Annotated in this window: 56 protein-coding genes and 1 pseudogene (2 of these 57 cut by a window edge); 26 read left to right on the top strand and 31 right to left on the bottom strand. The window is 62.5% G+C overall.

Annotated features, from left to right (window positions below):
- Positions 1–590, top strand: the 3' portion of a protein-coding gene (lipB, locus tag ACQ66J_RS13150) for a lipoyl(octanoyl) transferase LipB (RefSeq protein WP_430431983.1). It extends 91 nt beyond the left edge of the window; only the last 590 of its 681 coding nucleotides appear in the window; its start codon lies beyond the left edge, outside the window; the stop codon is at positions 588–590.
- Here lipB and ACQ66J_RS13145 read toward each other — a convergent pair.
- The 10 genes from ACQ66J_RS13145 to ACQ66J_RS13100 all read right to left on the bottom strand — a co-directional run bounded on the left by ACQ66J_RS13145 (position 587) and on the right by ACQ66J_RS13100 (position 11,324).
- Positions 587–1,114: a hypothetical protein gene (locus tag ACQ66J_RS13145; protein ID WP_430431982.1), complete on the bottom strand. Its 528-nt coding sequence runs from the start codon at positions 1,112–1,114 to the stop codon at positions 587–589. The two genes, lipB and ACQ66J_RS13145, sit on opposite strands and share 4 nt — an antisense overlap.
- A gap of 91 nt (positions 1,115–1,205) precedes the next feature.
- Positions 1,206–1,793, bottom strand: a complete 588-nt coding sequence (locus tag ACQ66J_RS13140; protein ID WP_375549282.1) for a DUF805 domain-containing protein — start codon at positions 1,791–1,793, stop codon at positions 1,206–1,208.
- A gap of 59 nt (positions 1,794–1,852) precedes the next feature.
- Complete coding sequence (locus tag ACQ66J_RS13135) at positions 1,853–2,380, bottom strand: DUF805 domain-containing protein (protein WP_430431981.1); 528 nt, start codon at positions 2,378–2,380, stop codon at positions 1,853–1,855.
- A 79-nt stretch (positions 2,381–2,459) separates the two neighbouring features.
- Positions 2,460–3,020 (bottom strand): DUF805 domain-containing protein, encoded by a 561-nt coding sequence (locus ACQ66J_RS13130; protein ID WP_375549284.1) that lies wholly within the window; start codon positions 3,018–3,020, stop codon positions 2,460–2,462.
- Between the two features lie 151 nt (positions 3,021–3,171).
- Positions 3,172–5,202 (bottom strand): acetyl-CoA carboxylase biotin carboxylase subunit, encoded by a 2,031-nt coding sequence (locus ACQ66J_RS13125; protein WP_430431980.1) that lies wholly within the window; start codon positions 5,200–5,202, stop codon positions 3,172–3,174.
- A 78-nt stretch (positions 5,203–5,280) separates the two neighbouring features.
- Positions 5,281–5,793 carry a potassium channel family protein gene (locus ACQ66J_RS13120; RefSeq protein ID WP_430431979.1) on the bottom strand — a complete coding sequence of 171 codons (513 nt, stop codon included), beginning with the start codon at positions 5,791–5,793 and terminating at the stop codon, positions 5,281–5,283.
- Positions 5,794–5,838: 45 nt separating this feature from the next.
- Positions 5,839–7,377 (bottom strand): Ppx/GppA family phosphatase, encoded by a 1,539-nt coding sequence (locus ACQ66J_RS13115; protein ID WP_430431978.1) that lies wholly within the window; start codon positions 7,375–7,377, stop codon positions 5,839–5,841.
- Positions 7,377–9,569 carry an RNA degradosome polyphosphate kinase gene (locus tag ACQ66J_RS13110; protein WP_375549288.1) on the bottom strand — a complete coding sequence of 731 codons (2,193 nt, stop codon included), beginning with the start codon at positions 9,567–9,569 and terminating at the stop codon, positions 7,377–7,379. Before ACQ66J_RS13110 ends, ACQ66J_RS13115 begins: the two co-directional genes overlap by 1 nt.
- 34 nt (positions 9,570–9,603) lie before the next feature.
- Complete coding sequence (locus ACQ66J_RS13105) at positions 9,604–10,272, bottom strand: AAA family ATPase (RefSeq protein WP_430431977.1); 669 nt, start codon at positions 10,270–10,272, stop codon at positions 9,604–9,606.
- Positions 10,272–11,324, bottom strand: coding sequence for a DUF2066 domain-containing protein (locus ACQ66J_RS13100; RefSeq protein ID WP_430431976.1), 1,053 nt, complete (start codon positions 11,322–11,324; stop codon positions 10,272–10,274). Before ACQ66J_RS13100 ends, ACQ66J_RS13105 begins: the two co-directional genes overlap by 1 nt.
- 147 nt (positions 11,325–11,471) lie before the next feature.
- On the opposite strand from ACQ66J_RS13100, the gene purM reads away from it, so the two are divergent.
- From purM to arfB, 4 genes are read left to right on the top strand one after another with little or no spacing between them, the layout of a single operon-like run.
- Positions 11,472–12,509, top strand: a complete 1,038-nt coding sequence (gene purM / locus ACQ66J_RS13095; protein ID WP_430431975.1) for a phosphoribosylformylglycinamidine cyclo-ligase — start codon at positions 11,472–11,474, stop codon at positions 12,507–12,509.
- Positions 12,510–12,512: 3 nt separating this feature from the next.
- Positions 12,513–13,169 carry a phosphoribosylglycinamide formyltransferase gene (purN, locus tag ACQ66J_RS13090; protein WP_430431974.1) on the top strand — a complete coding sequence of 219 codons (657 nt, stop codon included), beginning with the start codon at positions 12,513–12,515 and terminating at the stop codon, positions 13,167–13,169.
- A 38-nt stretch (positions 13,170–13,207) separates the two neighbouring features.
- Positions 13,208–14,524: an MFS transporter gene (locus tag ACQ66J_RS13085; RefSeq protein ID WP_430431973.1), complete on the top strand. Its 1,317-nt coding sequence runs from the start codon at positions 13,208–13,210 to the stop codon at positions 14,522–14,524.
- A 1-nt stretch (position 14,525) separates the two neighbouring features.
- Complete coding sequence (gene arfB / locus ACQ66J_RS13080) at positions 14,526–14,939, top strand: alternative ribosome rescue aminoacyl-tRNA hydrolase ArfB (RefSeq protein ID WP_375549294.1); 414 nt, start codon at positions 14,526–14,528, stop codon at positions 14,937–14,939.
- Here arfB and ACQ66J_RS13075 read toward each other — a convergent pair.
- Positions 14,936–15,487, bottom strand: coding sequence for a MarR family winged helix-turn-helix transcriptional regulator (locus ACQ66J_RS13075; RefSeq protein ID WP_430431972.1), 552 nt, complete (start codon positions 15,485–15,487; stop codon positions 14,936–14,938). The two genes, arfB and ACQ66J_RS13075, sit on opposite strands and share 4 nt — an antisense overlap.
- 98 nt (positions 15,488–15,585) lie before the next feature.
- Between ACQ66J_RS13075 and ACQ66J_RS13070 the strand changes: the two genes are divergently transcribed.
- Together ACQ66J_RS13070 and ACQ66J_RS13065 are read left to right on the top strand one after the other, a co-directional pair.
- Positions 15,586–16,296, top strand: a complete 711-nt coding sequence (locus ACQ66J_RS13070) for a hypothetical protein (RefSeq protein WP_430432256.1) — start codon at positions 15,586–15,588, stop codon at positions 16,294–16,296.
- Positions 16,297–16,372: 76 nt separating this feature from the next.
- The gene (locus ACQ66J_RS13065; RefSeq protein ID WP_430431971.1) at positions 16,373–16,858 is read left to right on the top strand and encodes a peroxiredoxin family protein; all 486 of its coding nucleotides are present in this window, start codon (positions 16,373–16,375) and stop codon (positions 16,856–16,858) included.
- On the opposite strand, the gene ACQ66J_RS13060 is transcribed toward ACQ66J_RS13065, so the two are convergent.
- A complete protein-coding gene (locus tag ACQ66J_RS13060; RefSeq protein ID WP_430431970.1) occupies positions 16,855–18,087 on the bottom strand; it encodes a winged helix-turn-helix domain-containing protein in 1,233 nt (410 codons plus the stop codon). The genes ACQ66J_RS13065 and ACQ66J_RS13060 overlap by 4 nt on opposite strands.
- Positions 18,088–18,218: 131 nt before the next feature.
- Here ACQ66J_RS13060 and ACQ66J_RS13055 point away from each other — a divergent pair, with 131 nt between their 5' ends.
- The gene (locus ACQ66J_RS13055) at positions 18,219–19,670 is read left to right on the top strand and encodes a S41 family peptidase (RefSeq protein ID WP_430431969.1); all 1,452 of its coding nucleotides are present in this window, start codon (positions 18,219–18,221) and stop codon (positions 19,668–19,670) included.
- Positions 19,671–19,730: 60 nt separating this feature from the next.
- Here the strand turns inward: ACQ66J_RS13055 and ndk are convergent, their stop codons facing one another.
- A complete protein-coding gene (gene ndk, locus ACQ66J_RS13050) occupies positions 19,731–20,153 on the bottom strand; it encodes a nucleoside-diphosphate kinase (protein WP_375549299.1) in 423 nt (140 codons plus the stop codon).
- Positions 20,154–20,263: 110 nt separating this feature from the next.
- Positions 20,264–20,470 (bottom strand): annotated as a pseudogene (locus tag ACQ66J_RS13045) (IS5/IS1182 family transposase); the annotation flags it as partial.
- 114 nt (positions 20,471–20,584) lie between these two features.
- On the opposite strand from ACQ66J_RS13045, the gene ACQ66J_RS13040 reads away from it, so the two are divergent.
- Complete coding sequence (locus tag ACQ66J_RS13040; RefSeq protein WP_430431968.1) at positions 20,585–21,487, top strand: sterol desaturase family protein; 903 nt, start codon at positions 20,585–20,587, stop codon at positions 21,485–21,487.
- 156 nt (positions 21,488–21,643) lie between these two features.
- Here ACQ66J_RS13040 and ACQ66J_RS13035 read toward each other — a convergent pair whose 3' ends face one another.
- Complete coding sequence (locus ACQ66J_RS13035; protein WP_430431967.1) at positions 21,644–21,826, bottom strand: hypothetical protein; 183 nt, start codon at positions 21,824–21,826, stop codon at positions 21,644–21,646.
- Positions 21,827–21,982: 156 nt separating this feature from the next.
- On the opposite strand from ACQ66J_RS13035, the gene ACQ66J_RS13030 reads away from it, so the two are divergent.
- Together ACQ66J_RS13030 and ACQ66J_RS13025 are read left to right on the top strand one after the other, a co-directional pair.
- Entirely contained in the window at positions 21,983–23,872 is a 1,890-nt protein-coding gene (locus tag ACQ66J_RS13030; protein ID WP_430431966.1) for an ABC-F family ATP-binding cassette domain-containing protein, read from the top strand.
- Positions 23,873–23,989: 117 nt separating this feature from the next.
- Positions 23,990–25,615, top strand: a complete 1,626-nt coding sequence (locus ACQ66J_RS13025; RefSeq protein ID WP_430431965.1) for an acyl-CoA synthetase — start codon at positions 23,990–23,992, stop codon at positions 25,613–25,615.
- On the opposite strand, the gene ACQ66J_RS13020 is transcribed toward ACQ66J_RS13025, so the two are convergent.
- Complete coding sequence (locus tag ACQ66J_RS13020) at positions 25,612–25,809, bottom strand: hypothetical protein (RefSeq protein WP_430431964.1); 198 nt, start codon at positions 25,807–25,809, stop codon at positions 25,612–25,614. The two genes, ACQ66J_RS13025 and ACQ66J_RS13020, sit on opposite strands and share 4 nt — an antisense overlap.
- Before the next feature lie 15 nt (positions 25,810–25,824).
- Here ACQ66J_RS13020 and ACQ66J_RS13015 point away from each other — a divergent pair, with 15 nt between their 5' ends.
- Positions 25,825–26,394 carry a hypothetical protein gene (locus tag ACQ66J_RS13015; RefSeq protein ID WP_430431963.1) on the top strand — a complete coding sequence of 190 codons (570 nt, stop codon included), beginning with the start codon at positions 25,825–25,827 and terminating at the stop codon, positions 26,392–26,394.
- Positions 26,395–26,423: 29 nt separating this feature from the next.
- On the opposite strand, the gene ACQ66J_RS13010 is transcribed toward ACQ66J_RS13015, so the two are convergent.
- The 3 genes from ACQ66J_RS13010 to ACQ66J_RS13000 are packed head-to-tail and all read right to left on the bottom strand — an operon-like array spanning position 26,424 to position 28,700.
- Entirely contained in the window at positions 26,424–26,726 is a 303-nt protein-coding gene (locus tag ACQ66J_RS13010; RefSeq protein ID WP_430431962.1) for an I78 family peptidase inhibitor, read from the bottom strand.
- The gene (locus ACQ66J_RS13005; RefSeq protein ID WP_375549304.1) at positions 26,723–27,172 is read right to left on the bottom strand and encodes a DNA polymerase III subunit chi; all 450 of its coding nucleotides are present in this window, start codon (positions 27,170–27,172) and stop codon (positions 26,723–26,725) included. Before ACQ66J_RS13005 ends, ACQ66J_RS13010 begins: the two co-directional genes overlap by 4 nt.
- A 58-nt stretch (positions 27,173–27,230) precedes the next feature.
- The gene (locus ACQ66J_RS13000; RefSeq protein WP_430431961.1) at positions 27,231–28,700 is read right to left on the bottom strand and encodes a leucyl aminopeptidase; all 1,470 of its coding nucleotides are present in this window, start codon (positions 28,698–28,700) and stop codon (positions 27,231–27,233) included.
- Between the two features lie 156 nt (positions 28,701–28,856).
- Between ACQ66J_RS13000 and ACQ66J_RS12995 the strand changes: the two genes are divergently transcribed.
- The 6 genes from ACQ66J_RS12995 to rsmA all read left to right on the top strand — a co-directional run bounded on the left by ACQ66J_RS12995 (position 28,857) and on the right by rsmA (position 36,487).
- A complete protein-coding gene (locus ACQ66J_RS12995; protein ID WP_375549306.1) occupies positions 28,857–29,981 on the top strand; it encodes an LptF/LptG family permease in 1,125 nt (374 codons plus the stop codon).
- Positions 29,982–29,983: 2 nt separating this feature from the next.
- Positions 29,984–31,087, top strand: a complete 1,104-nt coding sequence (locus ACQ66J_RS12990) for an LptF/LptG family permease (RefSeq protein WP_430431960.1) — start codon at positions 29,984–29,986, stop codon at positions 31,085–31,087.
- A 71-nt stretch (positions 31,088–31,158) separates the two neighbouring features.
- Positions 31,159–33,333 (top strand): LPS-assembly protein LptD, encoded by a 2,175-nt coding sequence (locus tag ACQ66J_RS12985; RefSeq protein WP_430431959.1) that lies wholly within the window; start codon positions 31,159–31,161, stop codon positions 33,331–33,333.
- 81 nt (positions 33,334–33,414) lie between these two features.
- Complete coding sequence (locus ACQ66J_RS12980; protein ID WP_430431958.1) at positions 33,415–34,650, top strand: peptidylprolyl isomerase; 1,236 nt, start codon at positions 33,415–33,417, stop codon at positions 34,648–34,650.
- Positions 34,650–35,636 (top strand): 4-hydroxythreonine-4-phosphate dehydrogenase PdxA, encoded by a 987-nt coding sequence (gene pdxA / locus ACQ66J_RS12975; protein WP_430432255.1) that lies wholly within the window; start codon positions 34,650–34,652, stop codon positions 35,634–35,636. The genes ACQ66J_RS12980 and pdxA overlap by 1 nt, the downstream gene beginning before the upstream one ends.
- Positions 35,633–36,487 carry a 16S rRNA (adenine(1518)-N(6)/adenine(1519)-N(6))-dimethyltransferase RsmA gene (gene rsmA, locus ACQ66J_RS12970; RefSeq protein ID WP_430431957.1) on the top strand — a complete coding sequence of 285 codons (855 nt, stop codon included), beginning with the start codon at positions 35,633–35,635 and terminating at the stop codon, positions 36,485–36,487. The genes pdxA and rsmA overlap by 4 nt, the downstream gene beginning before the upstream one ends.
- Positions 36,488–36,511: 24 nt before the next feature.
- Here the strand turns inward: rsmA and ACQ66J_RS12965 are convergent, their stop codons facing one another.
- The 10 genes from ACQ66J_RS12965 to ACQ66J_RS12920 all read right to left on the bottom strand — a co-directional run bounded on the left by ACQ66J_RS12965 (position 36,512) and on the right by ACQ66J_RS12920 (position 47,076).
- The gene (locus ACQ66J_RS12965; RefSeq protein ID WP_430431956.1) at positions 36,512–38,494 is read right to left on the bottom strand and encodes an alpha/beta fold hydrolase; all 1,983 of its coding nucleotides are present in this window, start codon (positions 38,492–38,494) and stop codon (positions 36,512–36,514) included.
- A gap of 70 nt (positions 38,495–38,564) precedes the next feature.
- On the bottom strand, positions 38,565–39,845 hold the full coding sequence (locus ACQ66J_RS12960; protein WP_430431955.1) for a DUF2254 domain-containing protein: 1,281 nt from the start codon (positions 39,843–39,845) through the stop codon (positions 38,565–38,567).
- A gap of 65 nt (positions 39,846–39,910) precedes the next feature.
- Complete coding sequence (gene gmk, locus ACQ66J_RS12955; RefSeq protein WP_375549313.1) at positions 39,911–40,567, bottom strand: guanylate kinase; 657 nt, start codon at positions 40,565–40,567, stop codon at positions 39,911–39,913.
- Between the two features lie 5 nt (positions 40,568–40,572).
- Positions 40,573–41,454 carry a YicC/YloC family endoribonuclease gene (locus ACQ66J_RS12950; RefSeq protein ID WP_430431954.1) on the bottom strand — a complete coding sequence of 294 codons (882 nt, stop codon included), beginning with the start codon at positions 41,452–41,454 and terminating at the stop codon, positions 40,573–40,575.
- 15 nt (positions 41,455–41,469) lie between these two features.
- Positions 41,470–42,522, bottom strand: a complete 1,053-nt coding sequence (mltG, locus tag ACQ66J_RS12945; protein WP_430431953.1) for an endolytic transglycosylase MltG — start codon at positions 42,520–42,522, stop codon at positions 41,470–41,472.
- 14 nt (positions 42,523–42,536) lie between these two features.
- On the bottom strand, positions 42,537–43,826 hold the full coding sequence (gene fabF, locus ACQ66J_RS12940) for a beta-ketoacyl-ACP synthase II (RefSeq protein WP_430431952.1): 1,290 nt from the start codon (positions 43,824–43,826) through the stop codon (positions 42,537–42,539).
- A gap of 15 nt (positions 43,827–43,841) precedes the next feature.
- On the bottom strand, positions 43,842–44,078 hold the full coding sequence (locus tag ACQ66J_RS12935) for an acyl carrier protein (RefSeq protein WP_009800441.1): 237 nt from the start codon (positions 44,076–44,078) through the stop codon (positions 43,842–43,844).
- 186 nt (positions 44,079–44,264) lie between these two features.
- The gene (gene fabG / locus ACQ66J_RS12930) at positions 44,265–45,002 is read right to left on the bottom strand and encodes a 3-oxoacyl-[acyl-carrier-protein] reductase (protein WP_430431951.1); all 738 of its coding nucleotides are present in this window, start codon (positions 45,000–45,002) and stop codon (positions 44,265–44,267) included.
- A 6-nt stretch (positions 45,003–45,008) separates the two neighbouring features.
- Positions 45,009–45,950, bottom strand: a complete 942-nt coding sequence (gene fabD / locus ACQ66J_RS12925) for an ACP S-malonyltransferase (RefSeq protein ID WP_430431950.1) — start codon at positions 45,948–45,950, stop codon at positions 45,009–45,011.
- Between the two features lie 190 nt (positions 45,951–46,140).
- Positions 46,141–47,076 carry a DUF5996 family protein gene (locus ACQ66J_RS12920; RefSeq protein ID WP_430431949.1) on the bottom strand — a complete coding sequence of 312 codons (936 nt, stop codon included), beginning with the start codon at positions 47,074–47,076 and terminating at the stop codon, positions 46,141–46,143.
- A gap of 323 nt (positions 47,077–47,399) precedes the next feature.
- Here ACQ66J_RS12920 and rpsF point away from each other — a divergent pair, with 323 nt between their 5' ends.
- From rpsF to ACQ66J_RS12900, 4 genes are all read left to right on the top strand, one after another.
- Positions 47,400–47,750 (top strand): 30S ribosomal protein S6, encoded by a 351-nt coding sequence (gene rpsF, locus ACQ66J_RS12915; RefSeq protein ID WP_375549320.1) that lies wholly within the window; start codon positions 47,400–47,402, stop codon positions 47,748–47,750.
- Positions 47,751–47,763: 13 nt separating this feature from the next.
- A complete protein-coding gene (gene rpsR, locus ACQ66J_RS12910; RefSeq protein WP_022701996.1) occupies positions 47,764–48,018 on the top strand; it encodes a 30S ribosomal protein S18 in 255 nt (84 codons plus the stop codon).
- Positions 48,019–48,032: 14 nt separating this feature from the next.
- Positions 48,033–48,653, top strand: a complete 621-nt coding sequence (gene rplI, locus ACQ66J_RS12905; RefSeq protein ID WP_430431948.1) for a 50S ribosomal protein L9 — start codon at positions 48,033–48,035, stop codon at positions 48,651–48,653.
- Between the two features lie 72 nt (positions 48,654–48,725).
- Positions 48,726–49,202 (top strand): GNAT family N-acetyltransferase, encoded by a 477-nt coding sequence (locus ACQ66J_RS12900; RefSeq protein ID WP_430431947.1) that lies wholly within the window; start codon positions 48,726–48,728, stop codon positions 49,200–49,202.
- Here the strand turns inward: ACQ66J_RS12900 and ACQ66J_RS12895 are convergent.
- Together ACQ66J_RS12895 and ACQ66J_RS12890 are read right to left on the bottom strand one after the other, a co-directional pair.
- Entirely contained in the window at positions 49,199–49,570 is a 372-nt protein-coding gene (locus ACQ66J_RS12895) for a DUF6768 family protein (RefSeq protein WP_430431946.1), read from the bottom strand. The genes ACQ66J_RS12900 and ACQ66J_RS12895 overlap by 4 nt on opposite strands.
- Positions 49,563–50,114 carry an RNA polymerase sigma factor gene (locus ACQ66J_RS12890; protein WP_430431945.1) on the bottom strand — a complete coding sequence of 184 codons (552 nt, stop codon included), beginning with the start codon at positions 50,112–50,114 and terminating at the stop codon, positions 49,563–49,565. Before ACQ66J_RS12890 ends, ACQ66J_RS12895 begins: the two co-directional genes overlap by 8 nt.
- Positions 50,115–50,342: 228 nt before the next feature.
- Between ACQ66J_RS12890 and ACQ66J_RS12885 the strand changes: the two genes are divergently transcribed.
- The 4 genes from ACQ66J_RS12885 to ACQ66J_RS12870 all read left to right on the top strand — a co-directional run.
- Positions 50,343–51,821, top strand: coding sequence for a replicative DNA helicase (locus ACQ66J_RS12885; protein ID WP_375549326.1), 1,479 nt, complete (start codon positions 50,343–50,345; stop codon positions 51,819–51,821).
- A 62-nt stretch (positions 51,822–51,883) separates the two neighbouring features.
- Positions 51,884–52,975, top strand: a complete 1,092-nt coding sequence (gene alr / locus ACQ66J_RS12880; RefSeq protein ID WP_430431944.1) for an alanine racemase — start codon at positions 51,884–51,886, stop codon at positions 52,973–52,975.
- Entirely contained in the window at positions 52,972–53,739 is a 768-nt protein-coding gene (locus tag ACQ66J_RS12875) for an MlaE family ABC transporter permease (protein WP_375549328.1), read from the top strand. The genes alr and ACQ66J_RS12875 overlap by 4 nt, the downstream gene beginning before the upstream one ends.
- A gap of 5 nt (positions 53,740–53,744) precedes the next feature.
- Positions 53,745–53,834, top strand: partial view of an ABC transporter ATP-binding protein gene (locus ACQ66J_RS12870; protein ID WP_430431943.1) — the beginning only. Its footprint extends 651 nt past the window's final position; only the first 90 of its 741 coding nucleotides appear in the window; the start codon lies at positions 53,745–53,747; its stop codon lies off the right edge, out of view.

Here is a 53,834-nt window from a genome sequence, read left to right as displayed (position 1 = left end):
TCGCCAAGGGGGAAGCGGGCGAACTGATCTGGCTTTTGGAGCACGACCCGCTCTACACCGCCGGCACCAGCGCCAAACCTGAAGACCTGCAAGATCCCGAGCGCTTTGCCGTTCACAAGACCGGGCGCGGCGGCGAATACACCTATCACGGCCCTGGCCAGCGCGTGGCCTATGTGATGCTCGACCTCAGGACGCGCGGCCGGGACGCGCGCAAATTCGTGCGCGATTTAGAACAGTGGATCATCGGAACGCTCGACAGCTTCAACGTCGCCGGCGAGCGCCGCTGCGGACGCGTGGGCGTGTGGGTGGACCGCACCCAGCCTGGCGGCCCGGAACGCGAGGACAAGATCGCCGCCATCGGCATCCGCCTGCGCCGCTGGGTGTCGTTTCACGGCATCGCACTGAATGTGGAGCCGGACCTGTCGCACTTTGGCGGCATCACCCCCTGCGGCATCTCTGATCCGCGCTACGGGGTCACAAGCCTTGTGGATCTGGGACTGCCCGTGACGATGGAGGACGCCGATCTGGCGCTCAAGAACGCTTTCGAAGACGTGTTCGGCGCCACCCATCGCGAAGAGCCGCCGCTCTAGCTTCTGACCGTGCTGCGCGCTGTCCAGTATCCCACCGCCGCCAGCACCAGCCAGAACCCCCACATGGACGGCCAGGCGCCCGCATGCAGGATCGCCATCGCGAACTCCGGGTCCGAGGTCAGTCGCTCCTGATACGCTTGCTGGATCGCTGGATCATAGGCCGCCGCCTGCACCGCAGCCGGGTCGTCCATATTCACGCCCTGGTACTCCAGAAAGGCGACGAATTCCGGGTAGGCGCGCGACGCCATGCCGAACAGGCCGGTGATGATCTTGATCACGGTGGCGCCAGCCAACGCCGCCAGGGCGAGCGCTGTGGGCTTGCCCAGCGCGCGATAGCGGTTGATGAACACCGTGCTGGCGAAAAAGGCGATGACCAGCCAGGACAGAACGCCCGCGGCCGGTGAAAAGCTGATGCGCAAGGCGTCCAGCGCCGCGATCACGCCCAGCCCGATCCAGAACTCGTCCTCGGTGGAGCGAAAGACCGGCATGAACGCCGTCTTCAGATCAAAACTGGGTTGGGTCACGTCGGCTCCTCGCAAAATAAAACGCGCGCCCCGGTATGAAACGGAGCGCGCGTCCATGGCAAGCCCGCCCTGCGTCGCAGGGCCATCAAGTTCAGGTCTTCGGATCGGTGTCCTCGGTCGGAGTTTCCGCGGGGGTCTCCGCCGGGGCTTCAGCCGGTGCGTCCATCGGAGCCGCAGCGCCCTCGCCGCCCACTGGCGGGCCATAGCGGTTTTCCTGCGGATCAGACTTCAGAATAGCGTTGGCGCCGAACACCACGATCAAACCGACAACCAGCGACGAGATCGCATTGGGCAAGGCCAGCTCCTGCGCCAACTGCGCCTGAGCCTGCATCATCTGGGAGAAGCCGGTGACATCTTCCATGGCCTGCATCATGTCGCCCGCGAACATCATGGTGACGACCTGGCCGACAATCATGCTGAGAATGAACCAGACCAGCACGATCAACACCAGGAACCAGCCGGATTTGCCGTTATCATGCAAGCGTTTGCGCCACAGCACGACCCACGGATAAATCAAGGCCAAACCAACCAAAGTCTGCACGCCCATCAGAGCTGCGTTGCCGGTCAGTGACAGCAGGGCCATCACGAAACCGATCCCCAGCAGCACCAAGGCGCCGGTCTGGAACTGGCTTGGATTGATGCGCCCGTTCGGCGCAAAAAGAACACTCATCAAACTCATGGGACGCCCTCCGTCTCTTCCCCTTGCCGGTCAGCCCTGATGGCCGACCGTCGTCCATATCAATCTTTGGATTCGCCCAAATCTGCATCCGTCCGCGCATCCGCCGGCGCGGCCGGTTCAACCGGCGCTGCAGTCGCATCAATCACCGGGGCCGGACCGTAAGCGTTGGCGCCTGCGTCGCTTTTCAGAACCCCCACCCAGATCGTGTAGGCGACCCAGACAAGCGTGCTGAGCAGGAAAAAGACGCTGGCCATGCCGCCGCCGGCGATCAACGCGCCCATATTGACATCGCCCTCGCCCGCCATTGCCGCGATGAACACACCCCCCAGCATGATCGAGCCGATCACCCCCAGCAGAATTGAGACGCCCCAAGGCACGGCATGCAACCAGGCGCTGTTGCCCGCATCATGCAAGCGCTTGCCATAAACCGCGACACCGACCCAAAGCAGAGCCAGCCAGATGAGCGTGCCGAGAAACGGGATCCACGTCAGCAGCAGATTGCCGCCGAAAATGATCGCAACGCCAATCCAGAACTCTTTCTGGCCAATTCGGCCGTTCGGATTGAACAGCAGATTTCCAATATCCATGATGTCCCCAGGCTTTGATGTAGAGAAGCGCGTAAACGCAGCGTTCGCTGTTCGGCGACTCGCGTCAAGAGAAACCGGATCAGCCCTCAGCGGGCGGCGCCCCGGCTGAACGGGTAGCGGCTTGGGCGTACACAGTCTGACGCGGCGCAGGCCCATACACATTATCGTCCTGATCCGAGCTCAGAACACCCACCCAGATCGTGTACACCACCCAGGTCAGCGCAGAGAGCGACCAGAAGAGCAGCAGGCCGCCCGCCGCCAGCAAGCCGCCACTGACCAGCTGGGCCGTGGCTTTCGGAGACAAATCACCCGATTCCAACATCTCCCAGCCCCCCGGCGTGCCAATCATGTCCAGGACAGGCACGAGCGCGGCGCCGCCTGCGGCCACAACGCCAAATCCCATCAAAGACAGTGAAATAACCCAGGGAATAAGATGAATCCAGCCGGTCTTTCCCGCATCATGCAACCGCTTGGCGGACACGACAGCGCCGACATAGATCAGGCCGATCCAGAAGATGGCCCCGATCACCGGCAAGGGCGCGAGAAACACATTGCCAAGAACCACGATCAGCACGCCCAGCCAGTACTCATTCTGGGTGCTGCGACCGTTGGGGCTGAACAGGGTATGACCGAGATTCATCCAAGACTCCGTTTCTTTACGGGCTCAGTGTGCCTGCGCCGGACGTCTGACGTCAAATGAAGTCTGGGTAAGTTATCGGGCAAGCAGACTGGCAAACAAAACGCTGCAGCCATAAAGACTGCAGCGTTCTGAAACGGCCTGTATGAAAACTTTAGTCAAACTCGATCAAGAGCTCATCAGCGGCGACTGAAGCGCCCGCGTCGCAGTTGACCGACTTGATGACGCCATCGAGTTCCGCGCGCAGCACGTTCTCCATTTTCATGGCCTCGACCACCATCAGCGCTTCACCCGCCTTGACCTCCTGGCCCGCCTCAACCGCAATGGAGACCACAAGGCCCGGCATCGGGCTGGTGATCAGCTTGGCGGTGTCCACCGGCTCTTTTTCCGGCAGACGCGCGTGAAGTTCGGCGATGCGCGGCGTGCACACCAGCGCATCGGCCTGATAGCCGCGATGGCGCAGCTTGTAGCCTTCGGTGCGGTCAGCGACGAAGACCGCGAAATCCTGACCGTCCAGCGTGCCTTCAAACATGTGGTCGCCCGGCTTCCAGCTGGTGGTCAGAACCACCGGTTCCGCGATCAGGCCCGGCGCCCAAAGCTCGGCGCCCGCCTCATCCAGCTCCATCGCCCCTTCAGGGATGCGCAGCTCCACCGGGAAACGCTGATCATTCAAGATCACCACCCATTCATGGGCGAGACCCTCTTCAGGCAGCGGGGTGATCCGGCCCGAGACGCGCGCTGCGCGCTCCACAAAAACGGTGTGGATGAAGGCTGCGGTGGCGCACAGGCTCTTGAGCTGGAACTCGGTCGGCGCGGTGCCGTTGAAGCCTTCGGGAAAGTGCTCGTCGATATAGCCGGTATGGATGCGGCCGCTTTTGAAGTCCGGCTCGTCCAGCACGGCGGACAGGAAAGGCGCATTGGACTGCAGACCGTCCACATACAAGCGGTCAAGGGTTTCTGACAAAGCGTCAATGGCCGCGTCCCGATTGTCGCCATAGCCGATGACCTTGGCGATCATCGGGTCATAGAACATCGAGATTTCATCGCCCTCGCGCACGCCGGAATCAATGCGCAGCGCGCCGTGTCCGATCGGGCCTTCCAGCGGCTCGACATAGTGCTTGAGCCGGCCGATCGACGGCAGGAAGCCGCGATAAGGGTCTTCGGCGTAAAGACGCGCTTCCACCGCCCAGCCCTTGATCTGCATGTCGGACTGCTTGAAGCCGAGCTTTTCACCGGCGGCGACGCGGATCATCTGCTCCACAAGGTCGATCTCATGGGTCAGCTCGGTGACCGGATGCTCCACCTGAAGGCGGGTGTTCATTTCCAGGAAGTAGAAATTGCGATCCGGGTCGACGATGAACTCCACCGTGCCGGCGCTGTCATAATCCACCGCTTTGGACAGGGCGACAGCCTGATCGCCCATTTTCTTGCGGGTTTCGGGATCGAGGAAGGGCGACGGGGCTTCTTCCAGCACTTTCTGGTTACGACGCTGGACCGAGCATTCGCGCTCATTGAGGTGCACCACATTGCCATGCTTGTCGCCCAGCACCTGGATCTCGATATGGCGCGGCTTCTCGACAAATTTCTCGATCAGGATGCGATCATCGCCGAACGAGGATTTCGCTTCGTTCCGGGCGGCCTGGAAGCCTTCGCGCACTTCTGATTCAGAGCGGGCGATGCGCATGCCCTTGCCGCCGCCGCCGGCTGACGCCTTGATCATCACCGGATAGCCGATATCACCCGCCACTTCGACGGCCTGCTGGTCGTCTTCGATCTCGCCTTTGAAGCCGGGCACGGTGCTGACGCCGGCCTCGGCGGCCAGTTTCTTGGATTCCAGCTTGTCGCCCATGGCCGAGATGGCGTGCGGGTTCGGGCCGATCCAGGCGATGTTCTTCTCCGCCAGCGCTTTGGGGAAGTTCGCGTTTTCAGACAGGAAGCCGAAACCGGGATGCACCGCGTCCGCGCCGGTGTCCAGGCAGGCCTGAATGATCTTGTCCATGACGAGATAGGATTCGCCCGGCGCGGGCGGCCCGATGAACACAGCCTCATCCGCCATCTCCACCGCCAGCGTATCCGCATCCGCTTCGGAATAGACCGCCACGGTGGGAATGCCCAACCGCTTGCAGGTCTTGATGACGCGCACAGCAATTTCGCCGCGGTTGGCGATGAGGATCTTGTTGAACATGCCCGGTCCTGTCGAACTTTCTGAAATGTGCGGATGGTTTAGCGCGCTGCGGAGCACGGGGGCAAGTCGGACGAGATGCTAGCGGTTGCGATCCGCCTCGTCCGTATGGCTCGCCTTGCGGGTTTCAAACAATTCCGCCTCGTCTTCCCGGCGGTCCAGCCAGCGAAACTCCACCGAGCGCAACCGGCTGACCACTTGCAGCAGAAAGGCCGTCGACCAGCCCAGCAGCAGGAAGCCGTTCGCGCTTTCAATCCCCGCCAGAACCCGCCAGCCCGGCTCCAGCACGATGTCGCCATAGCCCACGGTGGTGAAGGTTGAGGTTGAGAAATACAAAGCTTCCTCAAAGGTATCGATCACACCGCCCAATCGATACAGCGCGGCGTACACAAGGATCTGGACGGCGTGCAGTAAGAACAGGCCCTGCACGACGCCCAGGATCAGCGCCATCTGCCACCAGGCGGAGCTCACATGATTGGAATGCCCCTCCCGCCAGCGCATCACTGCGATCAAGGCTACAAGGCCGCCCAGGTGAATAGACGTGGTCAGCACCACCATCCCCGTCGCCAGGGCGAGAAAAGAAAACAAGTCCATGCGTCCTCTCACTGACCAATGTCACAAGGCCGAGCGGCCGGCGCATCATCGGCTGGCGCGCCTATCTGACATGATAGGCTTGAGCCCCATCGCGCTGCAAAACTGTTCGAAGCGCTTCCAGGCCCGCTCGACGATCAGGTCCTCGGTCTCCGGTCGCGCCGTAATCAGCAAACCGTCCTCACGGCGCGACAAGTTGAAAGACTTCAGCAGTTTCGCAGTCCGCCCCGACAAGGCGGCGCCAAAGCGCAATCCCAGCCCCACCCGCACCGCCGCGGCGCGCTGCTCTTCGGTGAGCAGATGGCTGGAGACACACTCATCCGTGCGGACGGTCTTGCCTTCATAACGGTGGTGCAGGCAGAGCGCGAGAAACGCACGCTCGTCATGGCTCAACCCGCCAATGGGCGCATAGAGGACTTGGGTGAAGGCCAGGTCGCCTCGGTGATCCGGATGCAGGCGCGCGCCGATATCGCACAAACGCGCCGCCGCCGCGCGCAAGCGTTGATCGCGGATGTCGGAAAACGCGGCGGGTGCGCCTTTGAAGGCGGGCTCCAGCCAATCCGCAAGCGCCAGGCCGAATGCGGGCTCAGGTGACGCGGAATGAGCCATCGCCTCCGCACCGCTCAACAGCGGATCCCCCTCCTGCACAAGGCTCAGATCGCTGACGCACACCACGCCCTCGCGCAAGCCATTGGCGGAAAAGACCACGCGAGAAAACTCGCCCGCTTTTATCACCCGATCCAGCAGCATGGCGGCATAGGGCAAACTGGCCGCCCGTTTGGCGGCCACGCCCGGAACGGAAGCCAGCGAGCTTTCGCTCTGGCTCATGGCGAAATCGACGGCCTTGCGCACCTGTTCGGGCGTCATTTCGTACTCATGCAGCAGGCGCAGCGGATAATTGCGCAAGGTCATGGACAGGTTGGCGAAGGACCGCCAGGCGCCGCCCACGGCGTAAAACGTGTCGCCCTCATCCTTCAAAAGTTTGCTGGCCTTCGCCAACTGCTCGTCCACATGATCGCGCAGGTCCGCCGCCTTGTGACTGGCCGCATTCACGGCAAGCGGCCCCAAAGGCAGCGAAACAGCAGAAAGCGTATTGCGCCCCTCAAGCCCTGTCAGCTCCAGGCTGGACCCGCCCAGATCGCCTGTGACGCCCCACGCATCACCCACACCCGCCAGCACGCCCAGCGCGGAATAGCGTCCCTCTTCCTCACCACTGAGAACGTCAATCACCAGGCCGGTCTCGTCGCGTACTCGCTGGACGAAGTCGGGACCGTCCACGCATTCGCGCACCGCCGCGGTCGCCACAGCGCCCCGCGTCGTGACGCCCTTGGCGTCGAGCAATTGGGTGAAGCGTTTGAGCGTACGCAGGGCGGCCTCGACACCTTCAGGGTTCAGGCGCCCTGTCTCAGCCGCGCCGCCGCCGAGCCCGGCCATCGTCTTCTCGTTGAAGACCGGCCAGAGCATCCGCCCTTCAACCCGATATTGCACCATGCGCACCGAGTTCGAGCCCACATCAATGACCGCGACGTCGCGACCCTTGAGCTGAGGCTCGGCGCTGCCGAAGCCGAAAATGTCACGTACGCCCATCAGTCGCGCGGACCCACATGGGGAAAGGCGGGCGGCTGATCGCGCTTGAGCGCTTCACCCCGGCCCGACAGGGACGGATTGGTCATGAAATACGCATGCGCCGAGAACGGCTCGTCCACGCCATCCGTATCAAAGCGCGTATAGGAGCCGTCGGCGTTCATATACCAACTCTGCGTTTCATCATTGAGATTGGCGACCATGATCTGATCGAGCACTTGCCGGTGCACGGTCGGGTTCTCGATCGGACACAGGGTTTCGATCCGCCGGTCCAGATTGCGCGGCATCCAGTCGGCCGACGAGATATAGATCTCCGCCTGCGGGCTGGGCATGGGCGCGCCATTGGCGAAACAGGCGATGCGCGAATGCTCCAGAAAGCGCCCGACAATGGACTTGACGCGAATATTCTCTGACAGGCCCGGCACGCCCGGCTTCAAACAGCAAATGCCGCGCATGATCAACTCGCACCTGACCCCGGCCTGGCTCGCTTCATAGAGCTTGTCGATGACGCGCGGATGGACCAGCGAATTCATTTTCGCCCAGACGCCGGCGGGTTTGCCCGCCTTGGCGTTCTCGATCTCGCGGTCGATCTTCTCGCAGATGAATTCGAGCATGTTGATCGGGCTGATCACCAGCTTTTCAAGCGCCGCCGGACGAGCGTAACCGGTGACATAGTTGAAGATCCGGCCCGCATCCCGGCCAAAGGCGGGATCGGCGGTGAACAGCGACAGATCGGTATAGATGCGCGCCGTGATCGGATGGTAATTGCCCGTGCCGAAATGCGCGTAGCTGCGCAGGTCCGCGCCTTCGCGGCGCACCACCAATGAAATCTTGGCGTGGGTCTTGTACTCGATAAAGCCGTAGACGACCTGCACGCCGGCGCGCTCCAGATCGCGCGCCCAGCGCAGATTGGCTTCCTCATCAAAGCGGGCCTTCAGCTCGACCAGCGCCGTGACGTTCTTGCCTGCTTCCGCCGCCTCGATCAGCGCGGCGATGATGGGCGAGTCCTTGGAAGTGCGGTAAAGCGTCTGCTTGATGGTGATGACATCGGGGTCACGCGCCGCCTGGCGCAGAAATTCCACCACCACGTCAAAACTTTCATAGGGGTGGTGAACAATCAGGTCTTTCGCCCGGATCGCCGCAAACACATCCCCGCCATGATCCTTGATGCGCTCAGGAAAGCGCGGCTCATAGGGATCAAACTTCAGCTCGGGCCGCTCGTCAGGAATCATCTGGCTGAGCTGCGCCATGCCCAAAAGGCCGTCCACCAGCTGCACATCCTGTTTTTCCGCATGCAATTGCTGGGTGATGAAGCGTCGCAGTTCTTCAGGCATGCCCGCTTCGATTTTCAGGCGCACCAGCACCCCGCGGCGGCGCTGCTTCAAGAGCGCTTCAAACTCGCGCACCAGATCTTCGGCTTCTTCCTCGATCTCGATATCGCTGTCGCGGATAATCCGGAACGCGCCCTTGCCCACAAGATCAAAGCCGGGGAAAAGCGCGTCCATGAACAGAATCAGGATGGTTTCAAGCGCGATGAAGCGTTTGACCGGCCGCCCCTGCTCATCCACACGCTCGGTAGGAATCTCGATAAAGCGTTTCACACCGGCCGGCATGGGCAGAAGCGCATTCATGATCCGGCCGTCGCGTTGCCGCTTGAGCTTGAGCATCAGCGCGAAGCCGAGATTGGGAATGAACGGGAACGGGTGCGCGGGATCAATCGCCAGCGGCGTGATCACCGGAAGCGTATGCGCCAGAAAATCATCACGCAGCCATTCGCGCTCTTTCGCTGTCAGGTTCTTTTCGTCCACCAGCTCCACGCCCTGCTCCGCCAGAAGGTCTTGGAGTTCTCGCCAGGTGTCTTGCTGAGCGGACATCAGCGCCGTGGCGGCGTCATTGATCTGGTCGAGCTGCTGGCCGGGCGTGCAGCCATCCATGCCGGGACGGTCCATGCCGTTGCGCAGCTGGGCGCGCAGACCGGCCACGCGCACCATGTAGAACTCATCAAGGTTGCTGGCCGAGATCGACAGGAAGCGCAGGCGCTCGAGCACCGGATGACGCGGATTGCGCGCCTCCTCAATGACCCGCCAGTTAAACTGAAGCCAGGACAGCTCGCGATTGAGGAACCGGTCCGGAGAGGCCATCGCCCCCTCCGCATCAGTTCCGGATCTGGAGGATGAAGGCGCGGCGTCGGTCATCTCAAGGCTCCAAACAGGCGAAGGGCGCGTCGGGTCAACTGGATAGGACTGACAGCCCCTCGCGCGCAAGTGTGCGTGTGACCGGGCCTTTGCGCGCCAGCGCTTCACGGTCGAGCCAGGCCGTCAGACGCCGGGCGTAATCCACAGATCGTTCCATGCGATCAAGGAGATACTCCAAAACGCCTGGTGAGAGCGGCGTGCGTTTGTCACGGAAAAGTTTTTCCATCACCTGACGCAGCAAGGCGTCGTCGGGCTCATGCAGCACCGCCGTTTCCGTCGCAATCATGCGAGAGGCCAGATCAGGCAGCGAGACAGGCCATTCCGCCGGGGCCTTGCCCGCAGTCATCAACACCGTCACGCCCGCATCGCCTGCGGCCCGGTTCAACAGGTGAAACAGGGCGTTTTCATCCACGCCTTTATCGCAATCCTCAACCAGCACCGCGGCGCCGCGCCCGACGCTCTTCAGGCCTTTGGTCAGATCAGAGGCGTCAAGCCGCATGGCGCGCGTCCGCGCGGTCCACATATGAGACAAATGAGTCTTGCCGCTGCCCGCCGGTCCCACCAGCAAGAGATGGCCTTGCCGCCAGCGCGGCCAGCGATTGACGAGCGCCAGGGCGGCGGCGTTGGCTTCGCTGACCGCAAAGGCTTCGGCCCGATAGTCGGGCTCAAGCACAAGATCGAGCGCGAGTTGTCCTGGCTTCATTAGCGGCTGCGTACCGTCCAACCCAGAGCTTCATCCTCAGCCAGAACCGCGCCGCGGGCGCTCAGTTCGGCCATGACTTGTTCGCGCGCGCCCCGATGGGTGATCGTCATCGCAGCGCCCGTGCGCGAAATGGCGTCCAGGCGCGCATTCTGAATCAGAGACGCGCCGGTCACCGCCTGTTGCAGCTCTCGCCATTCGGCCAGATTGTCAAAAAGAATGCTCAGATCAAGCTCGGCCACACTCGTATCGCGCACCACGCTGGCGCGTTTCCAGTCCTGCTCACGTCGTTCCACAATGGCGCGCGCCGCGTCTTCAAACCCGCCGGCCAGGCTGACCGGGGATACGGTCTCGCGCTGCAAGCCGCCCTCGCCGTCAAAGCTGACGATCACGCCGCCGGCGCGCACTGACCCTGGCTCCTGACGCGCAACCAGCACCATGGCCCGCTCAAGGCCCATCCCATCAAGCACGGCACGCAGCGCGCTCGCATTCAGCGACACCACGGCGTCCGCTGAAATCGCATCGTCCTCGACCGCGAGAACCGGAGTCAGCGCATGCTCGAAACCGTTGTTTCGCCAGACATCCAGCCAGTCGCCGCCCAGCACTCGCGCCCCTGAGTTCAGCTCTGTCACCGGAATGACGGCCATGGGCGCCGCTTGGGATTCAACAAACGGCACGCCCAGTCCGGACAGATAGCGGCGCACGGCGCGCGGATCGAAATCGAGACTCAGAACACCGCGATACCGGGTCGCCGAGCGTTGCTCGTCAGAGATCTGCAGCCCCGCGATCAATCTGGCCGCCTCATCTGCCGTGATGACAGGCAGGCCTGATTCCATTCGGTCTTCAGGCAAGGTCAGACGCTCGATCAGCCTCAGGGCGCCTTGGGTCTGGCCCTCTTCGAGCGCTGTGCGTTGGGCGTCGTAGGCCGTGTCAGCGCGCGCATCAATCGCCACGCCGTCAATGGTGAAGGGGCTGTCCGCCAAGGCCGAGGCGCTCATCACGCCAGCCGCCAGCCCCGCGAAAGCCCATTGCATTGCTTGCCTGATCGCTTGCATGGTGATCCCCTGATGCGTCATCTCTGACCGCGACTATACGCGGATGCGCGCTGCGGTGAAGCCTGTTGCGGCGCCCCGCCCTCTCGCACTTTTGACAATTGCACGCTATGCACGCCTGAACTGACGATATGGCCAAGGGAGCCGCACGTGTCACACTCCGACCCGAGCCCGAAATCCGGACTGACCTACGCTGACGCCGGCGTCAGCATTGATGCAGGCGACGCCCTGGTTCAGGCCATCAAGCCATTGGCCAAATCCACCGCTCGTCCCGGCGCAGACACCGGGCTTGGCGGCTTTGGCGGCGCGTTTGATCTAAAGGCCGCAGGCTTTAACGATCCCGTTCTGGTCTCCGGCACGGACGGGGTGGGCACCAAGCTCAAGCTCGCCATCAGCTCGGGCATCGTTAACACGGTCGGTATTGATCTCGTCGCCATGTGCGTCAACGACATCCTGGCCCAGGGCGCCGAGCCTTTGTACTTCCTCGATTATTTCGCCACCGGCAAGCTCGACCCCAGTCGCGGCGCGGCCGTGGTTGAAGGCATCGCCGAAGGCTGTCGCCAATCGGGCTGCGCGCTCATCGGCGGTGAAACCGCTGAAATGCCGGGCATGTATACGGGCGAGGATTTTGATCTGGCCGGCTTTGTGGTCGGCGCCGCCGAACGCGGCGCGCTCTTGCCGCGTCACGATCTGATGAAAGCGGGCGACGCGCTGATCGGCCTCGCCTCCTCCGGTCCGCATTCAAACGGCTATTCGCTGATCCGCCGGATCATCGACCATGCCGGTCTCGATTTTGACAGCGAGGCGCCTTTCGCGCCGGGGCGCAAGCTGGCCGAAGCCCTGCTCGAGCCGACCCGCATCTATGTCAAAGCGCTGATGCCCTTGATCCGCGACGGCCGCATCAAGGGGCTGGCGCACATCACAGGCGGCGGGATCACTGAAAACACCCCCCGCATGCTGCCGGGCCATCTGACGTTTGACGTGGATTATGACAGCTTTGAGCGCCCTGCCGTGTTCAAATGGCTGGCGGAAGCCGGCGATGTGGCCGAGAGCGAAATGCGCCGGACGTTTAATTGCGGCGTCGGCATGATCCTGGCGGTCGAGGCCAGCGAGGCGCACTCGGTTTGCGAGGCGTTAAACGCGGCAGGCGAGAACGCCAGCCTCATTGGCGCGTTGAAGGCGAGCTAGACCATGGCGAAAACCAAAGTCGGCGTTTTGATCTCCGGGCGGGGATCAAACCTTCAGGCCTTGCTCGACGCGGCCCAGGATCCAGACTTCCCCGCAGAAGTCGTGCTTGTCCTGTCCAACAAGGCCGGCGCCCAAGGGCTGGAGCGCGCGCGCAAGGTGGATGTGCCCACAGGCTTTATCGACCACACGCTATACGAAGACCGCGAGGACTTTGAAAAAGACCTCGACGCCAAGCTGCGCGAAGCGGGCGTGCAGATCGTGTGCCTCGCAGGCTTCATGCGCATTCTCACGTCCTGGTTCGTCGAGAAATGGCGCGACCGGATGCTCAACATCCACCCCTCCTTGCTGCCCGCCTTCAAGGGCGTCCACACCCATGAACGCGCTTTGGAACAAGGCGTGCGGGTCCATGGGTGCACCGTGCATTTCGTGCGCGCGGAGATGGATGACGGTCCGATCATTGGTCAGGCGGTGGTGCCAGTCCTGGCGGGCGACACGCCCGAGGCCTTGTCCGCGCGGGTTCTGGAAGCAGAACACAAGCTTTACCCCGCCTGCCTGAAACTGGTGGCGGACGGCAAGGCGCGCGTCTCGGCTGAAGCCGTGCGAATCGCCGAGGGCAGCGAGCCCGACAGCGAAACTGTTTTGATCAATCCTGCGGTCTAGCTCACCCTCACGCATGGCCGTGACAGGAGACAGAACCCATGAGCGAGGCGCCTCAAGACGCACTCTCGGAAACCGTATACTCGGCGCTCTATGACGATGATGAAGCGCGGGTGTGCAAGGATGTGCCCGAAAGCGCCTGTCGGCATCAGCCGCGCAACTGGGTCTTCTCCACCCTGTCTCTGAGCCTGACCAAGACCGGCGATGCGCTGGTCGACCCCAAGCTTACACTCACCTGGTTGCTCGGCGCGCTCGGCGCTCCCGCCTTTCTGGTGGGATTGCTGGCGCCGGTGCGCGAAGCGGGCGCGCTGCTGCCTCAACTCTTTATCGCTACCGCCATTCGCCAGCGCGAACGGCGCAAATATGTCTGGGCGGCGGGCTCTCTGGGTCAGGCGCTGGCGTTAGTGATCATGGGCGTGATCGCGCTGACGCTTGACGGCGCGCTGGCGGGCTGGCTCCTGATCGCCATGGTCGGCGTTTTCGCCGTCGCGCGCAGCCTGTGCTCGGTCAGCCATAAGGATGTGCTGGGCAAGACCGTATCGAAAACCCGCCGCGGCGCGGTCAGCGGTTTCGCCACAACGGTCTCAGGGCTGGTCGCGCTGGCCTTCGGGGCGGTTCTGGTGGTCTCGCCCGACACCGGCGCGCCCGTGATCGCAGGCCTCCTGTTTCTCGGCGCCGGGCTTTGGGTGAGCGCGGCCTTTGTCTATCTGCAGCTCGCTGAAGCGCCCGGCTCGACCGAGGGCGGCGCCAACGCCTTCCCCGAGGCGATCAAACAGATCCGCCTTCTGTGGACCGATCGCGACTTTGGTCAGTTCGTGGCGGCGCGCACCTTGATGATCGCCACCTCCATCGCGCCGCCTTTCCTGGTCTCCGCCGCCCAGAACCGGACCGGCGCCGAGCTCGCAGGCCTGGGCGGATTTCTGATGGCGTCCGCCAGCGCCGGCTTTGTCAGCGGCTGGGCCTGGGGGCGACTGGCGGATAAATCCAGCCGCTGGGTGCTGACGGCGGGCGGGCTGGCGGGCGCTGCAGCGTGCCTTGCAAGCGGGGCGAGCCTTCTGATGGATGCCCCCTGGTCGGAACTGATGATCTTCCATGCGGGCGTTCTGTTCGTGCTCGCTTTCGGGCATCAGGGCGTGCGGCTCGGGCGCTCCACCTATCTGGTGGACCTCGCTGACGCGGACACCCGCGCCAGCTATACCGCCGTCTCCAACACCGTGATCGGCGTCTTGTTGCTGGTCTACGGCCTGATCATGGGCGGGCTCTATCAGCTGAGCGGGCCGTGGGTCATGATCGGACTGGCGGCCAGCGCCCTCGCTGGCGCGCTTCTCGCTGTTTCTCTCAAACCTGTCTCGGGCTGACATGCGCATCAATGACGATCTCAGCATTGATGAAGGCCTGATCACCGAACGCTTCGTGCGGTCATCCGGGCCCGGCGGCCAGCATGTGAACAAGACCGAAAGCGCGGTGCAGCTGCGCTTTGACGTCAGCGCCAGCGCCCTGCCCGCCGCGATCAAGCAACGCCTGGTGCGCCTGGCCGGCACGCGGATGACCCAGGATGGCGTGCTGATCTTGCATGTGGAAGATCACCGCTCTCAGGAGCGCAATCGCGCGGAAGCCCGCACCCGCCTCAAGCGCCTGATCGAACAGGCGAGCCGCAAGCCCAAACCGCGCATCAAATCCCGCCCCTCGCTCAGCTCGATCAAGCGCCAGAAAGACAAGAAAGCGAAAAAGAGCCAGACCAAGGCGATGCGCCAGAAGCCGCGTCCGGATTAGACTGCCGCGCCTGCGGCTTCATGCTCCATACAGATGCGGTCCGTGTCATCCTTGGCGATCGCAAGCTTCAGCAGATCGCAAAAATCAGGCTGTCCAGACTGAAAATGCCGACATGTGTGGCAAACGCCGAAGGGCGTGCCCCCGCGGCGTTTGATCATTTGATCCAGCAGGCGCTCCAACCCTTGAGACAGAGCGTCACAATCCCTTTTCCCAAGGGCGCCAAGCGCATCATCCAGCGCATTCAACGGGTCACGCGACAGCGCATCGACCCCGTCAGTCGTCAGATTCAGACAGATCCCACGCGCGTCACCGGCACGCTCCTGCCTGGACAGAAGCCGCTTGCGCTCAAGCGCCATCAAGGTTTGCGACACCGTCCCCTTGGTCAGCCCCAGAAAAGCGGTCACGCCCTTGGGACTTCTGGAGACCGAATTGGCGCGCGCCAGATACCTGAGCACCTCCCAATGGACAGGTTTGAGGGATTCAGCGTGCGCTTCGTTGTGCACCAATCGCGCCAGCCGCTCGATGCGTTCGGATAAGTCTGAGCTCATGCCTTATTGGTATCGACTAAAAACTTCTCTTGCAAGTCCGGAGAAATCCGCCTAACAAATTTGTATCGAGTCGATACCAAAGGAGATCCATCATGCGTATGCCACTCGTGCTCGGCCTGGCGCATGCGTTCAGCCCTGCCGCCCTGGCCCATCCGGTTCACAGCCCGACTGACGACACCATCAATCCCGCTTTCGACATTATCCATGCCGAGGCCAGCACCAATGGGCGATTGGTGACCTTCGCCATGGAGGTTGCGGGTCAGGCCGGGGCGGAGAAGCCGCAAGCTGTTGGGCGATTGCAGGGCGCGGGCGTCGCCGCCTATGTCTGGCCCACCAGCCTTGATCCCTCTTCCGTCGGGTTCGAAGCCGAATCCGGCATACTGGCGCTCGCCATCACAGCCCATCCTGATTTTGACGATACGCCCCTGTTTGATGAAAACGGCGATGGCGATCCGTCCAATGACGGCGCGGATTGGCATTCCCACTGGGTCGTCCTGTCAGAAGAGCCCCTGTGCGGAGCCGGCCTGAAAGTGCGCGATGTGTCACCAGGTCAGGATGTGCTGCCCCCGACCGCGCCTTATCTGCCCATCGCGCTGGACAGTCCCGGCATGAGCCCGGTTCTGGATGGATCGACGGCGCGCATCACTGTGCCGGTAGCAGGTGCGGACCGTGTCGCATTCGACGCAGTCACGGCTGAATTGACCGTAAATCCTGAGGGTGATGTGCCGCTGCTGTGCGTCACAGGCGTCCATGACATCGCCTCAGGCGACCTGTCCCTGCCCGGTATCATCATGGGTGAGCCCCGCTGACACCTCACGCCGTGATCGCATCGCGTGCGGCGCCATAGCCGGCGCGGTGCGATCACCTTTTTTCTGAGAGCTCGACATGAACCCCAGACCCGCACCCGACTTTCACGTCACACGCTGGCTGAATACGCCCTCCGCGCCAGAGCTTCTGACCTTGAAGGGGCGCGTGGTGATGATCCTCGCCTTTCAGATGCTCTGTCCCGGATGCGCGGTACAGGCCTTGCCGCAAGCCCGCCGGGTTCGGACGTTGTTCAAGGAAGAGGATCTGATGGTGTTAGGGCTTCATACCGTTTTTGAGCATCATGAAGCCCAAGGCCCTGAAGCGGCCTTGAAAGCTTTCCTGCATGAACACCGCATCGACTTTCCGGTGGGGATTGACGCCCCTGGCGACAACGCCGCCGCACTCCCCCTGACCATGCAACACTATCGCATGCAGGGAACGCCCACGCTCATTCTGCTCGACAGGCTGGGCCATATCCGCAAGCACCGTTTCGGACACACGGAAGACCTGCTCCTGGGCGCTGAAATCATGAGCCTGATCCAGGAGCCCCCGCAGCACGATTAAGCCCTGCAGCGCCCGCCGCCCACAGCTTCCAGCTCCCGGCAGAGCGCGTTGGCGCCGGCCTCGTCTCCGCCTGCGCGCAAAACCGCAGCGAGGCCGGTGACGGCTTCGGCGTTCAGAGGGTCCAGCGCCAGGACGCGGCGATACCACAGCTCGGCCTGTTGCGGCTCACCGGCTTCGGCCCGCAAACGCGCGACCGACAGGCCCACCGCGCTGTGCCAGGGCCGGATCGCCACCGGGTTGTCGGCGTAATCGCGCGACATGGCCTCAAAACTGCGCGCCAGAAGCTCCGCCTGCCGCTCGGGATGACCCGTCAGCTCTTCAAGCTCTGACAGGTTGATCATCGCGCCCCAGTTTTCAGGGTCGATCACCAGCGCCCGGTCATAGGCGCGGCGTGCGGCGTCAAAGTCTGATTGCGCCGCCTTGATCAGACCCAGCGCCCGCCAGGCGCGGGCATGGCCGGGGTCAAGCTCGGTCGCTTCTTGCGCCAGCGCTTCAGCGCGCAAGAGCGCCGCTTGCGCGCGCGGCGTCTCCATTTCGCCCGACTGCAGCGCGTCTGTCAGCGTGCTGCGGTTCGCTTCGCCCTCAAGCCCCCAGCGGATCACCCGCTGGGTCAGAGCGTTCGCCTGCCCCGCCAGCGCCGCCGCATTGCCCGGATCTTGCGCCAGCACACGCTCATAAAGCCGCAAGGCCGCTTCATTGTCCGAGCGCGTATACTGGGCGTAAAATCCGTCCGCGCGATCAAGCAGCGCCAAGGTCTCATCGTTCGTCTGGATCGAAGGCTCAGCGCGGGACGCCTCCCCGCCCCGCGACAGCACGCTCGCCCCGACCAGAATGAGTATCAACACCGCCGCTGACGCCGCCAGAACCGGCGCGCCCAGTTTGCCGAGGGGCGTCCGGGGCGTGTCGTTCACGGGCTCGACCGTTTCAAGCAGGCGATAGCCGCGCCGGGAGACCGTCTGCACATAGCGCGGAGATTTCGCGTCATCGCCCAGCGCCTGACGCAGCTTCCACACCGTCCGAGAGAGCGCGTCTTCATTGACGCTGGCGCCCGGCCAGAGCGCGCGGGCGATCTCATCCTTGGAGCGCACCGCGCCTTGCGCCTCGGCCAGAAAGACCAGCAGGTCCATCACCTGCGGCTCCAGCTCCACGACGCCTTCAGGCCCGCTGAGCTGATTGAGCACTGGGTCAACTCGCCAGAGGCCCATCTGGAACGCGGTTTCAGCTCTCATTTCAGTCCCGGCGAGGTTAAAGGAGGAAAGGTCAGACAATCAGGAAGCGGGGGTCATGGCAATCTTGCTCCGGTCGATCTTGTGTGCATGAGCGTCCAGTGCGGGGCGCGTCAAAGGTCAGGAAGACACAGATGTTTCGATCTCTTTTGCTCGGCGCCCTCGCCACCGCAATGTCGCCCAATTGTCAGGCGCAGGAGCTGATCTCCGCCAGAGAAGCCCAAGCGGACGCCCAGACGCTTTATGAAGGCCTTCAGGCGGCGCATTACGATCTTTACGTCATCACGCCCAAGCCAGTCTTTGACCAGTATTATCAAGAGCTGCAAGACAGGCTCGACGACGGACCGATCAGCCCTTCGGCTTTTCACAGCGCCCTGCAACGCTTCGCCGCCCACGCTCATATCGCCCATACCCGGATTGAGGGCTTCAACCCCGGCTTCAACGCCTATCTCACCGACGACGCCCTGGTCTTCCCCCTGAGCTTTGAGGTGCGCGAGGGCGAGGTGGTCGTCACCCAGGCGCCATCGGATTCCAGCGTGCGCCCTGGCGACCGGATCGTAGCGCTTCAGGGCGCGTCCAATGCAGACTGGCTGGCGCGGCTGACCCGCAACATCTCAGCGGATACGCCCGCCCTCGCCTACAGCCAGATGCAGGGTATGGAGCTGTATTATATCTGGCTGGAATACGGCCCGCTCTCACGCTTCACGCTCGCGCTTGAAGACGCGGCCGGGGTCAGGCGTCAGGTCGAGCTTGACGCCGTTCCCATGGCGGCGCTGTCTGCACGCGAGGGCGTTGAGCGCGTTGATCTGTCCGGCCGCGATGCGCGCATGGTGACGGACACCATCGCTTATCTGCGTCCCGGTCCGTTTTACAATACGGCCGCTCAAACCCCGCAAGACGCCTATGACCCTGAGGCGCTGGCCGCCTACACAGCGTTCATTGACGCCGCGTTTGAAGACTTCATCAATCAGGGCGCGCAGGCGCTGATCCTCGATGTTCGGGACAATCCGGGCGGGGACAATTCCTGGTCAGACCCCGTGATTTCCTGGTTCGCCGACCGCCCGTTCCGCTTCGCCTCCGAGTTTCGCATTCGCGTCAGCGAGCAGACGACAGCGTCCAACCAGGCGCGGATCGCTGCCACGTCTGAAGGCGTTTCCAGCATCTCCCAGACGCTCGCTGACCTTTATGACAGCGCGCCCAATGGCGAAACGGTGAGCTTTGAGCTGCCCTACGCCCATCCCCGCGAGGGGCGGCGGTTTGACGGCGCGGTTTATGCGCTCGTCGACCGGCGCAGTTTTTCAAACGCCGTGTCAGTAGGCGCCATCGTTCAGGATTACGGCTTTGGCGATGTGATCGGCGAGGCCAGCACCGACATGACCACCACGCTGGGCGCCATGGAGCAGTTCACCCTGCCCCATTCAGGCCTTGTGGTCGGCTATCCCAAGGCGCTGATCATTCGTCCCAATGGCGACACGCACACCCACCCGCTGGAGCCGGATACGCGCTTGCCCCACCCGAGGCTGGGCGATCGAGGCGATGTGATGCTGGAGGCCGCCATCGCGCATATCGAGGCTCAGAAGCGCTGACACAAAAAACCCCGGCGGATCGCTCCGCCGGGGTTTTGCGTTCAGACCTGCGTCAGCAGATTAGCCGACGATTTCGTCGTCCGAGAAGAAGAACGGGATTTCTTCAGCCGCGGTTTCCGGCGCGTCAGAGCCGTGCACGGAGTTGGCTTCAATGGATTCCGCAAACTCTTTGCGGATGGTGCCCGGCGCCGCGTCTTCCGGGTTGGTGGCGCCCATGACTTCGCGGTATTTCGCGATGGCGTCTTCACCTTCCAGAACCTGCACGACCACCGGGCCGGAGATCATGAAGCTCACGAGATCGCCGAAGAAGGGACGCTCTTTGTGCACGGCGTAAAAGCCTTCAGCCTGGTCCTTGCTCAGACGGATGCGCTTTTGCGCGATGATGCGCAGGCCGGCTTCCTCGATTTTGGCGTTGATGGCGCCGGTGAGGTTACGTGCGGTGGCGTCGGGTTTGATGATGGAGAAGGTGCGCTGGATCGCCATGTGACGGTGTCCCTGTCTGGCCTCTCAAGGATTGAGAGGGGAATGGATTTGCCGCGGCTTATAGCCATGCCGGGCGGGGATGAAAACCCGTGTCCGCCATTGCGGCTGAACTAGGCTCTGGACTCATAACCAGCACTGACGGTTGCCGCGAGGAATACGGCTGCGAGGAAGACGTCCGCTCGCCGATTGTATCGGGTGCCGATACGTCGACAGCCCTTGTGCCGCCTGAACATTCGCTCGACGGCGTTCAGGTCGCGACATGGGGCGGTAGAAAAACCGGATTTGTCGCGGCGTTTCGATTTGGGCGGGATGTTCGGCCGCCCCCTCAAAGACTGACGCAGACACGGACATTGCAGACGCTCGACGGTCAGCGAATATCTGTTTAGATTTTTGGGCGTTCAATGAACGCAAAGCAGTAGAAAGGGGCTCGTATGCTGGAACGCCTGGTTGAATTCCTTGGAAGTCCGATGAGCATCTGGCTGCTGGCCGGAGCCTATTTTGGCATGGTGATCAGCGAGCGCGTCTTCTACTTGCTTCGCCGACGCGGCGATTACAACAATGCCGACGCGCTTTGCAGCATCGGCCTGAACCTCATGAACAGCGTGCTGGGTCTCTTGATCGGCTTCGCACTGCCCTTTGCCGCATCGGTCTGGCTGTATGACAATGCCCGCCTGTTCACGATCGACGCAGTGTGGCTCGCGCTGCCTGTCGCCTTTCTCTGCCATGAACTGGCCTACTACTGGGAACACCGCCTCGGTCACCGGGTGGGCTTGTTCTGGGCCTTTCATTCGATTCACCATTCATCCAACGAGTTCAATCATTCGACGGCGGCCCGTGGCTTCTATCTGGATGGCAAACTCCAGATTCTGGGCGCACTCACAGCGTCGATGCTTGGCGTACCGCCGATGGTCTATCTCGCAATCGTGGTCGTGAAGAGCGCCTACGGCATCTGGAACCACGCTAGCTATGTCGGCGATCTGGGCTGGATGGAAAAAGTCTTCGCCACCCCTCGCAACCACATGGTCCACCACGCGAACCAGCCGAAATACATCGACAAGAATTATTCACAGGTCCTGATCCTCTGGGACCGCCTGTTCGGGACGTTCCAGCCTTATGAAGAACGCCCGATCGTGGGCCTTGTCAGTCCTGTTCACGACAACAATCCGTTGACGGCGCAGTTCATCGGTTTCCGGCAACTCTTCGCGCGCATGGGCTCTGCGAAGCGGTGGTCCGACAGGCTGGCCTATCTCTGGAAGCCGCCGGAATGGTCCCATGATGGGGTCTGCCGCAGCGATTGCCCGAAATACGCAGCGAAAATGGCGCCGGCTGAATAGCCAATCGTATCAGCCAATCTGAAAGGTTATTATTCTGGCCCATTTCAGCGCAGTCCCTCCATTCGCTTGGCGTAGAGTGGACAGCGTAAATCGGGCCGGAAGCTAGATCGCGCTTATGCCGTCAAATCCCGCAACCCGCCAGATTCCATCAGAGGTTTAGGCGCTGATCTCGACAATGCCGAGGCTGGAGCGCGTCATGGCTTGCCGCACCAGCTCGGCGCCGGTTTCAAAGCGGACGGAGACAGCTGATTGCGCGCTGGATATCTGTTGGCTCGCGAGGGCCAACGCGGTCATTCCCGACGCGCCCAGCACCAGGGCGAGCATAAGAGTTCTGAGCATGACCAACTTGTGTGTTGTATGATTATGCCTTCTGACTACGCCCCGCCCGAATGGCTCTGGATTACCGCGACATAACAAATCGGAAAGCGCTACCGGCGGGCACAGGCGCGCAATCGACTTGCCCGGCGCTAAAGAGCGCGCTAACCGGCACGCCTTATGTTGCACATCAATGACCTTTCCCACCGCATCGACGGACGCCTGTTGTTTGACCAGGCGACGCTGTTCCTGCCCGCCAAGACCCGCATGGGGCTGGTGGGACGCAACGGTACAGGCAAATCCACGCTGTTCCGACTGATCCTGGGCGACGCCACGCCCGATGACGGATCGGTGAGCCTGCAGCCCGGCGCGCGGATCGGCACGGTGGCGCAGGAAGCCCCGGCGGGTCAGACCTCGGTGATGGATTTCGTCCTCGCCGCCGATCTGGAGCGCACGGCCCTGCTCGCCGAGGCGGAGACAGCAACGGAGCCCAACCGCATCGCGGACATCCAGACCCGGCTCGCCGATATTGATGCGCACTCGGCGGAAGCGCGCGCGGGCGCGATCCTCAACGGTCTTGGATTCAGCGCGACCGATCAGGGGCGCGCCTGCGCGGAGTTTTCTGGGGGCTGGCGCATGCGCGTGGCGATGGCGGCGACCCTGTTCGCCAAGCCCGACCTGTTGCTTCTGGACGAGCCGACCAACTATCTCGACCTTGAAGGCGCGGTCTGGCTGGAAACCCATTTGCAGAAATTCCCCGGCGCTGCGCTGATCATCTCCCACGACCGCGACCTTCTGAACGCATCGGTGCATTCCATCGTCCATCTTAAGGATCTCAAGCTATCGGTCTGGGACGGCGGGTATGACCAATTCCAGCGCCAGCTCGCCGAACGCCAGCGCCTGCAGATGAAAATGGTGGAGAAGCAGGAGGACGAGAAACGCCGCCTGCAAGCCTTTGTGGATCGGTTCAAGGCCAAGGCGACCAAGGCCAAACAGGCCCAGTCCCGCGTCAAGCGCATCGAGAAAATGCAGCCCATCGCCACCATGGTCGAAGACCCGGTGGCGCCGTTCGAGTTTCCGAACGCCGAGCGCCGCATGGCCAATCCGCTGGTGCGGTTTGACGAGTGTGAGACCGGGTATAGCGAAGACAAGCCGATCCTGAAAAATCTCGGCATGCGTATCGATATCGATGACCGCATCGGGCTTCTGGGCCGCAATGGCGCGGGAAAATCCACCTTCGCCAAGCTTCTGACCAGCGCCCTGCCCGTGACCTCGGGCGCCATGCGCATGCACAAGAAAGCCGTAGTCGCCCATTTCGCCCAGCACCAGATCGACGCCCTGTCGGCCAATCACTCCGCCTACACCCATGTGCTCGAACGCATGGAGGACGCGACCGAGGCCGAGCGCCGCGCGCGGCTCGCGCGGTTCGGCCTGCCCGCCAACCGTCAGGAAACGCCAGCCAAGAATTTGTCAGGGGGCGAGAAGGCGCGCCTTCTGATGAACCTCATCACCTTTGACGGCGCGCATCTGCTGATCCTCGACGAGCCGACCAACCACCTTGATATCGACAGCCGCGAAGCGCTCAAGGCCGCGATCAACGAGTTTGCCGGCGCGGTGATCATCATCTCCCACGATCGCGATCTGATCGAGAGCTGCGTGGATCGGCTCTGGCTGGCCGCAGACGGGACCATCAAGCCCTATGACGGGGATATGGACGATTACCGCCGCGAACTCCTGGCGGGCGAGGTCAAACCGCGCGACAAGTCCAAGCCTTTGGGCGGGCAAAAGACCCAGGACCGGCGCGACGCCGCGGCCGCGCGCGAAAAGCTTAAACCTTTGAGGGCTCAAGCGGCCAAATCCGAGACAGAGATTGAACGCCTCAAGGGCGTGCTTGAAAAGATCGACGCAGGCCTGGCTGTCGACGGGCTCTGGGAGAAAGACCCAGACCTCGCCACCGAGCTCACCAAGAAGCGCTCCAAATGCGTCGACATGATCGACGAGGCGGAACTGGCCTGGCTGGAGGCCGAAGAAGCGCTCGAGGCGGCCACCCGGGCGGCGCAGGGCGGATAAGCACTGGCGCTCTAAGCCTAAAGTCGTGTGACCGGCGGTCACCTTGTCCAGATACTCTCCCCATGTCCAAATGCGGATCAAACGTCCAAAGAACGTGATCCCGGGGAGTGATTGAACATGGGCTCTATCTACGACACCGATCTTGAGCGGAACGACGCCAATCATGTGCCGCTCAGCCCGATCAGTTTCCTGACGCGCACCGCCCGCGCCTATCCTGAGAAGCTCGCCGTCATTCATGGATCCCTGCGCCGCAGCTGGGGCGAAGTGTATGAACGCTCGATCCGGCTCGCCTCCGCCCTGTCCAAGCGCGGTGTAAAACCGGGCGATACGGTCGCGGTCATGGCGCCAAACATTCCCGCCTTTGTCGAAGCGCATTTCGGCGTGCCCATGTCGGGCGCCGTGCTCAACGCCCTCAATATCCGGCTCGACGCGGAAGCCATCGCCTTCATCCTCAAGCATGGCGAAGCCAAAGTGATCCTGGTGGATCGCGAGTTCTCTTCCGTCATCGCCCAAGCGGTCGAGACGCTCGAGACGAACCCCCTGATCATCGATATCGACGATCCCCTCGCCGAGCAGGGCGATCTGATCGGGGAGATCGAGTACGAGGCCTTCCTGAAAGTGGGCGATCCGGGCTTTGAGTTCCATCGTCCGACCGATGAATGGGACGCCATTGCGCTCAATTACACCTCTGGCACCACGGGCGACCCTAAAGGCGTCGTCACCCATCATCGCGGCGCCTATCTCAATGCCCTCGGCAACGCCATGGAATGGGATCTGCCCCATTTCCCGGTCTATCTGTGGACGCTGCCGATGTTTCACTGCAATGGCTGGTGCTTCCCCTGGACGATTGCGGCCAAGGCAGGCGTCAATGTCTGCCTGCGGCGGGTGGAGCCGCTCGCCATTCTCTCCGCCATCTCAGAGCACAAAGTCACCCATCTGTGCGGCGCGCCCATCGTGATGAGCCTGATGATCCAGCTGCCAGAAAAGGAACGGCCCACATTTGATCACTCCGTCGCGATGATGACCGCCGGCGCCTCCCCGCCCGCCAGCGTGATTTCGGGGATGGAGGCGATGGGCGTGACGGTGACGCACACCTACGGCCTCACGGAAGTCTACGGTCCCTCCATCGCCTGCGCCTGGAAGCCGGAATGGGATGAACTGCCGCTGAAAGAGCGCGCGCGGCTGAAGGCGCGTCAGGGCCTGCCCTACATCACCCAGGAAGACCTGATGGTCGCAAACCCTGAAACCCTGGAGCCCCTGCCCTGGGATGGGGAAAGCCTTGGGGAGATCATGATCCGCGGCAATGCGGTGATGAAAGGGTATCTCAAGAACCCCGCCACCACGCAGAAGAGCTTCAAGGGCGGCTGGTTTCATACCGGCGATCTCGCCGTCACCCATCCTGACGGGCATGTGGAGATCAAGGACCGGTCGAAAGACATCATCATCTCGGGCGGCGAGAACATCTCCTCCGTCGAAGTCGAAGACGTGCTCTATAGCCATCCGGATGTGGCCGCCGCCGCGGTGGTCGCCAAGCCTGACGCCAAATGGGGCGAAACGCCCTGCGCCTTCATTGAGTTAAAGAGCAGAAGCGAAGTGACGCCTGAAGCGATCATCGCCTATGCCCGCGAGCATCTGGCCCACTTCAAGGCGCCGCGCCTGGTGGTGTTCGGCGACTTGCCCAAAACCGCCACCGGCAAGATCCAGAAATTCATGCTGCGCGAACGGGCGCGGGAGATGCATTAGGGGTCAGAGGACAAGCTGAGGGCCGTAGAAGGACCACTCATCGCGTGGATCAAATTGCCTGTCTCATCGAGGCCGACGCCCAAGCCTTGCTGACGGCGGGCTTCAAAGAACGACTCTTCGTCTGCACTCGGCTCGGCAAGAACCGCTGAAAAAGCGTCGAGCCAGATCTCGTTTTCAGGTTTAAGCTGGTCCATAGAAGCCTCTTTTCGATGTTGCCGCGTTATGAGAGTCGGCTCGAATGCATTCCCTTCTCGTGCGACTTTGATTTATTTCTACCGATGAGCAAGAACCCTAATCAAACTGAAGCTCTGATCCCAGAAAATGGATCGATTGAGTTTAGTCGCTGGGAAACCCCATTCGAAAACATGGAGTGCGAGATCATAGAGGTCGCCTTCGCACCCAAATTACAATGGTCAAAAGACTCCGAGCCGCTCTATCGAGATAACTCGATAGTCAAATCTGGATTCAATGCAGATCTGATTACCCTGATTGAAGACCAGAAGGGCCGATTCTACAGAATCATTTTCGAGAAAATTGTCGCGATGAGGCTCTTGGATGAAGCCGGCCTTACTGAAATCTGGCAGGCATCAGCTCAACCAGGCGGCAGGCCAGGCCAAACGACTTTTAAAGTTCGCAATCATAGTTGGACGAAGGAAAGCAGCCTAGAGTTCATACAAACTGCAGGCTGGTCGTTCATGATAGCGACTGAGAATAATTGCTTGGAAATAGTCAGCTTCAGCGTCCCCGAGATTTCAGAGAACCACTCGCCTTCCGCCTAACGGCTTTCCGTGAAGAAAAAACCCTCAGCCTAACCGCACTTCACCTCTGTGATGACGCCACCATCGCCCACAACGATATTCAGGCGGTCCGGCCGGTAATCCATCGTCACCGCATCGCCGGGACCATAGACCCGGTGCGGACGCGGCAGGCTGTCGGTATGCACCCCGCCCACCGGCTGGCCCACAAGCACCTGATAGGCCTCGGCGGCGCAGAGCTGCATCTCTCCGCCGGTCTCCGGCGCGAAATCAGATTGAGGCCCGGTGTCCAGCGGCATGGAGGCGCAGGCGGTCAGCGTCAGACCGGCGGCGATGAGGGTGAGTGTACGGATCATGCTTTGCGCTCCCAGCGGCCCATTTCGTTCTGCCGCCAATAGCTAATGGCAATATCAGACTTTTTCTGGGCGGCCCAGAGCGCGCGGGCTCGCGCCAGGCTGGTTTCGTCGGACGCTTCAAACATCACCACCACGCGGTCCCAGGCGGACACATCGCCGGGATCCGCGCCGTCGAGACAGAACAGCATATTGGCTGTGTTCACGTTATCCGGCGTATCCGCGAGCAGGATCGGCTGGTCTTCGGCCTGAGGCGCGCTGGCGCGGCCATGGGGCAGGAAGCTGTCCTCGCGGAAGGTCCAGAGATGACTGTCGAGATGCTCGAGCCTTGTCTCTTCCTGGCTGCACACCAGGGCGCGACCATTGCGCTCTCTCAACTTCGTCAGAAGTTCGGGCAACGCCTCGTCAACGCTGGCGTTTTCCAGATGATAGAACCATAGCTCAGCCATGTGTGCGTCCTGAATAGCAACGCCCCCGGCTCAAGGCCGGGGACGCTGCGGAAAGGGCCTAGCCCTCGAAATTGTCACGCACCAGACGGTCCAGCAGGCGCACGCCATAGCCGGTGCCGAAAGTGGGCTGACGCGGGTCTTTCGAACCCGCATGCATGCCGGTGCCGGCGATGTCGATATGGATCCAGGGCTTCTCGTTCACGTGACGCTTGAGAAATTGCGCCGCGGTGATCGAGCCGGCCATACGGCCCTCGCCGACGTTTTTCATGTCCGCATTCGGGGTGTCGATCTGGCGGTCATATTCCGGACCGATCGGCAGACGCCAGACGGTCTCGTCAGACGCCTTGCCCGCTTTCTCCAACTTGGCGACCAGATCGTCGTCATTGGAGAACACGCCCGCATGCTCGTGACCCAGCGCGATCAGGATGGCGCCGGTCAGGGTTGCGAGATTGATCATGAACTTCGGATCAAAGCGCTCTTGCGTGTACCACAGCACATCACCCAGAACGAGGCGGCCCTCGGCGTCGGTGTTGTGGATTTCGATGGTCTGACCGGACATGGATTTGACGATGTCGCCCGGACGCTGGGCGTTGCCGTCGGGCATGTTTTCGACCAGGCCGATCACGCCGATGACGTTCGCCTTGGCTTTGCGGCCTGCGAGCGCAGCCATCAGGCCGACCACAGCGGCGGAGCCGCCCATATCGCCCTTCATTTCGTCCATGCCCTGCCCCGGCTTCAGCGAGATGCCGCCAGAGTCAAAGGTGACGCCCTTGCCGATGAAAGAGATCGGCTTGTCGCCAGACTTGCCGCCATTCCATTTCATGACGACCATTTTGGATTCGCGCACCGAGCCCTGGCCGACGCCCAGCAGGGCATGCATGCCGAGCTTTTCCATTTCGGCTTCGCCAAGAACTTCAATTTCAAGGCCAAGCTTGCTGAGTTCCTTGACCTTTTCGGCGTAGCTTTCGGGGTAAAGCGCGTTCGGCGTTTCGTTGACCAGATCGCGCGCCAGGGTCACGCCCTCGGCGACCGGCGCCCAATCCGCCCACAGTTTTTCAGCCGCAGCAGCATCGCCTGACACCATTTCGACGCTGGTGACGGAGGGTTTTTTGTCTTCGGCCAGCTTGGTGCGATAGGTATCGAACCGGTAGCTCGCCAGGGTCGCGCCCAGCGCGCCGCGGCACAGCTGGTCAGCATCGCCATCCAGATGCACGGAGACGGTCTTGGCGCCCGAGGTCAGGACGGACTTGATCACGCCCGCGACCGCCTTCTCGGCGCCATTGCCATCGAGCTTGGATTGATCACCCAGGCCGAACAGCACGATGCGGGTCGCATCCACGCCCGCCGGCGCTGCAATTTCCAGAAGATCGCCGGCGCCGCCCTTGAAACGAGACGCGTCGATCGCGCGGGTCACCGCGCCGGACGTCGCCGAATCAAGCGCTTTCGCGGCGTCCGACAATTTGCGGTCGGCATAAACCGGCGCTGCAACTGCATCGCCAGACGCTGAGGCGGCAAACAGGATTTTCATGGCAAGCCTTTCTAGTATCTGCAAGATTACGGCGCGCGAGGACCGCGCGGCCCGTTGGAGAACTCCATGCGGGCAGTGGTATCGCATCCCAACCCGCGTTAGAAGATGCGGTCTTCATGGATACTGACTGCTCGTCCATTCACACATTGGCGCCGAATGACCCTGTTTCAACGCTATACTTTCAGACAGGCGCTCTGGCCCTTCCTGGGCGCCATGGCGGCGCTGACCGGTCTGGCGGTCCTCACACAATCGCTCTCCAATCTCGATCTGATGGCGGAACGCGGCGAAACCGCGCTGGTGCTGATCTACATTACCGTGCTGGCCATGCCGCAGGTGATCGCGCTCCTGCTGCCGATCGCCGTGTTTCTGGCCGTGGCGATCTCGCTGAACCGGCTGACCAGCGATTCTGAACTGACGGTCGCGGCGGCGGCGGGGATGAGCCGGTTTCAGCGCGTCAGCCCGTTTGTGCGCCTCGCCATCTATGTGGTTCTGCTCAATCTGGTGATCAATCTGTTCGTCCAGCCCGCGAGCTTTCGCGAGATGCGCCAGCAATTGTTCGAGATTCGCACCGACCTCGCCGCCAGCTTCATGCGCGAAGGCGAATTTGTGCCGCTGGGCGATCAGGTGACCTTCTATGTGCGCGAAATCAGCGATGACAGCGTGCTCAATGACGTGTTCATCGTCGACCGGCGTACCGGCCAGTCCGCCGCCTACGCCGCCCGGCGCGGCCGCATCGCCGCCACCGAGCGAGGCCCGGTCATGCTGCTGGAAGACGGCGTGCGCACCCAGGTCGATCAGTCCGGCGTGCTGACCAATCTCAGTTTTGACAGCACCAAGGTCGAGCTCACGGTGTTCGTGGACAACACGGCCTCGCTGTTCTTCAAGGAGAGCGACAAATTCCTGTCAGAGCTGCTCACGCCCACCCCCGCCGACATCGCCCGCGCCGGCGGCAAGGACCGGCTGCTGGCCGAAGGGCATTACCGGCTCTCCGCCCCGCTCTACAGCCTCGCCTTCGCGCTGATCGCCCTGGCGGCCTACATGTCCGGCGAACATCGCCGCATCGGCTATGGGCGCAATCTGATCATCGCCGGCGCCAGCGCGGTGATCTTGCGCCTGGTGGGCTTTGGCGTGCAGGCGGCGGCGGAGTCTGATGACGGCATGAACGCCGTGCAGTATCTCGTGCCGCTCTTAGGCATTGCAGTTGCGATCGCAATCATCGGGCGTCCGCGTCGCCGGGCGCCGCGCCCTGCAGCGTCTCCGGCTCAGCTGGCGGAGGCGTGAGCATGTTCGGACGGCTCTGGCGCTATATCTTCACCCAAACTCTGATTGGACTGCTTGGCGCCGCGCTGATCATCACCGCCGTGATCATGCTGATCGATTTCGTCGAGACCTCTCGCGATATCGGCACGCGAGTGGGCATTTCCGCGCTTCAGGCGCTGCATCTGTCGCTGCTGAAAGTGCCGCTGCTGGTGCAGGACACCCTGCCCTTCATCGTGCTCTTCGGCGTGCTGTTCACCTTCTTCCGGCTCAACCGCCGGTCCGAGCTGATCGTGATGCGCGCGTCTGGGTATTCCGCCTGGCGCATCCTGGCGCCGGTCGCGATCCTCGCCGCGCTCACCGGCGCCGTCAGCACGCTGGCGCTCAATCCGCTGGGCGCCGCGTCGAACGCCCGGTTTGAGTCCACCCGCGAAGCCCTGTTTGAAGGCGAAGGCCAATCCAGCGGCGCGGATCAGTCTGGGCCCATCTGGCTGCGCGAGACGACGGCCACCGGCTACACCATGATCACCGCCCAGCAGCAGGGCGCGGACGACGCCTCGCTGACCCAGCCTGTGTTTCGCCAATACGTCTTGTCTGACACCGGCGCGCCGACGCTGGATCGCCGCATCATCGCCGATGAGGCCGAGCTCAATGGCGGCTTCTGGAGCCTTGTGAACGCGGTGGAGTACGCGCCGGGGGGGCAGGCGGCGGCGCTTGGCGATGTGGCCTTGCCGACCAATGTGGGGCGTCAGGCCCTGTTTGAACGCGCCCGCTCGCCCGGCGCCGTGTCATTCTGGCAATTGCCCGCCGTCATCAATTCCGCACGCGACGCCGGTTTGTCGTCTCTGGCGTATGAGCTGCGCTGGCATGGCCTTCTGGCGCAACCGTTGATGCTGGTCGCTGCAGCGCTGATGGGCATCGCCGCCACCTTGCGCCTGCACCGACTGGGCGGAGCGGCGGCGTTCGCCGTAGCGGGCGCGACGGCGGGTTTCATTCTCTATTTCAGCCAGGAACTGATGCTGGGCCTTGGGGCGTCCGGGGCGATCACCCCGCCCACCGCCGCCTGGACGACGCCCGCACTGTTCTCTCTCGCCGGATTATTCTTTATCGCAGCCACCGAAGACGGCTGATGCGTGGACGCTGGCGCCCCAATCCGATACAGGATTAGCTGGGGCGTGGGCCAAGGGACTGAACACTGATCATGAACGCGTTGTACCGATCTGCGGCACTGGCCGCCCTGCTTGCGGCGGCGAGCCCTGCAGCCATGGCGCAGACCGTCAGTTCTGATCGGGTGTATCTGGACGCAGACGAGCTGGTCCAGGATCAGCAGCAGGGCCTGTATATCGCGCGGGGCGATGTCCGGCTGCAATCGGGCGACCGGGTGCTGTTCGCGCAAGAACTGATCTACAACCCGGCCCTCAATCGCGTGGTCGCCAGCGGCGGCGTGCAGATCTTTGACGGCAGCGAGCCGGCGCAATTCGCCGAGGAAGTCGAACTGAGCGACGATCTGCGCGAAGGCGTGGCGCGCGGCTTTGCAACCTTGCTTGAAAACAATGGCCGCGCCGCAGCGGGCGCCGCCCTGCGCCGCCCCGACGGCTCGGTAGAGCTGTCGAACGCCTATTACACCGCCTGTGAGCTGTGTGAGACCGGCGAAGGCGAGCCCACTTGGCGCCTGCGGGCGAGCCGGGTGGTGCGCGACACCCAGAACAAGGTGATCTATTACCGCAATGTTCGGCTGGAAATCCTGGGCCGCCCGATCCTGTATTCACCGGTCTTTGCCCATGCCGACCCGTCAGCCGCGCGCCAGTCGGGCTTTTTGTTCCCGGTTCTGAACAGCTCGAGCCGTCTGGGCTTCACCTATCAACAGCCTTATTTGTGGGCGATCGGCCCCTCTCAGGAGCTGATCGTCTCACCGCGCTATATGGGCAAGGTGAACCCGCTCCTGCAGCTGGACTGGAGCCGCCGCTTCTATTCCGGCGAGATGAACGTCCAGACGAGCTTCACCTATGAGCAGGAGTTCGATCAGGACGGCAAATTCGGCGATGAAGAGCTGCGCGGCCATGTGTTCGCTGACGGCCTGTTCCGCTTCAATCAAAACTTCCGCTGGGGGTTTGGCGTCGAAGCGGTGAGCGGGGATCTCTATCTGCGCCGTTACGGCTTTGAGGAATCGCCAGACCGCGCCGATGGCCTGTTTGAGATTCGCGATCAGCGCATGCTGCTCAACCAGGTGTTCTTCATCGGTGATGGCGAGCACTTCCATGGCGACGCCACGGTGATCCATTTCAACAAGCTGCAGGAAAACGTCGATGACGACACCCTGCCGCTGATCTCGCCGCTGATCCGGTTCGGCGCCGAACTGCCGATGCCGAGATGGGCGGGCGATCTCGATTTCAGCTTCAACACCGCCAATCTGCAACGAAATGCTGGCGATGATTACACCCGCGCCAGTCTGGCGCTGGACTGGACCCGACCGACAATCCTGCCCGGCGGTCTTCGGGCTGAGGCGTTCGCCCTCGCGCGCGCAGACGCTTACGCCTTCAACGAGACTGATGCGTCGGGCAATGAAATTGACAGCACCAATCTGACCCGGTCGCTGGGCGCTGCGGGCTTGGATCTCAGCCTGCCTTTCGTCCGCCCGGGCGAGAGCGTGAACTGGCTGATCGCGCCGCGCATGGCCGCGATCATCGCCAGCAGCGACAACGCCGACAGCACCCCGGTCAATGTCGACAGCGCGTCTATCGAGTTTCAGCAAAGCCAGCTGTTCGATGCGGCGCGCGCCAATGGCTATGATCTTTGGGAAGACGGCGCCCGTCTGGATGCGGGCTTGACCGTCGCCGCCGACTGGCGCGGCGCCCTGCCCGGCGAGCTGGAAGTCTTCGCTGGCCGCAGCTTCCGTCTGGACGGCGATCAGCGCTTCCCGGCCTCAAGCGGATTGGCCGATGATGATTCGGACTGGATCGGTCAAATCGAGCTTGATCTCGGTCAGTTTGACCTCGACGCCCGCGCCCGGATCGATTCTGAAAGCCAGGAGATCAACCGCCTGGACCTCACCGCCGGCTTTGACGCCTGGCGAGTCTCGATGAACACGCGCTACACCCGCCGCACGGACGCCGCCTCGACGCGCCAGCTGGAGGAAGTGACCGCGAGCGCCGGTTTCGCGATCACCGAGGCGTGGTCCGTGGTCTATGACGGCGTAATCGACCTTGAAGAAAACGAAATCCGCCGCCAGCGCGCAGGCCTGCAGTATCGTGATGAATGCACCAACCTGCGCATTCTGTGGGAGCGCGACAATATCGATGTGGCTAATCTGGGCCCAAGCGACTCCGTAAAACTTGAGATCGTGCTGTTCACCCTGGGCGGCCTGAGTGACGATTAACCTCTGACACGCAGTCGGGCGATTGCGTCAGTCTGTGGTATCGGTATCTTTCCCGAACACCTCTAACCGTATGGTTCTTACATGGCGTTCCGACTCGCGCTGACTTTCCTCGCCGGCATCGCAATGATGACCGCTGCGCCCACCGCCTCCGCCCAACAGGTGGAAGGCATCGCAGCTGTGGTCAATGACCAGCCGATCACAACGCTGGATGTGCGCGACCGCATGCGGCTCATCATCTCTTCCGCCGGCGTGCAGCCCACTGAAGAGATGCTGGCGCGCATCCAGGATCAGGCCATTCGCGGTCTGGTGGATGAAACCCTTCAGCTCCAGCAGGCTCGCGAATTCGAGCTCATTGTGGACGAAGCGGAAGTGGATGACGCCATCGCCGACATCGCCGCCCGCTCGGGCGCGACCGTGGAAGAGGTTGAAGCTGACCTGACCAATAGCGGCATCGACATCAACACCCTGCGTCAGCAGGTGAAAGCGGAAATCGCCTGGCAAATTCTGGTCAGCGGCCGCTATCGCTCGCGCATTCGCATTTCTGATCAGCAGATCGACATGGCGCTGGACCGCTTCATCCAGTCCGCCTCGCAATCGCAATACCGTCTGGGCGAGATTTTCGTGCAGATCACGCCTGATGGCGGTGAAGAGCGGGCGGTCGGGATTGTGCAGACCATTTATGACCAGCTGCGCCAGGGCGCGCCTTTCCAGGCGGTCGCCCAGCAATTCTCCGACGCCGCAAGCGCCAGCTCCGGCGGCGACACGGGCTATCTGCCGCTATCGGGCCTCCGCCCGCAAGTGGCCGAGGTCGTGGAACAGATGCAGCCCGGTCAGATTTCCAACCCGATCCGCGTGCCCGGCGGCTTTCAGGTGATCGCCTTGATCGACAGCCGTGAAGGTCAGGTGGTCGAGCAACTGACCCTGACCCAGATCACCCTGCCAAACTCTCAACTGACCGATGAAAAGCGCGCGGCGCTGTCTGAAGCGGCGAGCGGCATCAATAGTTGCGACGCGCTCGAAGACGTGGTCAGCGGCATTGAAGGCGTCTTCGTCACCAATCTGGGCGATGTGGGCGCGAACGCGCTTGTACCAACCATTCGTGACGCCCTGAGCGGACTTGAGCCGGTCTCGGCCACGCCGGTGCTGGATACGGCGGCGGGCGCACAGGTCTTTGTGCTGTGCGACAAGGCGCTGACCGGACCTGGCGTGCCAAACACCGATCAGATCGAAAACCAGCTGATCAATCAGCAATTGTCCCTGCTGTCACGCCGCTGGCTGCGCGATTTGCGTCGTGACGCCACCATCGAAATCCGGTGATCTGCGCGCCTCTGGCTCTGACCCTCGGGGATCCCGCAGGGGTCGGCCCTGAACTCTGTCTGAAGGCCTGGCGCGCTTTGCGCGACGAAGATGCGTGCTTTGTAGTCTACAGCGATCCGGCGCCCCTTCTGGCGGCGGCGCAGCTGCTTGACCTTCCGCGCCCCGAACTGGTCAAAGATGCAGATGAAGCGCGCCGGGTGTTCTCAAACTTCCTGCCCGTGATCGCGCTTGGGGCATGTGAGACCGAGGCTGAAGCCGCCGTGCGCTCGATCGAAGCGGCTGTGAACGCTGTCCGCCAAGGCGAGGCGAGCGCTGTTGTCACAAATCCCGTCTCCAAGGCCCGGCTCTATGACACCGGGTTCAAATTTCCCGGCCATACCGAATTCCTCGCGCACCTGACTGAAGACCTGCCGATGCACGGCGCGCGCGGTCCGGTGATGATGCTGTCAGGCGGCGGCTTGCGCACGGCCCTCGTCTCTATCCACATCCCGATTCTGACGGCGATCCAGTCTTTGACCTCGGACGCTGTCGTCCATACCGCGCATGTGGTGCGCGATGCGCTCAAGCGCGATTTCGCGCTGGCGGAGCCGCGACTGGCGTTGGCGGGCCTCAATCCACACGCTGGCGAGGATGGCGCCTTGGGACGTGAGGAAATCGACATCCTCGCTCCCGCGCTTGATCAGCTTCGGGCGGAGGGCGTTGATATTATCGGTCCTCTGCCGCCAGACACCATGTTTCATGAGGAAGCGCGCGCTCAGTATGACGCCGCGATCTGCCTGTATCATGATCAGGGGCTGATCCCGGTGAAAACCCTCGACTTTCATGGCGGCGTCAATATCACGCTGGGGCTTCCGATCATCCGCACCAGCCCGGACCACGGCACCGCCTTCGACATCGCCGGGAAAGGCATAGCCAGGCCAGACAGCCTGATCGCGGCCTTGCGCCAAGCGGACCAGATGACGCGCAATCGCGAGGCCGCGTCATGAGCATGGATCAGCTGCCGCCGCTGCGCGCGGTGATCGCCGAACACGGGCTCAACGCGGACAAGCGCTTTGGTCAGCATTACCTGCTCGATCTCAATCTGACCGCCAAAATCGCCCGTTTGTGCGGGGATATGAGCGGCGCCACCGTCATGGAAGTCGGCCCCGGCCCCGGCGGTCTGACGCGGGCTCTTTTCAGTGAGGGCGCGGCCCGGGTGACGGTGATCGAGAAGGATCGCCGCTTTGTCCCGGCGCTGGAACAAATCGGCGAAGCGGCGCCGGGCCGCTTCTCCATCATTGAAGCGGATGCCTTGAAAGTGGATGAAGCCGCCCTGCCCTTTGAAGGCGAGCGGATGCTGGCGTCCAACCTGCCCTATAATGTGGGCACGGCGCTATTGATCAAATGGCTGCAGGCCGATCCGATCTGGTGGACGCGGCTTGTGTTGATGTTTCAAAAGGAAGTGGCTGAACGTGTGGTCGCCACGCCCCGCGACAAGCAATACGGGCGGCTCGCCATCCTGACCGCCGCAGTGGCCAAATCGCGCTACGCCTTCACCGTTCCGGCCCGCGCTTTCACACCGCCGCCCAAAGTGGACAGCGCGGTGGTGGTGCTGGAGCCCCTGCCCGAAGATCAGCGTTTTTCAGACCTCAAGGCGCTCTCGACGGTGACCGAAAGCGCTTTCGGCCAGCGCCGCAAGACCTTGCGTAAATCGCTCGGTCCGGCCGCGAGCCAGACTGGTAAAAGCGCAGAGGCGCTTCTGGAGATCGCCGGGATTGACCCCGGCGCTCGCGCGGAAACCATTCCGCCCGAAGGTTTTTTCAAACTTGCCGAGGCCTGGCGCGCAGCCCGGGGCTAGCCCCGGGCTGCACGGCTCGATCATTTATTCGGCGCTGGCGTCTTCCCCCGCCAGATACTCATCCAGGAAGTTCAGATAGGCGTCAGACGCCGTGATGCGGTTTTCACGGCGGCGGAAGCCATGCCCTTCATCAGGGAAGAGCACATATTCCACAATGGCGCCGTTCTCACGCGCCGCGGCGACCAGCTCATCGCTTTCCACCTGCAGTACGCGCGGATCATTGGCGCCTTGCACCACCAGCATGGGTTTGACGATCTGGTCGGCGTGGAAGAGCGGGGAAATCGCCCGATGACGCTCGGCGTCGGTGGCCGGGTCGCCCATCTCGTCATAAAGCGCCTCGCGGAAGCTCTCCCACCAGGGCGGGATCGATTCTAGCGTCCGCACCCAGTTGGTGACGCCGAAGATATTGATGCCCACATCAAAGGCTTCGGGGTGGAAGGTCAGAGCCGCGGCGGTGATATAGCCGCCATAAGACCCACCGATCACGCCCACGGCGTCGTCGCGCACCCAGTCAAGCGAACGCAGATAGTCGCCCGCCGCCACAATGTCTTGCAGGTCTTCCTCGCCATGACGGCGGTCATCCATATGGAAGAAGGTTTTGCCATAGCCTGACGAGCCGCGATTATTGGCGGCGTACACAGCATAGCCATTGTTCACAAGGTGCTGGATCGCGGCGCTATAGCCCGCCCGGCTTTGCCCGCCTGGCCCGCCATGCACCCAGACCAAAGCCGGCACAGGCGTGTCTGCGCTGGCGTTGTGCGGACGGTACATGATCCCCGGCACGGTCACGCCGTCAAAACTGTCAAAGCGGACGACTTCCGCCTCCACCAGATCTTCGGGCTTGAGCTCGGGGTTGAGCGCTTCAGTGAGCTGGCGATGTGTTCCGGTCTGAAGATCAACCCAGTGGATGTTGTTGGGCGCCACAGATGAGGTCACCCCGAACGCCATCTGGGTTTCGTCTTCATTGAAGCGAACGCCGGCCAGATCGCCGGCAGGCACGCTGTCCGGCAGGTTGACCGTCTCGCCCGTCGCGGTGTCGAGCACGGTCACATCGGTGAAGCCGTCATTATTGACGGCGCTGACCCGGTACTGGCCGCTGGGCGAATAGCCCACATACATCACATCCCAGTCCGCTTCGATCAGCGGCGCGCGGTCGCCGGTTTCAAGGTCATAGCTCCAAGCCTGGTTCCACTCGCCATACTCGTTCGTGGCGTAGACCAGGGCCGAGGAATCCGCCGTGAAATCATAGGCGCCATAAGCGATATTGCCCTCATGCTCGGTGATCAGAACGGGCGCTTCATCCGAAGTCAGATCGGCCAGCAAGATATCGCTGTCCGCCGAAGTGCGCGGCCGGTCCAGCGCCAGCCAGCGCCCGTCCGGGCTGATCGCGGACATGGAGAGCGCCTCGGTGTTTTCAAAGACCAAACTCCGCTCATAGGTCTCTGCGTCATAGGCATAAAGATCAAACGCGGCCGGATCGCGCTCATTGGTGCTGATCCAGATCTGCGAGCCGTCCGCCGACCAGCCCATGAAGCTCGCCTTGACGTTCTCGCCCGGCGTCAGGTCGCGCAGAGCGCCCTCGGCTTCACGCACATAAATATGGTTCAGCTCGTCCCCGCCGCCATCAGCCGTCACCAAAATGCGGTCATCGTTCGGAAACCAGCTCAACGCATAGGTGGCGTTTGTCTCTGACGCGGTCAGTGCGCGCTTGTCTCCGCTCTCGGGGTCCAGCGCATAGGCGTTGATCACCCCGGTTTCATCAGAGGAAATCAGGATCTCGCCCGTCTGGCTGGAAAAGGCGAACCCGGAGCTCGCGCCCATGCCGTAAGAGGTGGTGTTGAAGAACACTTCGGCGGAATGGCCCAGCTCCGGCTCTGACTGAACAGAGCCCGCCGTGGCGGTGGTCGCTTCAGAGGCGCTGACGGTGACGGGGCCCGTGGAGGCCGGACCGCACGCCGCCAGAACACACAGGCTCGAGACTATCAGCAGGCTGGTTTTCAAGGTCATGGATTCCCTCCCCTGGGTTTCATCGGGAGAGAGGTTAACACGCGTCAATACTTAGGCGAAGCGCCACACTCTAGACGCCCGCGTCAGCATCCTCAGCTCTGAACCCCAACCGCTCAGCCGCCTCGATCAGCGCCTGCTTGTCCGCCTCATGGGGTATCGCAGACCGGGCCCGCGCCAGCATGGATTGCGCCAACTCATCCGCCTGAGCGCCAAACAGCGCTTTATCCTGAGCTTTCAGGCCCGACAGGGCGCTGAGCAAGGTGCGGGTGATCACGGGCCGGTTCGCGCCATCAAAGGAAATAGGGTCAAACCCGCAGTCCAGCGCATGCCGCACTGAGATGCCGGGCAGGAAGACGCGTTGCGTCTGATCCGCTGAATCCATGTCCTCATCGGCCGCTTCAGCCAATCTGAGCGACCATTTATGCAACACGCGCTGGATCGCGCGAATGGTGTGAATGGCGGTGCCGGGATCGTTGACGCCAGGCGACAGCGCCTTGGAGGCGATCTCCGACAGGACGATCAGACCAAAACAGGGATCGGACCGGAAATCACGATCCGAGCCCAGATTGAAACAGGCGCACAGCTCGTCCTCACAGGCAGGATCGACGGGTTCAGACAACCGGGCCAGCGGCGCCCCGGCGTCCGCGAATGCGCCCGGCGGCGCCTTGACCACCACTTGCAAGTTCAGACGTTCACAGAGCGCCTTGAGGTCTTCGAGCGCTACGTTCTGAACAAATCCCGGCGCTTTGGGATAGAGGTTCACACCGTCGTCCAGCGTCGGCGGCTCGTCCACATTATGCGCCGCTGGCGCATGATCAAAGGCGGTCTGGGCGACCTCCTCCACACGGCGGATGGCTTCAGTGACGTCGCCCAGTCTCGACAGGCGCTGAAGCCAGCGGATCAAAGTCGCCACCACGATCAGCACCAACAGCACGGTCAGGGCGAACAGGATCACTCTGCCAGAGCCTGAATACAGCCCCAGCAAGCTTCCGATCACGCCGAGCAGGCTGAACAGGAAGGCGCCGATAAAGGTGGAAATGGCGTTCTGCGCCGCGGCGTCTTCGATCATCAAGGCGCGGGCGCGCGGCGTGGCCGAGCTGGAGGCGGAACGCAACGCCGCAACCATGGTGGAGAGCGAGAAAATCGCCACCGCCAGAAGGCTGGAGGCGAGAATGGTCAGCACGGCTTCGTTGGTCTCAGCCGAGACCAGCTCTTTCCACTCAAACGGCAGAAAAGGATCGATCAGCGGCGTGATCAACACGACCAGCGCGGCGCCTGCGGCGTAGGCGGCAGGGCGCAACCAGATGGACCTGAGCACGCGATTGACGAGAAACTCGGCCCTGGACAGCATGAAGGGGTCTTTCTGCGCGAAGAAATCTCAATGAATAGAAACGCCTGAACTGCGCGTCCGGTTCCCTATTCCTCCATCAGCGCGTCGACAAAGCCTTCAATCCAGGGATGGCGTGAGCGTTTCAGGCGTTCGGCGTGCAGGATCTGGCTGAGCTTTTCCAGAGCGCGGGAGAAATCGTCATTGATGACGACATAATCATACTCGTTCCAATGCTCGATTTCCGCCTTGGCGCGGTTCATCCGCCCCTCAATGACCTCGTCGCTATCCTGGGCGCGCTTGTGCAGACGGTCGCGCAGCAGCTTCAGCGACGGCGGCAGGATAAAGACGCGCACCACGTCTTGCGGCGCGCTTTCGGCCAGCGCCTGGGCACCTTGCCAGTCAATGTCGAAGATCACGTCACGACCTTCCTCCAGCGCCTCTTCGACCGGGCCTTTCGGGGTGCCGTAGTAATGGTCAAAGACCTTCGCCCATTCATAGAATTCGTTGGACTTGGTCTTGGCGATGAACTCGCCCTGCTCCATGAAATAATAGTCTTCGCCATGCTTTTCGCCCGGCCGCGGCGCGCGCGTGGTCGCCGAAACCGACAGCACCAGATCAGGGTTCTGGGTCAAAAGCCGTTTGGACAAGGTCGTCTTGCCTGCGCCCGACGGGCTGGACAGCACCAGCATGAAGCCGCGCCGCTGGCCGCGAAACACCGGGCCGGACAGATGATCACCGTGCATGGCGCCTACTCCACATTCTGCACCTGCTCACGCAGGCGATCGACCGTCGCCTTGAGCGCCAGTCCGATATTGGTCAGCTGAGTGTCGCTCGATTTCGAGCACAGCGTATTGGCTTCGCGATTGAACTCCTGAGACAGGAAATCAAGTTTCCGGCCGCAAGGCGAGCCCCCGTCAATGAGAGCATGCGCGCTGTCGATATGGGCTTTGAGCCGGTCGAGCTCCTCACGCACATCCGCTTTCACCGCCATCATGGCCGCTTCCTGGGCCAGGCGGTCGGGATCGACCGTCCCGTCAAGCAGGTCTTCAAGCTTGGCCTGAAGCCGGGCCTTGATCGCTTGGGGCATGGCGCTGTCGCAAACCGCGGCCTGGGTGCGCAACTCCGCAATTTCGTCAAGATGGGCGTCGAGCATGCCTTTCAGCGCCGCGCCTTCCTCAAGTCGCGCCGCTTTCAGACCGTCAAAGGCGGCCTCGACCGCATCGAGCACGGCAGCGTTGCGCGCGCCTATCTGCGCGTCACTGAGCACAGCGTCTTCAGAGGTGATCACACCCTTCAGCGCCAGCAATTCGCCCGCCGAGGGGCGCTCCACAACGCCCTTGTCCACCAGAAGGCGTGTGGCCTCGATATAGGCCTGCAGCCGCGCCTGATCGACGCTGGCCAGACCCGCGTCTTCGGGTGCGGTCAGCGTCACATTCAGCGACACCGACCCTCGTGTGAACCGTGTCTTGGCCAGCTCCCGGATCGGATTTTCGAGCGTATCCAGCCCTTGGGGCAGGCGCAGACGCACATCCAGGCCCTTGCCGTTGACCGAGCGGGCCTCGACGCAAATGGCGCCGTAAGCGCCCGACCGTTCGGTGCGGGCGAAGCCTGTCATGCCTGACAGCGTCATGATGATAGCCTCCCGCTAGCCCCCTTGGGCGCGTTCGCGTTCAATCCGGCGCCAGCGCGCCACATTGCGATTATGCTCGGCCAGGGTGGAGGCGAATGCGTGCCCGCCCGTGCCATCCGCCACAAAGTAATAATACTCGCCCTCTGGCGGGTTCAGAACCGCGGCGATGGCGTCCCGGCCCGGATTGGCGATCGGCGTCGGCGGCAGGCCGTCAATCTGATAGGTGTTATAGGGATTGGACGTGCTGTCGAGTTCGGACCGGCGAATGCCGCGGCCAAGAGGCTCGCCCTGTGTAATGCCGTAAATGATGGTCGGGTCGCTTTGCAGACGCATGCCGCGACGTAGCCGGTTCACAAACACCGAGGCCACCATGGGACGCTCATGCGCGATACCGGTCTCTTTTTCCACCACAGAGGCGAGGATGATCGCCTCTTCCGGCGTGTCAAAAGGCAGATCGTCGGCCCGGTTCGGCCACAGTTCTTCGATAAGCGCGTCCTGAGCCGCCTGCATGCGGTCGATCACGCCCTGACGCGTATCGCCGCGGCTGACCAGATAGGTTTCAGGAAGCAGCGTTCCTTCAGCCGGCAAGCGCTCGATCTCGCCAGTCAGAACGTCTGCAGCCTCAACCACGCGCGCGATCATCGCCGTGGTCAGGCCTTCCGCCGCCGTCACCGGATACTGGATGGTCTGGCCCGAGCGCAGAATATCGTAGATCTCAGCCATGGAGGCCGCTTCCGGGATGGCGAACTCGCCGGCCCGCAAATCACGGTCGCCGCCGTCAATCATCACCATGACGCGGAACAACCGGGCGTCGTCGACCAGGTCTTCGCGCTCCAGCTGATTGGCGATGGCGATCAGACCAGCGCCGCGCGGCAGCAGCACGGTTTCATTGGCCGCCGCAGGCCCCAGCGCCTCAAACTGCTGGTTGATCCAGACCCAGCCGCCATAGGCCGCGCCCGCAGCGATGAGCGCCAGCATAACGACAATCCCGGCAAGCCAGAGCAACAGGCGCGCAAGTCCCCCGCGCGTCTTTTCAGGTTTCGTGGCGGGGGTCTGCGTCTCGCCCATTCCCGATCCTGACGCTAGTCAGCTTTGGCGAAGACGACTGAGGCGTTGGTGCCGCCAAAGCCGAACGAGTTCGACAGAACCGCCGAAAGCTCTTTCTTCACCGCGCCCTTGGCCGCCAGATTGATCGGCGTCTCAACAGACGGATTGTCCAGATTGAGTGTAGGCGGGCAAATGCCGTCGCGCATGGCGAGGATGGAGAATACGGCTTCAACCGCGCCCGCCGCGCCCAACAGGTGGCCGATAGCGGATTTGGTCGAGCTCATCACCAGATCAGACGCCGCATCGCCGAACAGACGCTCCACCGCGCCCAGCTCAATCTCGTCGCCCTTGGGGGTGGATGTGCCGTGCGCGTTCACATAACCGATATCGGACGGAGACAGTCCGGCGCTCTTCAGCGCAGCCTTCATGGCGCGGAAACCGCCATCGCCATCATCGGCCGGGGCCGTGATGTGGTGCGCGTCGCCCGACAGGCCATAACCGCGCACTTCGGCGTAAATCGTCGCGCCGCGGGCTTTCGCAGCTTCATACTCTTCCAGAATGACGACGCCAGCGCCCTCGCCCATGACGAAGCCGTCACGGCCTTTGTCCCACGGACGCGAGGCGGCTTTGGGATTGTCATTGAAGTTTGTGGACAGGGCGCGCGCTGCGCCGAAGCCGCCATAGCCCAGACGGGTGATCGCGCTTTCCGCGCCGCCCGCCACCATCATGTCCGCATCGCCATAGGCGATCAGACGGGCGGCGTCGCCAATGGCGTGGGCGCCAGTGGAGCACGCCGTCACCACGGCATGGTTGGGGCCCTTGAGGCCATGGCGGATCGAGACCTGGCCGGAGGCGAGGTTGATCAGCATGGCCGGGATCACAAACGGGCTGAGCTTGCGTGGCCCACGCTCATGCAAGGTGACCGAGGCGTCATAGATGGTCTGAAGACCGCCAATGCCGGACCCGATCAGTACGCCGGCGTGTTCCTTGGCCTCTTCACTCTCGGCTTTCCAGCCGGAATGAGCGATCGCCTCGTCAGCCGCCGCAATACCGTAAAGGATAAATTCGTCGATGCGCTTGCGATCGCGCGCGGGCATCACCGCATCTGGGTCAAACGACCCGGGGACGCCTTCGCCCCCGCCGTTGCGCCCGTCGACGCGCGGGATGATACCCGCCACGTGACTGGACAGATCGGACACATCAAAGTGTTCGATCTTCGCCAAGCCCGACTCCCCAGCGATAATCCGGGACCAGACATGTTCAGTTCCGCAGCCGAGCGGGGACACAAGCCCCAACCCGGTCACGACGACGCGACGCTTCGACATGAGATATGCTCCGGCTTAGCCGAGCTTTTCGGAGATGAATTTCACCGCATCACCGACCGTCTGGATGTGCTCAGCGGCATCGTCGGGGATTTCGATATCAAATTCTTCTTCGAACGCCATGACCAGCTCGACATTGTCGAGAGAGTCAGCGCCCAGATCATCGATGAAGGAAGCCTTCTCGGTCACTTTTTCGGCTTCAACGTCGAGATGCTCGACAACGATCTTTTTAACGCGCTCAAGAACGTCGGACATGTCGGTCCCTTTTCAAATTCTGTTTTGCGGACATCCCGGCGGGCGTCGCGCTTCCTAGGTGTTGTTTACGCAAGGAAGGTTCAAGTCCTCCCCCCGTGAAGCGTGCGGGCTGATAACACGCCGAAAACTCGTACGCCAGCCGCACACTGTCTGGCAAGTCGGTCCGGGCGCCCGGACCAATCAAGCCTAGATCATCGCCATACCGCCGTTCACGTGCAAGGTCTGACCGGTGACATAACCTGCTTCCGCACTGGCGAGATACACGCACGCAGCTGCAATATCTGATCCCTGACCCAGCTTGCCCGCCGGAATCGTGGAGAGAATCGCCGCCTTCTGGTCATCGGTCAGCGCGTCGGTCATGGGCGATTCGATGAAACCGGGCGCCACGCAATTGGCCGTCACGCCGCGCGATGCGACTTCCTGGGCCAGCGCTTTTGTGAAGCCGATCATGCCTGCCTTGGACGCAGCATAATTGGTCTGACCCGCATTTCCGGTGACGCCGACGATGGAGGTGATGCCGATGATGCGACCGAAACGCTGCTTCATCATGCCCCGCATCGCCGCCTTGGACAGGCGGTAATGGGCTTCAAGATTGACCTTGATGACCGTGTCCCAGTCCTCATCCTTCATCCGCATGAGCAATTGATCACGCGTGACGCCAGCGTTGGAAATCAGGATATCGAGGCCATCGAGCGCTTCAGAGGCCTGTTTGGGCAGGGCGTCGACGCTGTCAGCGTCCGACAGGTTCGCCGGGCAGACCGCTGTACGATCGCCCAGCTCGTCCGCCAGCTCTTTCAGCACCGCTTCTCGCGTGCCTGACAGCGCCACAGACGCGCCCGCCGCATGCAGGGCGCGCGCAATAGCCGAACCCAGGCCGCCGGTGGCGCCGGTAACGAGCGCTTTTTTTCCAGTCAGATCAAACATGTAAATCTATCCCTTCAGGGAAGCTGCGAAGGCTTCCAGATCTTCGGCGGTCACAAGCGCTGTGCCCTGAGCCTCTTTGATATGACGCTTGAGCATGGTGGTGAGCACCTTGGCGCCCGCCTCCACAAATTGCTCCACGCCAGCAGCATGCATCGCATCGACACTCTCGCGCCAGCGCACCTTGCCAGTGACCTGTTCGACCAGCTGGGCGCGCAGGGTTTCCGCATCCGACACCGGTCCGGCGCTGACATTGGTCACCACAGGCACGGATGGGTTGGACATCTGCGCGTCCTTGAGCGCTTCGGCCATGGCGTCGGCGGCAGGCTGCATTAGCGGGCAGTGGAACGGTGCGGAGACCGGCAGCAGCATCGCCTTGCGCACGCCCATCTCCTTGATCGCGGCGATGGCGGCGTCCACAGCCGCCTTGTCGCCGGAAATCACGATCTGACCGGGCGCATTGTCATTGGCGATGGTCACAATGCCGCTCGTAGCGGCCTGAGTGATCGCCTGTTCGGCCTGCGTCATCTCGGCGCCCAGCAGCGCCGCCATGGCGCCCTGGCCGACCGGCACGGCTTTCTGCATGGACTGGCCGCGAAGCTTGAGAAGCTTCGCTGCGTCCGAAATTGACAGCGCGCCCGCGGCGCACAAGGCGGAATATTCGCCCAGCGAGTGACCGGCCACGAACTTCGCCGCCGTCACATCGACATCAAACTCGGATTTGAGCGCCGCCATCGCCGCCAGCGACACCGCCATGATGGCGGGCTGGGCGTTCTCGGTCAGGGTGATCTCTTCAATCGGCCCGTCCCACATCAGCTGGGACAGGTTCTGGCCCAGGGCCTCGTCCACCTCGTCAAAGACGGCGCGCGCCGACGCGAAGCTGTCCGCCAGCGCCTTGCCCATGCCGACGGCCTGGCTGCCCTGTCCGGGAAATGTGAATGCAAGCGCCATGCGGCGTCCTCCCTCGCAACTCTGATTGAACGCGGGATAGCCGGGCGAGCCTAAGGTGGCAAGGTCTCGGCCCGCTTGCGCCCGCGCCTGCTTTCATTCGTATCGGGCAGCTGCACGGACTGCGGCCCTCAGGTCGCGATCCATTTCAGCCGTGTTCGTCAGGCAGGACCAGGAGCCCGGCATCCCGGCCTCAATCTACAGGTCTGGGCGCTCGCGGGACGCCGATCGGGCAGTCAAGCGCTGCACGGTCCCACGCGGCGAGATCGGCCGCCGCCTGATAGGTCGTCTGAAGAAATTCCAACAAAGCAGCTTCAGGATCTTCTGCCGTGCGCACAGCCTCATAGGGCAACACGAACTCGCCCAGCTCATCGTGCCAATAGGCCGCCGACGGAGCGATTTCAGCGTCCCTGTAGGACGGGGGCGATGGATAGGCGTAAGCGTAAAACGCCGGTTCATCCACCCCGCCGCCGCCCGCCCAAAACCCGGCTGAGCTCACCTCATGGGAGTACGCCTCTCGGGTCACCTCGTCTGGCAAGGCGGGAAAGCCCCCCGGATGACGCGGCGCGGTGCGACCCGAAAACCGGGTCACAGCAAGATCCAGGCTGCCCCAGAACAAGTGCACCGGACTGGACTTGCCCAGAAAACCGGTGCGGAATTTTTCAAACACCGGTGCGATGCATGTCAGGGCGCGAAAATAGTCGTGAGCGGCCGCCGGGTCGTAGTCGCCCGGCTCCACCTGTTCGCGGAAAGGCGTGGCGTCAGGCACTTCATTAGGCGCGCCATGCATGTCCACAGCTCCGCAATGGGGCTCGATGGCAAGCATGAAGCGGCGATGGAAGTCCGCCACGCTCATCGGCTCCAGTTTGAATCCGGTGCGCTCGCCCTGAGTGGACATCACCTCCAGCCGATGGTCGATGAAGTCGAACTGAACCTCATGGCCGCACGCCGAGCCGGGAATAAGACCGCTCGTCAGCCCGCGGGCGTTCACATAGAAAGTGGCGTGCCAGGAATGATTGAGCCAGGGCGCCAGCGCCAAGCGCAGTTTTCCTGCGATCTGGGTCCACATGTGAATGCTCGCCCCAGTGCCTTGCCAACGCTGAAACGGAATATCCGGCCAATGGGTCATGGAGCGCTCCTTGTTCTCAACGTCAGATTAGAGAGCGGGCAAGAGCGGTCAAACGGAGCTTTTGCAACACTGCGTGGGTTCAAGACCATAAGGGAACTGCGTGCGTTGAGAGCCCACTGATCAGACTGACGCGCAAACCCCAGGACCCGCTTGCCTCCCCGCCCCCCTTCGCTTATACACCGCGGCTTCACCGGCTGCGGTCCTCTGGTCGTGGTCCGTCTTGGCTTTGTTGGCCAAGCGGGACCAGGGGAGCCGACGTGAGACCATCCGGCCCTTCGGATGTGACTTGCGCCGCAGCCCTTTAGAAGGGACGACAACGTCTTATGAACAAATACGAACACGTGTTCATCGCGCGCCCGGATGTTTCTCCGACGCAGATGGAATCTTCGATCGAAGAGCTCAAGGCTCTGATCGAGGAAAAAGGCGGCAAAGTGCACAAGACCGAATACTGGGGTCTGCGCACACTGGCTTATCGCATGAACAAAAACCGGAAAGGCCATTACGGCTATCTGGACATGGAAGCCGGCAACGAGGTGCTTGACGCCCTCGATTACCGCCAGCGCTTCGCCGACGACGTCATGCGCTACATGACCTGCCGCGTCGACGAGCTGAACGAAGAACCGAGCGCTGTGCTTCGCAAAGGCGAAGACCGCAAGCGCCGCGAACGCCGCTAGGGAGTCCCGGACCATGGCTGAGATCTCCATCTCCAACGTCCCTGCTCGCCGCGCGTTCCAGCGCCGCCGCAAGGTTTGCCCGTTCTCCGGCGAAAATGCGCCGAAGATCGATTACAAGGACATCAAGCTGCTTCAGCGGTACATGTCCGAACGCGGCAAGATCGTGCCGTCTCGCATCACCGCCGTGTCGGCCAAGAAGCAGCGTGAACTCGCCCGCGCCATCAAGCGCGCGCGTGTTCTGGCCCTTCTGCCGTACGCCGTCGATTAAGGGAGCTTAAGACCATGCAAGTTGTTCTGCTTGAACGTGTCGAAAAGCTCGGCGCCATCGGCGACGTGGTGACGGTGAAGCCGGGTTACGCCCGCAACTTCCTGCTGCCGCAAGCCAAAGCGCTGCGCGCCACCAACGCCAACATGGAACGCTTCGAGCGCGAGCGCGAAGCGATCGAGAAGCTGAACGCCGAGCGCGCCGCCAAGGCTCGCGAGGAAGGCTCTCATTTGGACGGCGCGACCTTCGTGCTGATCCGTCAGGCGTCTGAATCCGGCCAGCTGTACGGTTCGGTGTCCACCCGTGACATCGCCGACGCCGCCTCCACGCCGGAATTCGTCGTCACCCGCGGCATGGTGGACCTGAACACCGCCATCAAGACGCTGGGTCTGCACGAAGTGCGCCTGATCCTGCACGCGGATGTGGATGCGACCATCACCATCAACATCGCCCGCACCGAGGACGAAGCCGAACGTCAGGCGGCTGGCGAAGACGTGATCGCGGCGGCTGCCGACGAAGATCGCGCTCTGGCCGAAGCCCAGGCTGTCGAACTCGCTGAGTCCGGCGTTGAAGGCGACGACGATGATTACGAGACCTCGTCTGAGGCCTCTGAAGAGACTGAAGAAACCGAAAGCTAAGCTTTCGATCTTCTGATCGGATGACGGGCGGCTCTCACACAGAGCCGCCCGTTTTCGTTTGAGGAGCCTGACATGACCGATCGCATCCGCCTCGCCCATTGCGGCGACATGGCTGGCCTGGGCCGTCTCTGGCATGACGCGGTCCACACCGGCGCGGTTGGCGCTTATGACGAAGCGCAACGCAAGGCCTGGTCCCCTGCCCCCAAAAGCGCGGCTTTCATGACCGAGCGCCTGTCCGGTCAGATCATTCTGGTTGCTGAGGATGATCAGGGGCTTGCGGGCTTCTTCACCCTGACGCCAGAAGGCGAGCTCGACATGGCTTATGTGCGGCCCGACCGCAAAGGCGACGGACTGGCCGTGCGGCTGCACGCAACGATCCTTGATGAAGCACGCAGGCGGGACCTCACCACCCTCACGGTTCAGGCCAGCCATATCGCCCGGAAATTCTTTCAAAAACACGGCTGGACGCTGGTGCAGACCCAGACCGTGCGACCCAATGGCGTGGAGATGCAGAACCACCGTATGGTCCTGCATCTCTCAGGCGATTAATCGCGTTCCGCCCGCATCCGCTCGATGCGCAATTCCACCCGTTTGATCTCCATCAGAAGACGATTGGTCTCCATCTTGGGCGCCAGCGTGCTCTTGAAGATGGCGGAGAAGACCAGGAGCACCACAGACGGCAAGCCCCAGCGCAACGCCTCCATCACGGCGTCGGCCTGATAGAATTTCACCGCGCAGACCGCCCCGGCGATGAACATCAGCGCCTGGGCGATCATGATGGTCCAGTGCACCCAGGCGGTGCGTCCGGTGAACAGGCTCAGGGCCTGGGCGAAATAGCCCGGTTCGAGGTCGAGCTGAGGCGAGCGGCCGTCCGCCTCTCGCAGGCTGTCTTCAATCATGCGGTCGAGATCACTCATCGGATCCTCCTTGGAGTTGCGCGGCGATCTTGCGCCGCGCATGCATGAGACGGGTCTTGATCGTGCCCGTCGGGACGTCGAGCGCGGCGGCGATCTCCGCCACGCTCAAACCCTGGATGTGATATAGCCAGAGCGCCGCGTGCTGCTCAGGCGGCAAGTCACGCATGGACTCGCGGATACGCCCGGCGTCCACCGCCCGGTCCGGATCGTGGGCTTCAGGCGGCGGTTCGACTTCCGCCTGCGCTTTCAGGCGTCTGCCGGACTGGCGCTGGCGGATCAGGCGCGCACAGCGGCGCTGGACGATGCGAAACGCGAAGGCTGGGAAAGCATCCACATCCCTCAAGCGCGACAGGTCTTTGAGGATTTCAACCCACGCGTCCTGCACGGCCTCCTCCACGCCATCCGCATCGCCCATCAAGCGCCAGGCGAAAGCGGACAGGCGCGGCGTCCAGCGGTTCGCCAGCGCGCCCAGCGCCCGACGGTCGCCGGTGCGGGCGGACGCCGCGAGATAGCCGTCCAGTGCGCGTTCAAGATCCTGGCTCATGCCCTGTCCTCTCGTTCAGGACATAAGTGCATACCCGGGAGACTTGGGTTCATCGACAGCTGAAATTTTTCGCAGCATTTCGACAGTCTCAGTCTGTCCACAGGCTTGGCCCTTGGATGCGTGCGCCTTTCGCACTTGTCCACAACAGGCTGTGGACGACTGGAAAACACCTCCCGAAAAGTTCAAGGCGTGCAATGCACGACCGATCCGGGTTATGGAGTTCGGACCATGACCGCAGAATCCTACGACCACACCCCCGCTCCGTTGGAAAGCAACGCGCCGCCTCACAATATCGAGGCGGAACAAGCCCTTCTGGGCGCCTTGTTGTTTGACAACGAGGTGTATCACCGCGTCGGCGACTGGCTGAAGCCCGATCATTTCTATGATCCCTTGCATGGCCGCATCTATGAAGCGGCGAGCCAGCTGATCATTTCTGGCGCGCTGGCGGACGCCGTGGTGCTGAAAACCCGGTTCGAGCGCGATCCGGGCATGAAGGAAGTGGGCGGCGCGGTCTATCTCGCCGATCTGATGCGCGAAGCGCCCGAACCGGCCTCTGCGGGCGAATATGGCCGACTGATCTATGACCTGGCCATGCGGCGCGAGCTGATCCGTTTTGGCGATGAAGTCTCGCACGCCGCCAATGCGCCTGAACCCGATGACAGCGCCGAAGACATTCTGCAAGGCGCCGAGCGCCGCCTGTTCGCCCTGGCTGAACAGGGCGGCACCTCCAAGGCGCTCGAACCGTTTCATCTGGCGGTCCATAAATCGCTCGAGATCGCCTCGGCGGCCTATAAACGCGGCGGCGGCCTCTCGGGCATTTCGTCAGGCCTGAAATCCATCGACGCCAAAATGGGCGGCCTGCACCCCTCCGACCTGATCATCCTCGCCGGGCGTCCGTCCATGGGGAAAACCGCGTTGGCGACCAATATCGCCTTCTCCGTGGCGCGCAGTTATCAGGCGGAAGAACAGCCCGACGGCACGCGCAAGACCACCAATGGCGGCATCGTCGCCTTCTTCTCGCTGGAGATGTCGTCTGACCAGCTCGCCACCCGTCTGGTGGCCGACTATACCGGCATTTCGGGCTATCTGATCCGTCAGGGCAAGATCGACGCCGCCCAGTTTGAAGACATTCGCGACGGCGTGCACGAGATCGCCGGCATCCCGCTTTATATCGACGATACGGGCGGCCTGCCCATCGGCTCGCTGATGGCGCGCTGCCGCCGCCTGAAGCGGACGGTCGGACTTGATATGGTGGTGGTGGACTATCTGCAGCTCGTCACCGGCTCCAAAAGCTCGGGCGAGAACCGGGTGCAGGAAATCTCCGAAGTCACCCAGGCCCTCAAAGCGCTGGCGAAAGAGCTCTCCGTACCCGTCATCGCGCTCTCCCAGCTCAGCCGTCAGGTGGAGCAGCGCGAGGACAAGAAGCCCCAGCTCTCCGACCTGCGTGAATCAGGCTCGATCGAGCAGGACGCCGACGTGGTGCTGTTTGTCTATCGCGAAAGCTATTATCTCGAACGTCTCGAGCCCAAGGAAGGCACCGAACAGCATCTGGCCTGGGAAGACGAGATGCGCGAGATCCGCAACCAGGCCGACGTCATCATCGGTAAACAGCGTCACGGCCCGATCGGCTCGGTCAAAGTGGCGTTCGACCCCGACCGCACGAAATTCTCCGATCTCGATTATTCAGGGCGCCAGGATCACGAGTAAGCCTGCGGCGCTGCGCCCCAACGCTTGCTCCCAAGCGCGAGCGCAGCCACATAGAGCGTCAGATGTCTGTTCTCGCTACGCCTTCGCCTGACAACACCCGTGCGCGCCTGATCGTTGATCTGGACGCGGTGTCGCGCAATTTCAAAGCCTTGCAAAAGCTGAGCCCGAACGCTGAGACCAGCGCCGTGGTTAAAGCCAACGCCTATGGACTGGGCGCCGGGCCTGTGGCGCGGCGGCTGATGAAAGAGGGCGCGCGAACCTTTTTTGTCGCCACCGTGGAAGAAGGCGCCGAAGTGCGTGAGGCCTTGGGCGACGCAGGGCCGGATATCTGGGTGTTTTCCGGCTATCGCGCGAAAGATCGCCCGCTCTACGCCAAACATCGTCTGGGCGCGGTTCTGAACCAGCCCGGCGAGACCGCGCAGTTCCGCCAAAACCCTGTGGGGCCGTGCGCGGTCCATATCGACACCGGCATGGCGCGACTGGGCTATGGCGCGGGCGATATCAGCGGCTTGCTGACGGCGTTACAGAGCCTCGACGTCTCTCTGGTGATGAGCCATCTCGCCTGCGCTGAAGAGACGGCGTCTGCTCAGAACATTCGCCAGCTGGAGCGCTTTACGGCGCTGACCAACGCCCTGCCCGACACCCGGCTGAGCCTGGCCAATACGGGCGGCGTTTTGCTGGACGAGCGCTATCATTTTGATCTGACCCGGCCCGGCATCGGGCTCTATGGCGCCACAGCGGATCTCAATGCTGACAATCCGTTTGAGCCTGTGGTGACCTTGCAAGCGCCCATCCTGCAGCTGCGCGAAATCGATGCGGGCGACACGGTCGGTTATGGCGCCAGCTATGTGGCCCAATCGCCACGACTGATCGCAACTCTGTCCGCTGGCTATGCCGACGGCTTGCCCCGCGCGCTCTTCGGGTCAGGATGCGCCCGCATCAATGGATTGCGCGCGCCTATCGTGGGGCGGGTGAGCATGGATCTGACCATGATTGACGTCACCGGACTGCAACAGGACATCGCCCAAGGCGCCGTGCCTGAGTTTTTCGGGCCGGACCTGTATCAGGCGGCGGCGCTGGACGGCACATTGCCGTATGAAATCCTGACCGGGCTCGGCGCCCGGGCCGAGCGCATTTACAAGGGAGCGCCATGAACCCGTTTCGCGCCATCGGAGCTGGCCTGCTAGCACTGCTACGCTCAGCAGGGGCCGTCGCCCTGTTCGCCGGTCATGCGCTGGCGGCCATGGTCCGCCCACCCTATTATGGCGGTCAGCTGATCCAGCAGATCATCAAGATCGGCTTTCTCTCCCTGCCTGTGGTGGGGCTGACGGCGCTGTTCACCGGCGCGGCGCTGGCGCTCAACATCTATACCGGCGGCACGCGTTTTAACGCGGAAAGTTTCGTGCCCAACATCGTCGCCATGGGCATTGTGCGAGAGCTGGGACCGGTCATCGCCTCCTTGATGCTTGCGGGCCGGGTGTCCTCTGGCATCGCGGCTGAAATCGGCGCCATGCGCGCCACCGAACAGATCGACGCGCTGCACACCCTGGCGACCGATCCCATGCGCTACTTGATCGCGCCGCGCGTGCTGGCGGGGGTTCTGGTGCTGCCTATCCTGGTCGCCACCGCCGACATTATCGGCATTTACGGCGGTTATCTGGTCAGCGTGCATTCGCTTGATTTCAATCCGACCATCTATGTGCGCAACACCTGGGACTTCCTTGAGACCTGGGACATCATCTCCGGCCTGATCAAAGCGGCGGTGTTCGGCTTCATCCTCACCTTGATGGGCTGTTACCATGGCTATTACGCCCAGGGCGGCGCACAAGGGGTGGGCCGAGCCGCCACCAACGCCGTCGTCGCCGCGGCGGTGCTGATCTTCGCCGCCAATTATCTGCTCACCTCCCTGTTTGTGTGATCGTCATGACCGAGCGCGTTAAAATCGCCTGGAAGAACATCACGGTGGGCTTTGACGGCCGTAAGCCGGTGCTGAAGGACCTCAATCTCGAGGCT

This window comes from Oceanicaulis sp. (assembly GCF_965284345.1).
GTDB classification, from domain to species: domain Bacteria; phylum Pseudomonadota; class Alphaproteobacteria; order Caulobacterales; family Maricaulaceae; genus Oceanicaulis; species Oceanicaulis alexandrii_A.
This window is presented reverse-complemented; position numbering and strand designations above follow the sequence as displayed.

What these genes read in the sequence shown, in the direction of transcription:
- ACQ66J_RS13140 (WP_375549282.1), bottom strand. Translation starts at nt 1,793, where the DNA reads ATGAGTTTGATGAGTGTTCTTTTTGCGCCGAACGGGCGCATCAATCCA.
- ACQ66J_RS13135 (WP_430431981.1), bottom strand. Translation starts at nt 2,380, where the DNA reads ATGGATATTGGAAATCTGCTGTTCAATCCGAACGGCCGAATTGGCCAG.
- ACQ66J_RS13130 (WP_375549284.1), bottom strand. Translation starts at nt 3,020, where the DNA reads ATGAATCTCGGTCATACCCTGTTCAGCCCCAACGGTCGCAGCACCCAG.
- ACQ66J_RS13125 (WP_430431980.1), bottom strand. Translation starts at nt 5,202, where the DNA reads ATGTTCAACAAGATCCTCATCGCCAACCGCGGCGAAATTGCTGTGCGC.
- ACQ66J_RS13120 (WP_430431979.1), bottom strand. Translation starts at nt 5,793, where the DNA reads ATGGACTTGTTTTCTTTTCTCGCCCTGGCGACGGGGATGGTGGTGCTG.
- ACQ66J_RS13115 (WP_430431978.1), bottom strand. Translation starts at nt 7,377, where the DNA reads ATGGGCGTACGTGACATTTTCGGCTTCGGCAGCGCCGAGCCTCAGCTC.
- ACQ66J_RS13110 (WP_375549288.1), bottom strand. Translation starts at nt 9,569, where the DNA reads ATGACCGACGCCGCGCCTTCATCCTCCAGATCCGGAACTGATGCGGAG.
- ACQ66J_RS13105 (WP_430431977.1), bottom strand. Translation starts at nt 10,272, where the DNA reads ATGAAGCCAGGACAACTCGCGCTCGATCTTGTGCTTGAGCCCGACTAT.
- ACQ66J_RS13100 (WP_430431976.1), bottom strand. Translation starts at nt 11,324, where the DNA reads ATGCAAGCGATCAGGCAAGCAATGCAATGGGCTTTCGCGGGGCTGGCG.
- purN (WP_430431974.1), top strand. Translation starts at nt 12,513, where the DNA reads ATGGCGAAAACCAAAGTCGGCGTTTTGATCTCCGGGCGGGGATCAAAC.
- ACQ66J_RS13085 (WP_430431973.1), top strand. Translation starts at nt 13,208, where the DNA reads ATGAGCGAGGCGCCTCAAGACGCACTCTCGGAAACCGTATACTCGGCG.
- arfB (WP_375549294.1), top strand. Translation starts at nt 14,526, where the DNA reads ATGCGCATCAATGACGATCTCAGCATTGATGAAGGCCTGATCACCGAA.
- ACQ66J_RS13075 (WP_430431972.1), bottom strand. Translation starts at nt 15,487, where the DNA reads ATGAGCTCAGACTTATCCGAACGCATCGAGCGGCTGGCGCGATTGGTG.
- ACQ66J_RS13070 (WP_430432256.1), top strand. Translation starts at nt 15,586, where the DNA reads ATGCCACTCGTGCTCGGCCTGGCGCATGCGTTCAGCCCTGCCGCCCTG.
- ACQ66J_RS13065 (WP_430431971.1), top strand. Translation starts at nt 16,373, where the DNA reads ATGAACCCCAGACCCGCACCCGACTTTCACGTCACACGCTGGCTGAAT.
- ACQ66J_RS13060 (WP_430431970.1), bottom strand. Translation starts at nt 18,087, where the DNA reads ATGAGAGCTGAAACCGCGTTCCAGATGGGCCTCTGGCGAGTTGACCCA.
- ACQ66J_RS13055 (WP_430431969.1), top strand. Translation starts at nt 18,219, where the DNA reads ATGTTTCGATCTCTTTTGCTCGGCGCCCTCGCCACCGCAATGTCGCCC.
- ndk (WP_375549299.1), bottom strand. Translation starts at nt 20,153, where the DNA reads ATGGCGATCCAGCGCACCTTCTCCATCATCAAACCCGACGCCACCGCA.
- ACQ66J_RS13040 (WP_430431968.1), top strand. Translation starts at nt 20,585, where the DNA reads ATGCTGGAACGCCTGGTTGAATTCCTTGGAAGTCCGATGAGCATCTGG.
- ACQ66J_RS13035 (WP_430431967.1), bottom strand. Translation starts at nt 21,826, where the DNA reads ATGCTCAGAACTCTTATGCTCGCCCTGGTGCTGGGCGCGTCGGGAATG.
- ACQ66J_RS13030 (WP_430431966.1), top strand. Translation starts at nt 21,983, where the DNA reads ATGTTGCACATCAATGACCTTTCCCACCGCATCGACGGACGCCTGTTG.
- ACQ66J_RS13025 (WP_430431965.1), top strand. Translation starts at nt 23,990, where the DNA reads ATGGGCTCTATCTACGACACCGATCTTGAGCGGAACGACGCCAATCAT.
- ACQ66J_RS13020 (WP_430431964.1), bottom strand. Translation starts at nt 25,809, where the DNA reads ATGGACCAGCTTAAACCTGAAAACGAGATCTGGCTCGACGCTTTTTCA.
- ACQ66J_RS13015 (WP_430431963.1), top strand. Translation starts at nt 25,825, where the DNA reads ATGTTGCCGCGTTATGAGAGTCGGCTCGAATGCATTCCCTTCTCGTGC.
- ACQ66J_RS13010 (WP_430431962.1), bottom strand. Translation starts at nt 26,726, where the DNA reads ATGATCCGTACACTCACCCTCATCGCCGCCGGTCTGACGCTGACCGCC.
- ACQ66J_RS13005 (WP_375549304.1), bottom strand. Translation starts at nt 27,172, where the DNA reads ATGGCTGAGCTATGGTTCTATCATCTGGAAAACGCCAGCGTTGACGAG.
- ACQ66J_RS13000 (WP_430431961.1), bottom strand. Translation starts at nt 28,700, where the DNA reads ATGAAAATCCTGTTTGCCGCCTCAGCGTCTGGCGATGCAGTTGCAGCG.
- ACQ66J_RS12995 (WP_375549306.1), top strand. Translation starts at nt 28,857, where the DNA reads ATGACCCTGTTTCAACGCTATACTTTCAGACAGGCGCTCTGGCCCTTC.
- ACQ66J_RS12990 (WP_430431960.1), top strand. Translation starts at nt 29,984, where the DNA reads ATGTTCGGACGGCTCTGGCGCTATATCTTCACCCAAACTCTGATTGGA.
- ACQ66J_RS12985 (WP_430431959.1), top strand. Translation starts at nt 31,159, where the DNA reads ATGAACGCGTTGTACCGATCTGCGGCACTGGCCGCCCTGCTTGCGGCG.
- ACQ66J_RS12980 (WP_430431958.1), top strand. Translation starts at nt 33,415, where the DNA reads ATGGCGTTCCGACTCGCGCTGACTTTCCTCGCCGGCATCGCAATGATG.
- rsmA (WP_430431957.1), top strand. Translation starts at nt 35,633, where the DNA reads ATGAGCATGGATCAGCTGCCGCCGCTGCGCGCGGTGATCGCCGAACAC.
- ACQ66J_RS12965 (WP_430431956.1), bottom strand. Translation starts at nt 38,494, where the DNA reads ATGACCTTGAAAACCAGCCTGCTGATAGTCTCGAGCCTGTGTGTTCTG.
- ACQ66J_RS12960 (WP_430431955.1), bottom strand. Translation starts at nt 39,845, where the DNA reads ATGCTGTCCAGGGCCGAGTTTCTCGTCAATCGCGTGCTCAGGTCCATC.
- gmk (WP_375549313.1), bottom strand. Translation starts at nt 40,567, where the DNA reads ATGCACGGTGATCATCTGTCCGGCCCGGTGTTTCGCGGCCAGCGGCGC.
- ACQ66J_RS12950 (WP_430431954.1), bottom strand. Translation starts at nt 41,454, where the DNA reads ATGACGCTGTCAGGCATGACAGGCTTCGCCCGCACCGAACGGTCGGGC.
- mltG (WP_430431953.1), bottom strand. Translation starts at nt 42,522, where the DNA reads ATGGGCGAGACGCAGACCCCCGCCACGAAACCTGAAAAGACGCGCGGG.
- fabF (WP_430431952.1), bottom strand. Translation starts at nt 43,826, where the DNA reads ATGTCGAAGCGTCGCGTCGTCGTGACCGGGTTGGGGCTTGTGTCCCCG.
- ACQ66J_RS12935 (WP_009800441.1), bottom strand. Translation starts at nt 44,078, where the DNA reads ATGTCCGACGTTCTTGAGCGCGTTAAAAAGATCGTTGTCGAGCATCTC.
- fabG (WP_430431951.1), bottom strand. Translation starts at nt 45,002, where the DNA reads ATGTTTGATCTGACTGGAAAAAAAGCGCTCGTTACCGGCGCCACCGGC.
- fabD (WP_430431950.1), bottom strand. Translation starts at nt 45,950, where the DNA reads ATGGCGCTTGCATTCACATTTCCCGGACAGGGCAGCCAGGCCGTCGGC.
- ACQ66J_RS12920 (WP_430431949.1), bottom strand. Translation starts at nt 47,076, where the DNA reads ATGACCCATTGGCCGGATATTCCGTTTCAGCGTTGGCAAGGCACTGGG.
- rpsF (WP_375549320.1), top strand. Translation starts at nt 47,400, where the DNA reads ATGAACAAATACGAACACGTGTTCATCGCGCGCCCGGATGTTTCTCCG.
- rpsR (WP_022701996.1), top strand. Translation starts at nt 47,764, where the DNA reads ATGGCTGAGATCTCCATCTCCAACGTCCCTGCTCGCCGCGCGTTCCAG.
- rplI (WP_430431948.1), top strand. Translation starts at nt 48,033, where the DNA reads ATGCAAGTTGTTCTGCTTGAACGTGTCGAAAAGCTCGGCGCCATCGGC.
- ACQ66J_RS12900 (WP_430431947.1), top strand. Translation starts at nt 48,726, where the DNA reads ATGACCGATCGCATCCGCCTCGCCCATTGCGGCGACATGGCTGGCCTG.
- ACQ66J_RS12895 (WP_430431946.1), bottom strand. Translation starts at nt 49,570, where the DNA reads ATGAGTGATCTCGACCGCATGATTGAAGACAGCCTGCGAGAGGCGGAC.
- ACQ66J_RS12890 (WP_430431945.1), bottom strand. Translation starts at nt 50,114, where the DNA reads ATGAGCCAGGATCTTGAACGCGCACTGGACGGCTATCTCGCGGCGTCC.
- ACQ66J_RS12885 (WP_375549326.1), top strand. Translation starts at nt 50,343, where the DNA reads ATGACCGCAGAATCCTACGACCACACCCCCGCTCCGTTGGAAAGCAAC.
- alr (WP_430431944.1), top strand. Translation starts at nt 51,884, where the DNA reads ATGTCTGTTCTCGCTACGCCTTCGCCTGACAACACCCGTGCGCGCCTG.
- ACQ66J_RS12875 (WP_375549328.1), top strand. Translation starts at nt 52,972, where the DNA reads ATGAACCCGTTTCGCGCCATCGGAGCTGGCCTGCTAGCACTGCTACGC.